Raw genomic sequence first — 57,671 nt, forward strand, 5'->3', positions numbered from 1 at the left:
CGGATACGCCGTCAGGCCCCCTGCCATCGTGGCCAGCGACGATATTCCCCAGAACATGAGCCCGCCGGGGTCGTCTCCACCCGGAATTTTCGCCCTCATTATGGCCATCAGGGGTATCATCCCCACCATGACGAAATTCATGGAAACGGTTTCCGAAAAAAAGGTCTTCCTGACGGCGGTGAAGTAGCTCCCGCCGAACATCGATCTCATGAACAGCGCCTGGAAAACGAAGAGCCCGACGACGAAGGCCATGACGTATTCGAGAACGAGGTCGAGGCCGTTCGGGAGGCCCAGGTGGAACGTTATTATCGCGCCCAGGATTATTCCCGTCGCGTCGCCCGCGACGCAGTGCATGAGCGACCCGACCGACTGCTTCCAGTGGGCGGCTATGTACATCTCGTGCGTTCCCGGCATCGGCTGCCTGCAGGACAGGAGATAAACGAACAGCCCGATCGGCCCCGTGTAAAGTACGATGAGTCCCCACGCTAGCTTCATCACGCCCATTGCGGGTGTATTCTTCTCCAGGTCGTATATGAGAAATACGAGCGAGGCGGCCGTCAATATGAACCAGAGAAGTAAAACTCCGCCTGTGATGGACTCGGGAATTATCATTGACACTCCTTCGGTATTGCCGGGCCGTCTTGGCGGAACTCCGACCGTGCCATTATCGCACGAAGCCGAAAGCGTTGTCAACACGGCGGGATTGACACATATGCGGCCTCCGTGTGATAATCTCACATTGCCCTCCATTCCGGTGCCGCGGCATGAACCTTAGACACTTTCTCTTCACATTTCGCATCAAGTCGGCGATAAAGATAACCCTGGGCGGGCTCCTGTGCCTCCTTGTCGGTAACGTTTTCCATCTCGAATCCGCATACCTCTCCGTCCTCTTCCTCTACCTCATCATGCTCATGTATAACGGTCAGACCTTTATTGTAGGCGTTCAATGCCTGGCGGGCGGCGTGGTGGTCGGCGCGCTCTCCCTCTTGATCGCCAACGTCTTCGTGCAATCGGGGGTCGTATATCTCCTCCTCATGGGCGCTCTGATCTTTCTGATCATGCTTCTCCTCGGTAAATACTTTCTCCCGGCTCTCCTGAGCGCGATCGTCGCCTCGATGTCCATGTTCGTCGTGATATTCGAATCGCTCGGCCAGGCGACCGTGACGATCGAAAACTATCTCATCCAGATGTTCCTCGGGGTCTTTACAGCCTGGGTAATCGACGAGCTTATCTGGCCCCGGCGGAGCGAGGCCGCACTCTATACGACGCTCGCGTCCGTTTACAGGGATTTCTCCAGGCGTTTCGCCGGTCTCGCGGACGGCGCGATAACGAGCAGGAGCGAGGACGCGATAACCCTCGAGGTCTTCAATAACCTCGTCAACCTCGTCGACCGCACAGAGCGCGAGAGCCGGGACGGCGCGTTCTATCCCGAGCCTTTCATGAAGCTCGCGGCCTATGCCAAGGGCATATACATAAGGCTCGACGTACTCGAAGACTTCGTGTCCAAAAACAATAAATGCCTCGATGTGGAGGAAGTGAAAAAATTACTCCACGATATATTCTCGGGCCTCTCTTCGGAATTCGACGGGCTCGCCAGCGCCGTCGATTCAGGAAGCGAGCCGCCCGCGCCGGACGCCGGGCTCGGAAATGCATCCTCCTCGCTGGGCGCGCTCTACATGAAGCTCCATGAGGACGAGGGAGACAGGGATTATTTCGAGGACCTTCTCGCCCTGGGGGCGCTGCCTCCGCTCTTCGACGGCGTACTTGCTCTCCTTAAAGATTCCGCTCAGGTGCTCGGCGTCATACACGAGGGCTCCTACGCCGAGCTCCGCGGGAAGAGGATGACGCACGCCCCGGAAGTCGAGAAGGAAAAGAGCTTCCTCGGCTCTCTCTTCATACAAGAGAACATGAAGCAGTCCGTAAAGACCGTGATCATCATAATGCTTCTGCTCCTGGGAGAAAAGTTCTTCAATCTCCCCGGAAGCTCGCAGGCCTCTTTTTACGGCGTCCTTTTCGGCTCGATGCCCAATACCGGGCAGGCGCACCTCAAGGGCAGGCTCGCCATCATGGGCGTCCTCGCCGGCCTTACCTACGGCCTGCTCGGGCTGATAATAGTGTCACAGACCTCGCGCTTCCTCGTACTTATTCTCCTTTTTTGCCTCGGGCTTTTCGTCGCTGCGTACGTAGCCACCGGCAGCAGGAAGATCGCTTATTCCGGGGTCCAGGCGGGGCTCATGATTCCCTACGTATTCCTTATAAACACCGGGCCCGAGGTCAATCTCGACCTCGCGTTTACGAGGCTCTGCGCGCTCCTCATGGCCTCGGCGATAGGGCTCGTCATCCTTCACAACCTCTGGCCGGTGAGCCCCTACGAGCAGCTGAAGAAGAAAATATCCTACGCCCTCACGATCAGCGGGGAGATATTCGCGAAGCTCCTCACGGGAGACCGGAAGGACAAGGGGAGGATAGAATCCCTGGTCACTCCCCTCGCCGCCTCGCTCCCGACGAGCTCCTCCCTTCTTTTCGACGCCCGTTTCGTAATCGGTGACGAGAGGCTTCACGGCGAGGAATTCGTCGAGATAATCGCCTCGCTCGAAGTTATATTCTCCGAGCTCGAAACCATCAAAAAAAGCGTTTATTCGGGAAAGGACAACGCCCTTCTCGCCGAATATATAGAGCACATGACCCCGAGCTACGAAAAGATAAGCGCGCTCTTCGCCGCCGCGTCCTCGGGGTTCGACACGGGCGATGATTTAGGCGCGGAAATCTCCGGCCTGCTCGAAGAGATAAAAAGCAAAAGGCAGGAATTCAGGGAATCGGGGGTCTGGAAGAGCTTCACCGTAAAGGAAGTCGAACAGGATATCCTCATGGCGAGCAGCGTCGACGGCATACTGGATTCCCTGTCGAAAATATCCTCGCTCGTATCCGCGATCGAGCGGCCGGAAAAGGGCGCCGCCGTAACGCTCGCCGTGAGCGGCGCTTCATAGTCCGGGGGGATGGACTTTCACGCCGGCGCTTTGTATAATGCGGTGAAGTGATCGGCTTTCCGATGTTGACCCCTCGCCGACTCACCGGGCTATAATGGACCTTTTCGCAGTCTTTACGATTCTCATTACGCTTACGGCGGTATTCAGCTTCCTGAACGAAGTCTTCCTGAAGCTGCCGACGACGATAGGCATCATGCTCGCCTCGCTGGCGGCGTCCCTGTTTATATTGATCGCGGGATATTTCGGGTTCGGCCACGTACATTGGGCCGTGGATCTCGTTACGGCGGCGGATTTCGATCATCTCATGATGAACGGCATGCTGAGCTTTCTTCTCTTCGCCGGGGCGTCCACTGTCAACCTCGACGACCTCGGCGAGTACAAGGGCACGATAGCCTATCTCGCCACACTCGGGATGATAATCGCGACGTTCCTCACGGGCGGGGTGGTCTGGTGGATCTTCGGTCTCTTGGGCATGGATATTCCGCTCATCTATGCGCTCATATTCGGAGCGATCATCTCCCCCATAGACGCCGTGGTCGTGCTCAAGCTCTTCAGGCGGGTAAAGGCCGGAAAGACGCTCGAATCCATAATCACGGGCGAGTCTCTCTTCAACGACGCGGTGGCCGTCGTCCTCTTCGTCCTGCTTATGGACGTCGCTACCGGAGAAACGACCCTCACGGGTGTCGAGATAGGCGAGTTCTTTCTGAAGGAGGCGGTCGGCGGGCTCCTGCTCGGCATGTCGCTCGGCTACCTGAGCTACAGAATGATACTGGAGATAGTAGTCAGGGGAAAGGAAGGGAGCATAGTGGTCGCGCTGATAACGCTTGCGCTCGTCTCGGGCGGCTATTCCCTCGCCGAGCTGCTGGACGTATCCGGCCCGCTCACCTGCGTCGTCGCCGGGCTCTTTCTGGCCAGGAGGCGGAGGCTCATGCCGAGCTCGGCCGAGCATATAAGGTCCTACGTCGGGAGCTTCTGGGAGATAATAGACGACGTTCTGAACGCCGTCCTCTTCGTCCTGATAGGGCTCGAAGTGCTCATCCTCCACTTCGAAAAATCGTACATACTGTGCGGGCTCCTGGCGATCCCGCTTATCACGTTCGCCCGCTTCATCAGCGTAGAGCTCCCGCTGGTTCTGCTGAGATACGTGAGGAAGATTCCGAACCTCTCGGGGTTCATAATGACCTGGAGCGGTATAAGGGGGGGCGTTTCCATCGCGCTCGCGCTATCCCTGCCCGACTCCAAGGAAAGGGACCTCATAGTTCTCATGACCTATATAGTCGTCGTGTTCTCCATACTGGTCCAGGGCCTTACCCTCGAGAACGCCGTCAAGTGGAATAATAAAAAAGAGGATTCACATTAGCAATACCCTATTTAATTCCGCGCGTTTAGGTGTTAGGTTTAAATAAAGTCGCAATCACCGATTCGGCTTCCATAGCCGGAATTACGCTTCAGGAGGAATTTTGATGACATATCTAAGAATTGTTGTCCCTGCGTTTCTCGCGCTTTCGTTCCTGATTGGATGTGCGGCCATAAAGACCGAAGAGACCGTTAACACCGAAAGCCTTCTGAGCGCCGCCGGTTTCAAGATGGTCCCTGCTACCACACCCGAAGAGAAGGACATGCTGAACTCTCTTACGCCGAACAAGGTCCAGTTCTCGGTGAAAGACAACAAGCCGCTCTACTGGTACGCCGACCCGGCCGACTGCGGCTGCGTCTGGACGGGAGACCAGGACGCCTACAACCGCTACGAGAGGCTTCTCGTGGAGTCGAATATAGCCGAAGAGCAGCAGGAAACGGCTGAAATGATGGAGGAAGCCGAGTTCGCCCCCGGATACTGGGGATGGATGGGCGGCCCGTGGGGCTGGTGACGATTTAAGGCGGCGCGTCCGCGGTTTTCCCGCGGGCCCGCTGCCGGAGGATAGAGGTACGTTCGGCCCATGAGCCTTAAGGACTTCGTGACCCGGTTGAATCCGAAAAGCCTGACGTCGTCGGTCAGGTTCTGGGTCCTCCTCGTCGTTTTCGTTATCGTCGTCCTTATCTTCTATTATGTCCTCCTGGACAGGTACACCCCGTATACGAGCGACGCCTTCATACAGACCTACGTCCTCCAGGTCGCTCCACAGGTGGACGGACGCGTGGTCGAGGTCTACGTCGGGAACAACGAGCAGGCAAAAAAGGGGCAGAAGCTTTTCAGCCTCGATCCGCGGCCTTACGAGTACCGGGCCCGGCAGCTTCGGGCGAAGCTCGTCCAGACGCGCCAGAACATAGACGAGCTCGATAGCGACATCGCCGCCGCTTCCGAGGTCGTAAAACAGGCCGAGGCCGACCTCGCTTACGCAAGCGAGCACTACGGCGACCTCAGGCCGCTCGCCGAAAAGAACTACGTCGCCCGGCTCGAGCTCGACAAGGCCCTCCAGCAGGTAAACGCCCGGAGAGCCGCGCTCAACCAGGCCAGGGCCGATTTCGAAAAAGCGAAGCAGGCGCTCGAGTACAAGATCGACGACGAGTACGCGATAATCAAGGAGGCCGAGTCGAACCTCGCTCTCGCCGAATACAACCTCGAGCAGACGGTCTGCTACGCCCCCTCGGACGGGTACGTCACAAACCTCCAGCTCGTCGTGGGTTCGTACATCAAGGCAGGCGATGCGGTCCTCACCTTCGTCGACGACGGCAACTGGCGCATCGTCGCGAATTTCAGGGAGAACAGCGTCGGCCGGATAAAGCCCGGCCAGGAAGCCGAGGTCGCCATCGCCCTATATCCCGGGAAGATTTTCAAGGCCGTGGTCGAGAGCACCGACTGGGGGGTCCTGGCGGGGCAGGGGGTTCCTTCCGGCGATCTCCCGCTGGTTGAGGATCAGGGTAACTGGGTAAGGCTTTCACAGCGCTTTCCCGTACGGCTCAGGATAACGGATATAGACCACGGGAAATACGAGCTCAGGATAGGCGGCTCGGCGAGTGTCGCCGTGTTTACCGGGGACAACTGGATACTGAACCCCCTGGCGAGACTCTGGCTCAGGATCGGCAGCATCGTTGATTACGTGTATTGAGCGGCCTGCCCCGGTTCGGCGATAACTCTGCCGCCTTCCATGCTTTACGCCCCGTCTATCTTCCACCAGTCCCCGGCGCGCACCAGAAGCGCCCTCATATACTCTACGTGCGACCACGTGAGCGGGGCCGCGAACTGTATGTAGCCGCCCTCCCTCCGCCGGGGGTCGGGGTGCATCGCTATCTTGGCCGTGTCCTTGTACGAGCGGTCCATGTTGTTCGCCTCTTCGAGTATGGTGTTGAAATCGACGTCGTCGAGGAGTATGTCCTTGTAGAATTCCTTCTGGAAGTCGATTCCGGTCTTCCATTCGCGATCCATGAACTCCTCGAACCTCTGCCGTGTCGATAGATGCTCGGGTATCTCGCCCTTCTCGCTCCTGTACCCGTCGATTATGGAGAGTATCTCGTCTCCGCGCTTCCTGTTGCCGCTCCAGTAGTGGTACTGGGCTAAAATAGCGGTGTACTGGAGCCACGGGCCGTTGCCCGCGTGGACGTGCGTGGAAAAGTCCTTATAGAACGGCAGATACCGCATTATCATTCCGAGCTCCGGGTCCCAGAGCTGCTTTTCGAGGAACATCACGCTCCTTTTCATCTCTTCCGTGTAATGGAGGAACCCGTAATAAAACGGGCTGAGCAAGGTGAAGTCCGGCCTCATGTCCATTACGCCGAACGGGTCCGTTCTACGTATGTACCTGTTTCCGGACATGAACAGCTCGTTTACGGTATAGAGGAAATGCTGCCTGAAATTTAAATGCGTGGGGGAGATGATGCCCTTTTCGTCTACCTTCTGCGCAACCTCGCTCGCGAGCGAATACGCGTACAGGAACGAAAAGTTGACCCAGCACGTATACCCCTCCTCCATGGCCGACTCGTGTATGGCGGTCGTCGAATAGAATAGATTGAGCTCTTTTTCGTAGAGGATCGTATACCCGTAGTCGAGCGCCCTGTTCACGCACGTGAGGAAATCTTCAAGGTCGGATATATCTTTCTCCAGGTGGTGCGCCGTGAGGAGGTAGTTGCATATTATCGAAATCCCGTGCGCTACGTTATCCTCCTGCTTGTAGATGCTCATGTTCTTTCCGTCGATGCCGTAGCGCTGTCCCCACGCGCCCTCGGGCGAGGCGGCGTCCTTTATGAAGCGGGCCATCGATTCGAGCATCTCGTAAGCCTCCCCGGCGCTGTCGTAATGATGCAGCGAGCCTGCGATCCTTCTTAAAAGCGCCGCCGAAGCGCTCGAATCCCTCGGATATATGTATGGATAACGCGAGCGGGGAGGGGATGCGAGCAGCAATTTCCCGTATTTCTCCGTTTCTATCATGCATCCGGAAATAATCGACATGTGGGTCGATATGTTGTCGTTGAGCTCTGTGAGCTCCTTGGTCGAATAGAGCATTCGGTTTCTCCTCCGGCCGTGGCGCTGGCTGAATTGTTTTTGGTTTAAGCTCTGATTGTAATCGACCGGGGCGTTTTTTTAAAGGGAGGGCTTCGTCGGAGCGCCCTCGTGCGAAGAGTGCGCCGCAGGTTTTCCGCTGCCGCTATGCCGCGATGATATTCCCCGGAAAAGTAGATAGAGTAAAAGTGCACCGCAAGGATATATTCCCCTGTGTCGAAATTTCTTCCTGCGTAAGTTTCACGGGTTACACATCCCTGATTTGCGGGAAAAGGAAATCAACTCGTTTTTGAATCCCCCCCCGGCTTGCCTCCGGATTTTTGGTGGCTATATTATTTTATATACTCAACTTCCTTCATAACAAAGAAGCTTTTCATGAGCCATTTCGTTCTCGTTACCTTGCACCTGTTCGCCGCCATCATGTTCGTCGGCACCGTCTTCTTCGAGGTTCTCATCCTTGAAAGCATCCGCAAGCCGGTGGGGCGCGATGCGATGCGCACGGTAGAGACCGCGATCGGCCGGCGCGCCCGCCGCGTGATGCCGTTCGTCATGGCGATCCTGTATGGCGCAGGCATCGCCATGGCCTGGCAGTATCGCGGCGTGCTTGTGCATCCTTTCGAAAGCAGCTTCGCGACGCTCCTGGCGATCAAGATCGTTCTGGCGCTCAGCGTCCTGGTGCATTTCATCACCGCCATAACACTGAGCGCCCGCGGCAAGCTCAGGTCCCGGCACTTCAAGCTCATCCACCTGAGCGTATTTTGCCACGTGGTTTTGATCGTGTTCCTGGCAAAGGCAATGTTCTACATCACCTGGTGATGCTTCTGACGGCATCGATTCGGTCGAGCCGGGGGGGATGCCTTCGCGGCGGCTTCCTTCGTATCGATATTTCCCGGCGCGGGAGCTCCTACCTCGTTGCTTTCCGGGGATTATACGTTCGTAATATATGGCAAAAAGAAATGAGCTTATTTTTTGAATTTTTCCCCGGCTTGCCCCGGGAATCTCATCCTTCCATGCCCGGTTTACGTGTAAATCCGCCTTTTCTCGCGTGCTTATTCCGGCGGTTTATCCTGGAAACCGCTTCCTTAATTAATCCTTGCCTCCGGATTTTTGGTGGCTATATTATTTCACATACACAATTTCCTTCACCTTGAGGAGGCTTTTCAATGAGGCGTTCCGTCGCACTTCTTCTAATATTTCCGCTTTTGGTGCTAATCCTTTCTGCAGGATGCGAGAGAACCGGGGAGAACGGCGCTCCGGGGAATTCCGCGCCCCCCGCGGAAAAAGAAAATGAATCACAATCCGGGCAGCCGTCAAAGGCCGTCCCCGAGTCGGCAAAGGAAGCGGCCGAGGCTGTAAAGAAGCTTCCCGTGTCGGAATTCCCGTCCTTTGCGGATCTCGCCGAGGTGCTCAAACCCTCGGTCGTTAATATCAGCACCACGAGCGTCGTGAAGCAAAGGGGTTTCGGGCAGGGCCAGAGGCGCTCGCCGTTCGGACCCAACGACCCGTTCGAGGAATTTTTTGACAGGTTCTTCCAGGGCCAGCCCCAGGAGGAGTTCCAGCGCCAGGGCCTCGGCTCGGGATTCATCATAAGCGAGGACGGCTACGTCGTCACCAATAACCACGTCGTCGAAAGGGCCACGGACATAAGCGTCATACTAGAGAACGGCGAAAAGTACGAGGCGAAAGTCATCGGCAGGGACCCAAAAACCGACCTCGCCGTCATAAAATTCGAGCCCAAGGGCAAGCTCCAGGCCGTCAAATACGGGGATTCCGACAACCTCAGGATAGGCGACTGGGTCATCGCGATAGGCAACCCGTTCGGCCTCGGATACACAGTCACGGCGGGCATAGTAAGCGCCAAGGGGAGGTCCCTCGGGCTCGGCGCGTACGACGATTTCATACAGACGGACGCGTCGCTCAACCCCGGCAACAGCGGAGGGCCGCTCTTTAACCTCCGGGGCGAGGTGGTCGGCGTAAACACGGCCATCGTCGCGCAGGGGCAGGGCATAGGGTTCGCCATTCCGATGAACATGGCCCACTTCGTCATCGAGCAGTTAAAAGAGGGCGGGAAGGTCGTAAGGGGCTGGCTCGGAGTCTACGTCCAGAAGCTCACCCCCGAGCTCGCCTCGAGCCTCGGCCTCGACGAGGACGAGGGGGCGCTCGTGAGCGACGTCACCCCGGGAAGCCCGGCGGACAAGGCCGGCATCAAGAGGGGCGACGTCATAATCGAGTTCGACGGCAAGAAGATAGACGACATCTCCGACCTCACGACGCTCGCGGCCGTAACGTCCCCCGGGACGAAGGTCGATGTAAAGCTCATTCAGGACGGCAAGCATAAGGACCTCGAGGTCAAGCTAGACGAGTTTCCCGACGACGAGGCGCAGGCCGGGGCGGCCGAAGACACCGAGGACAGCCTCGGCCTTATCGTAAGGCCGCTCGATCCGCAGCTTGCGCAGCGCTTTAATCTCGACACCGACAAGGGAGTCATAATCGCCGACGTAAGGCGCGGAAGCCCGGCCCTCGACGCCGGTCTCAGGCCGGGCGACGTTATAGTCGAGCTCGACAAGAAAGAAATAAAAACGCTTCAGGATTACAAGACCGCGCTTGCCGCCGTCAAGCCGGGGGATACCGCGCTCTTCCTTGTTAAGCGCGGCAATAACACGATCTACACGGCGGTGAGAGTGGGTGAGGGAAAATCCTAGCGCCGCACACTTTCAGCCCCGTGAGCGGACGCAGTCCTGTATACCCGTCCGCTCTTTTCCGGCGTGAAGCGCACATCTTCCCGCGGTATGGGTGTATTATTAATCAGGCCCTTTTGTTGACACCGGCCTTCTTTTCATGAGAAAATGGAAAGAGCTTGAACGGGCCGGCGTCGATCGGCCTTCACCCTGCATATTCTGAATACCCAGGAGGATGATCTCATGCCGGAGCCTGCGAAAAAGCGCGTACTGATCCTCGGAGGGGGCTTCGGCGGCCTCGAGGCCGCCCGGCATCTCGAAAAAATCTTCAAGGGAAGAGACGACGTCGAGATAACGCTGATCAACAAGAACAACTATCTCGTATTCACCTCGATGCTCGCCGAGGTCGTATCGGGCAGCATCGAAGCCAAGCACGTAGTTATTCCTCTCAGGGAATGTCTTAAGAGAGCCGAGCTCAAAGAGCTCTCCATAGACGGCCTGGACCTAGACAAAAAAACGGTATCGTGCAGCCACCCCGACACGGGCGAGACGTTTCTTTACGAATACGACTATCTCGTCCTGGCCCTGGGCTCCATGACGGGCTATCACGGCATCCCGGGCGCAGAAGAATTCTCGTTCCCGCTCAAGAACCTCAACAACGCGATGGTGCTGAGGAACCACGTGATAGACATGTTCGAGCGTGCCGAGCTCGAAACCGACTCCGACACGAGGCGTAAGCTCCTCACTTTCGTCGTAGCGGGCGGCGGATATACCGGCATCGAGGTCGCCGCCGAGCTCAACGACTACGTCTCCGCCAGCAAGAGGTTCTACAGGAACGTGAAGGCGGGCGAGGTAAAGGTCGTCGTGATCGATCCGGGCGACAGGATTATGCACGAGATGAGCGAAGGGCTTGCCGAATACGGCTTAATGCTCCTCCAGAAACGCGGGATGGAGTTCCGTCTCAAAACGAGAATCGCCGAGGTCTCGAAAGATTCCGTAAAGACGGAAGACGGGAGCGCCGTCGATACCTGCACGACCATCTGGGCCGCGGGGACTGCGCCACAGCCCGTAATCGCGGCTCTGTCCTGCGCGGACAAGAGAGGCAGGATAGAGGTGAACGAGTACATGGAGGTCTCCGGGTGCCCCGGCGTATGGGCCATAGGCGACTGCGCCGTGATTCCCGATCCTCATACCGGGGCGTCCTATCCCCCGACGGCCCAGAATGCCGAGCGCGAAGGGGCCCGCGTGGCGGTCAACGTCGCCGCTTCGATAAATTCCAGGGACGGCGACAAGAGGCCGTTCGTCTACAGGACCATGGGCATGCTCGCGCCTCTCGGGCACAGGTCCGCCGTCGCCGAAATAAGAAGCGTTAAATTCTCGGGATTCTTCGCCTGGTTCATGTGGCGCTGCATCTATTTAGGCAAGCTGCCCGGATGGGACAGGAAGATAAGGGTGGCCATCGACTGGCTGCTCGACATGTTCCTCCCGAGGGATATCGTCCAGCTCAAGATGGAAATGAGGCAGAGGCAGAATCAGCCTCAGTCCCCGGGCAAGTCCTGAGCGGGCTTTTTGGTCCGCGACTTCAAAAACGCCACGAGGTCGCTCAGCTCCTGGTTCGTCAACGTTCCGCCGAACCCCGGCATATTAAGACCGCCGTTCATGATCCGCCACGTAAGCTCGTTCGAGCTCAGCCTGTCGCCGATGTATGTGAGGTCGGGGCCCCTTAACCCGCCGTGCCCGTCTATCGTATGGCAGTAGAGGCAGCCCTTGTCGTTAAAGTCTATCCCGCCCCTGTATATCGGGCCCGAATCCGCGCCTATCATCTCGGCCGTAAGCGGCTCGGCGTGGAAACGCGGAGACCACGGCGATACGATCCCTATAGCCCAGAGCCCGGATATCGTCAAGATCACGAGCGCCACTATCGCGACCGCCCAGGGCCTTCTGAGCGGGCTCCTCTCGCCCCTGTTCGATATGAACGGGAGGCAGAAAAGCAGCAGCCCCACTATCAGCGGCCCGAGCACCATCAGATACGTTTCCAGCGCGGGCGGCATGAGCGCCAGGAACGCGAAGTAGAAAACGAAGTACCAGTCCGGCACGGGGAGCGCGTCTATGTTCGACGGATTCGGAGGCGGGCCCAGCGTCGGCGGGCCGATTACTATGGCCACGACCAAAATGGTCGTGATAACTACGAACGCGAAAATCATATCCTTCCACGCCGCGTCGGGCCAGAAGGGGATGCCTTTCGTTTTTACCAGGTTCTCGTACTTTTCCCTGTACGTCGCGGGGTCTACGGGGTCGCCCGCCTTGGGGAATTCGGATATTCCGTTTCTTATGACCAGGTAGAGATGAAACCCTATGAATACGAAAAGAAGCGCCGGGATTATGAACACGTGATACGCGAACATCCGGCTGAGCGTAGCTCCGCCTATGGTTTCGCCGCCTATTATAAAGTCCGCGAGCCAGCGCCCGATGAGCGGCACGCGCGCCGCCTGCTCCGAGGCGACTATCGCCGACCACACGGCCGTCTGGTCCCACCTTATCACCTGCCCCGTGAAGCCCATGACGATAGTAAGCGCGAGCAGCACGACGCCCGAAATCCAGTTCATCTCGCGCGGGAACTTGTACGCCGCCGTAAGATAGACCTGTATCATGTGGACGCCGACGAGCAGCATCATGGCGGACGCCCCCCAGTTGTGTATGCCGCGCACGATTCTCCCGAAGGTCGTCTGGTTCGTTATGTACTGGAGGCTCTGGTACGCCTCGCCGGCGGCGGGGACGTATATAAACGCCAGGGTTACGCCCGTTGCGACCTGGAGTATGAAGGCAAAGAGAGTCGCGCTCCCGAAAACGTAAAACCAGGTGGCGGTATTCGGGGGGACGGCGTGTTTGGCTATAGGCCCCACGGCCGCCGACAGACCGGTGCGGTCGTCGAGCCACGCCCACGCGCTCCTTAAAAAATTCATATTCTGTATCCCCCTTCAAGTCTCATGCGGCTCCATCTCCGGAAGTGCATTTACGCCGTCGTAACAGGTATCGGGCTCGTCAGTATCTCGACCTGTCCGTTATTTATCCTGACAGGATACTGGTAAAGCCCCCTCGGAGGCGGCCCCGCGGCGACGGAGCCGTCCTCGTAATAAACCCCGCCGTGGCACGGGCACATAAACAGCTTCGCCCCGGCTATCCACCTCACGGGACACCCCAAATGAGCGCAGTTCACCGAAAACGCGATAAAGTCGGACTGCCCGGCCCTTCTCAGCCATGCGGCCGTCTCGGCCGTCACTCCTGCCCACGGGAGCGGCGAGGAATCTATGAATTTGACCAGCACGGTCTCCCCCTGGGTGAAGCTCTCCGCGAGGCCGACGGGCCTCCACTCGGGCGGCGGCTTCCTGAATATGGGCTCCAGTATCGAGCCGATTATCGGAATCGCGACGAGCGCCCCGGCGACGCTGCTGAGAACGATGCCGAGCCTGACGAAGAACTGCCTCCTCGTACATTCACTCGTTCTGGTCTTTTCGCTCATCTCTGAGATCTCCTATCCATCCTATAAGTGCCGCGACGAATAACACGAATCCTATGAAAAATAATATGACGATAGTGCTCAGGACCTCGTTGAACCCCACGGCCAGCCCCCACATCATGAACGTTATGCCGAGGGCCATTATAGCGGGCCAGTATCCCGGCGACGGCAGCCTTTCGGGCAGGGGCCTGTGCCATCCGGGAGGGATGCCCTGGCGGGCGACTTCCCTTTCTACGTCCTCGTAGCTCTCCGGATGCCCGAGGCTCTGCGCCGCGGCCTGCCCGGGGGCCTGAAATTCGCTTCCTGAGCTCAACGTCCGTCCTCCATGTTGTCTCTTCGTCCGCAATTTTCTTTCATCGTGTTATAGGGCTCGCTCAAACCGTTTTGCCCTCGCCTGGCAGAATCCCGCCGCTGTGCGCTGCGGCCTCTTCGTCCGCTTCGGGGGACCTGTACCACTGGGCCAGCGTTATCATGCTCGCTGTGAGGTATATAAGGCACCCCGGCACCCACATCGTAAGGCCCGCTATCTGCTGGTCGACGCCGGGCGTTATGCATAGATCGTTTCTCAGGTACGGCAGTATCCCGGCCGAGTCCGCGGGATTGAGATAAGCCGGGTACATCCCCGCGCCGGCGAACGTCAGCAGTATTCCGAGTACCGTGCATGCGAGGCACGCCGAGGCCAGGTAGAGGGTCGAGCGGAGGTGCGTCAGCCTCCGGGTCTTCACCGGTGCGAACACCGGCCACCAGAACACTATTCCTATGAGTACGAAGCTCACCTGCTGCGCCGCGTAAAGCCTGTCGCTCGCTATTGCCGCGTCGTGAACGGACGGCACGTGCCAGAGCCACATCGAGCCTACCCCGAGCGTCCAGGCGACGATGGGGTTACCGAGTACGCCCATCACCGCCCCCGCGGGCCTCCACGAGAGCGCCCTTTCGGCCGCGCCTTTGGGTATTCCGAACAGTATGAACAGCGGAACGACGAGCAGGAGTAATATGTGCTGGGTCATGTGGGCGCTCAGGAGATAATTCCTCCCGAGGTGCCCGAGGGGGGAGACGACCGCCAGCACCATGAGCGCGACTCCCGCGCCGAAGAGAGCCGTCCGGCCCCTGTCTTTAAGGCCGCCCGCCGCAATGAAAGCCGCCAGGAACAAGACCGCGAGCGCTATAACGCCCGGCTCGGGCGACCAGGCTTTCATGAGGAATTCAGATACGTTCATTACGCTTCCCCTCCGGAATCCCGTTCAAATCATAAAAACGCCCAGAGATATATGACCGAAAAAACCACTATCCATACGCCGTCCACGAAGTGCCAGTATAATGAAACGCATTCGACGGCGTCCGATTTCGGGCCCTCGAAATCCCCCGCGAGCGTGAGGCCGAGGAGTATCGAGAGCATTATGAGCCCGACGCACACGTGAAACCCGTGGAATCCGGTAAGTGTGAAAAACGTCGAGCCGAATACGTTACTGCTTATAGTTATGCCGCGCCCGAAGAGCCCGAACCACTCGCGCGCCTGCCCGAATATGAATACCGCGCCCAGCACTATCGTCGCGAAAAGCCAGAACTTCAGCCCCGAGCGATTCCTGTTCTTAAGGCTCTTCCCGGCAAGCCATACCGTAAAGCTGCTGGCGAGCAGGAATATGCTGAATATTCCCGTTACGTAGGGGTCGAGGCTGTTTCTCGCGTCCGGGCCGGTGGTGACGGAATTGTGAAAGTTGACGTATGCCAGAATGAGCATCAGGAAGAAGATCGACTCCGACGCGATGAAGAACTTTATTATCATCCGGTTGTTAGCCATTTGGTCCCTCCGTCACTATCTTCGCGTTGGGCTCGTCCGGCGAGTCGGGGTGCGCGAGGTCCCAGAGCGGCCTCCTGCCCCTTACCGGCGGGACCAGCTTGAAGTTATATACAGGGGGGGGCGAGGTGGTGGCCCATTCGAGCGTCCACGCCTTCCAGGGGTTGTCCCCGGCGGGCTCGCCTTTCCTCAAGCTGACTATGATGTTCCATATGAAAACCAGGACCGAGGCGGCGATTATGAAAGCGCCTATGGTCGATATGAGGTTCATCGACCCCCAGTAGGGCAAATCGTGATACGTATAGGTTCTTCGCGGCATCCCCATTACGCCGAGGAAATGCTGGATGAAAAAGGTCATGTTAAACCCGACCACTGTAAGCCAGAAGTGCCACTTGCCTAATGTCTCCGACATCATACGCCCGGTGAATTTCGGGAACCAATAGTAAACCCCCGCGAATATCGCGAATAGAGAGCCGCCGAATATCGTGTAGTGGAAGTGGGCGACTATGAAGTAGCTGTCCGTGACGACCCAGTCTATCGGCACCGACGCTATGGCCACGCCCGAAAGCCCGCCTATGACGAACTCTATTATAAAGGCCGTCGCGAACAGCATTGGCACGGCGAAGTTTATCCTCCCGCCCCACATCGTCGCCACCCAGTTGAGCACCTTTATGCCCGTAGGTATGGCGATGAGCATGCTGGCGAGGGAGAAATAGGCGTTGGCTACGTTCCCGAGGCCGACGGCGAACATGTGGTGCGCCCAGACGCCGAGGCTTAAGAGCCCTATCGCCACCGTCGAGGCCGCCACGAACTCGTAGCCGTATATCGGCTTTCTCGAAAAGACCGGAATGACCTCCGATATTATTCCGAACGCCGGGAGTATGAGTATGTAAACCTCGGGGTGCCCGAACCCCCAGAAAAAGTGCTGCCAGAGTATCGCCGAGCCGCCGAAGGACGGGGTGAAGAACGTCGCACCCAAAAGACGGTCGAGGAGGAGCATCGCGAAAGCGGAGGTGATGATGGGCATTACGAATACGAGAAGTAGCGACGTCACCAGTATCATCCACACGAACAGCGGCAGCCGCCGCATCGTCATCCCCGGCGTGCGCATCGTCAGTATGGTTACGACGTTGTTGAGGCCGGATATGAGCGAGCCGATGCCGGATACGAGAAGTCCGAGCGCCCAGTACGTAGGCCCGTTGTTGAGCGAAAACGGCTTTTCGCTTAGCGGGGCGTACGCGAACCACCCGACGTCGGGCGCTCCGCTCTGTGTGAAGAAGCTGTAATAAAGGAGTATGCCGCCGAAGGCGAACAGCCAGAAGCTGAGCGCGTTAAGCCTCGGGAACGCCATGTCCCGCGCCCCGATCATGAGCGGCACGAGATAAACGCCTACGCCTATGAGGAACGGCATGACGACGAAAAATATCATCGTCGTTCCGTGCATCGTGAAGAGCTGGTTATACATCTCGGGCGAGAGCAGCCCGCTTCCGGGCTTTGCCAGCTGGGCCCTTATCATCAGCGCTTCGAGGCCGCCTATGACGAAGTAAATCAGCGTGCCTATCAGGTACATGATGCCGATCTGCTTGTGGTCGATGGACGCGACCCAGCTTAGGAGCCCGGTGTTCTCGCCGAGCCCCGGCAGGGGCTCCGTACTTTCCGGCACGATCGGTATTCTGCTACTCATCCAGCGCCTCCAGGTATGCGACTATTGCATTCACCTGCTCGTCTGTAAGCTTCATGTTCGGCATCAGCGATCCCGGCTTGTACTTCGCCGGATTCTTGAGCCACTTGGCGAGGTTGTCCGGCGTGTTGGTCAAAACGCCCGCGCCTATCGTATCGCGCGTCGCGAGATACGTGAGGCTCGGCCCCACGCGCGCCGCGGCGGGGGTGCCCGCTATCGTGTGACAATTCATGCAGGCGACCTCCTGGAATAGCTTCGCCCCATCGGCTGCGATTCCGGCGGAAGGCGTTTCGGGTATACGCGCCTGCTCGCTGAGCCACCCGGAGAATTCCTCCTCCGTCTGGGCGATCACCCGTATGCGCATGTTCGCGTGCTGCGCCCCGCAGAACTCGGCGCACGCCCCGAGATAAACCCCGGGCTCTCCCGCGACTATCCACATATAATTCGGATGCCCCGGGACGAGGTCTATCTTCCTTCCGAGCTCGGGCACCCAGAAATCGTGTATGACGTCGATCGATTCCAGCCTCGCCAGGAGCTGCCTCCCCGCGGGGAGGTGAACCTCGTTCGCCGTTATGACACCGGATTCGGGGTAGACTATCTCCCACCACCACTGGTGCCCTATTATGATAATGTCGGGTTCCCTGTCGGCGCTCGGCGGATCGACGGCCCTCATCGTCGAGCACGTGAGTAAAAAGAGGACGGCTACTATCGCTACGGGTATCAGCGTCCACGTGATTTCGAGCTTGAGACTGCCGAAATCCTGGTAAGGCTCGCCCTCCTCTCCGGACTTTTTCCTGAACCTTATTATGATGTAGGCGACGGCGATCACTATGATGCCGAGGATGACTACCGAAATGGCTATCGTATAATAGGTCAGGCCAGCCAATACTTCCATTTGTGGAGAGCTTGGATTGAAGAGGCCGCCTAGGTTTTTCATGTTTTTACGAGTGAGTGAAGTTTAGAACGACAAGCCACGCCAGACATAGCCATTATAAAGACACACGGAGGTTATTGTCAACCCCCGCAGCGCCGAAAACATTATTACTTCCGCGATATTTTAACTCATATTCGGATGTTAATTTGTGGTATTATCATGCATAATTATCACGCCCCGCGGGATTGAAACGTAGTTTCGTAAGCAGTCTGAATAACGCAGCCTTGTCTTCCAGATGAATAAAGTCAATTTAATACTCCTTCTGATTTTATATCTGACCCTTCTACACGATATCCGTCATCCCGCCTTCGCAGCCGAAAAAACAGGCGATGACAGCGAGGCTTCCGAAACCCAGCCCGAAGAAGTCGCGGTACGCATATCGAAGGTCAAGATCAAGGGAGCGAAAGCCGTATCCAAGCAGGACATAGAGCAGAGCATAGGCACCGAATCTCCGTCGATAAGGTTCTGGGTCAAAAAGCCCGAGTTTAACGAAGAGGTCCTCATCGACGACATGGTGAGGATAAAGCGTCTCTACGCGAGCCACGGCTACTACGACGCCGAGGCCACTTACGAGCTCAAGTACAACGACGACCACACCAGGGTGGAAATAACGATCAACATCAAGGAAGGCGAGCCCGTGATTCTCACCGAGCTCAGCATCGGTTACGAGGGCGACCTTACCGACGAGGTCAAAAAAGACATCGATAAGGCGGTCCCGCTCAAGGTGGACAAAACATTCTCCCCGGTCGGCTACCAGCAGACCAAGGGCGCCATAGAAGAGATACTCTCCAACGAAGGGCATCCCAAGGCGGTCGTCGAGGGCGAGGCGCTCGTAAACAGGAAAGAGAAATGGGCCAGGGCGAAGTTCGTGGTCAAACCCGGGCCCGTTTATACGTTCGGTTCGGTCACGGTCATGGGCAACGCCGAGGTCGAGAGCTACGTCATATCCAGGGAGGCCACCTTCAAAAAGGGCGACATCTACTCGCTCCAGAAGATAAACGAAACCCAGGCCAACATCTTCCAGCTCGGGCTCTTCAGGTCCGTCGTCATCGACCCGGTATACAACGAAGAAGACCACGTCGCCGACATAAGAATAACCGTCAAGGAGAGAAAGCAGGGCTCGGTCAAGTTCGGCGTCGGGTTCGGCACCGAGGACAAGCTCAGGGCCCAGGCCATCTGGACGAAGAGGAATTTCTTCGGCGGGGGAAGGAGGCTCGAGGTCGCGGGCAAGTTCTCCTTCATAACCCAGAGGCTCGAGACGAGCGTCCTTCAGCCCTACATACTGGGCAGGGATTCGCAGCTCACCGGGTCACTCAACTTCCAGAGGGACGACGTTCCGAGCTTCGAGGGCGAGAGCTTTCTCACAACCGCCGAAGTGCAGAAGGACTTTCGCGAATACTACTCCGCCTTCGGCTCGTTCAACGTGCAGCTCTCCCGGGTTCAAAAAAGCGCACGCCGTACGCCCGAGGAGAAAAGCCGCGAGAACTTCTTCCTGACGTATTTTAACTCCGGTCTCGAGATGGACACGACGGACAACATCCTCAACCCGACGCGCGGGTTCGTCATCGCGGGCGGCCTCGAATCGTCCTTCCGGGCGCTGTTCTCGGACGTCAACTACTTTAAGGGCACGGTCGAGCTCAGGGGCTACAAACGGCTCATGCGAATCATCCTGGCCTCGCGCTTGACCGTCGGCGTCATACAGCCCTTCGGCTCGACGGGCACGTTCGACATACCTATATTCAAGAGGTTTTTCGCCGGCGGCAGCACGAGCATGAGAGGTTTTCCGTTCCAGAAACTGGGCCCGCTCAGCCAGGGCGGCGATCCGCTCGGCGGCAATTCCCTGCTCGTCGGGAGCTTCGAGGCGAGGTTCCCGCTGTACGGCGAGTTCGGGGGCGTCGTGTTCCTGGATTATGGAAACGTCTATTCCGACGAGTGGGAATACGATCTTTCGAGGCTGAAATACGCGCCCGGCGTGGGGCTCAGATACGATACGATCATAGGCCCCATAAGATTCGACGTCGGCTATGCGCTCAATCCCGAGCCGGGAATAAGAAGGGTGCAGTTCTTCATCAGCATAGGTCAGGCTTTCTGAGGATCAGACGCGCGAGTTGCTCGTGGGGTTATCGAGAGGCGCCCCATCGCCGGCCGCTTCGGCTTCTTCTGTTTGGGCCTCTCTTTTCGCGAGCTCCTGCTTTGCGTCTTCTTCGTTTATCTCGAACTCTATGGAGCTTTTGAGCTCGTTCTTTGCCCTTTCGAGCTCGCGCATGCCTCTCCCGAGCGTCCTTGCTATCTTGGGGATTTCCTTCGGGCCGAGTACGAGGAGCGCTATGACCAGGATTATCAATATCTCGCTGGTTCCTATGCCGAACACGGTCCGTGGGCTCCTTCGCTGGGTGTAAACATGCCTTCTCCTGTAACGTGAAAGGCTACCCTATTAGCCCCGCATGTTCAATAAATCCGCGGGGGCGTATAAGGGGAGGGAGACCGCTCCGGCGCGCCGCCGCGGGCGTGTTTTCCGCTGCTTTTTCCGTGTCCTGCGGGATGCCGGATCTCCGATTCACTACAGTTTTTTAACGAATGTTGTAAAATGAACGGGTAACCGAAAATACAGAAATGAGAGGTGGCGCATATGAAGGCAATCCGTTTTCACGAATTCGGAGAAGTCGAAGTTCTAAAATACGAGGACGTACCCGACCCGGTAATCGGAGACGACGAGGTTCTGGTGCGCGTGAAGGCGGCTGCCCTGAATCACCTCGACCTCAGGATAAGGTCCGGTAAATCCCCCCGGCCCGTGGACCTCCCCCACATCGGCGGCGTCGACATAGCCGGCGACGTAGAGGCTGTCGGCAAGAACGTCACCGACATAAAACCCGGGGCCAAGGTCGTAATCGACCCGACTGTGAAGACCCCCAAGGGGCCTATGGTCGTCGGCGTCAACTTCTACGGCGGGTTCGCCGAATACGTAAAGGTCCCCGCTGTGAACGCCGTTCCGATTCCGGACGAAGTCTCGTACGACGACGCGGCCACGCTGCCGATATGCTACGTCACGGCGTGGTACGGCCTCTTCGACAGGGGCAACATGCAAAAGGGCGAAACCGTTCTCGTTCACGCGGCGGGCAGCGGCACGGGGAGCGCGGCCGTCCAGATAGCCAAGGAGGGCGGCGCGTTCGTAATCGCCACGGCCGGGAGCGACGAGAAGCTCGAGAAGGTAAAGAAGCTCGGCGCAGACGCGACCGTCAACTACAACACGCATGACTTCGCCGAAGAGGTGAAGAAGATTACGGAAGGGAAGGGCGTCGATGTCATATTCGACCAGATAGGCGCGTCAATATGGGAGAACAACCTCAAGTCGCTCAGGATGAAGGGAAGGATTCTTCTCGTAGGCGTTGTGGGAGGCGGCCAGACGACGTTTAACTTCGGCCCCGTAATCGTAAGGGACCTTTCCGTCCTCGGCGTAACAGTCTTCAACGCCCCCCGGAGTAACCTCATAAACGTCATTAACCTCGTATCTCTCGGGAGGCTCAGGCCGGTGATAGACAAGCGTTTCCCGCTGTCCGAAGCCGCCGCCGCGCAGAAGCTCCTCGAAGACAGGAGCCAATTCGGGAAGGTCGTTCTCAACCCCTGAATCCGAACCCTGAAGCAGGGTTCATTCACGGAATTCGCCGCGCCTGTACGGGCGCGGCAGGCTCAATCGATCTCTTCTTCTATTACCCGGCGAAGATATTCTCCGCCCCGGGGAAGTTCTACCGTCTTCGCCGATAGTGACTCGAACGTCATCCTTCCGCCATCCCGCCATAGTCCCTTGAGGAATTCTCCTGCCCCTGGCACCCTCCACCACTCCTCGTCGAATCTCTCCTTCAGATAACTCGACAGCGCCGGGGCCGCCGCGGCGCCCCGAAAGACGGATGAAGGCCGAACCGGCATGGTCAGCGGCCCGAGGTATCCGCCGACATCTATCCTGCAGTGTAGCGCCGCGCTCATTATCCGCCCGTAATGTTCGGGCATGGATTCGGTTTCGCTGTTTTTGAGGAGGTCCGCCTCGTAGATCGAAAGCCCCGCGACGCGCCTCGCCGACATAAGCCGCCTCAGTCCGAGAAGCCTCCTGAAGTCGCCGCCCTCGTCTACTCTCAGATATTTCGCGAGCCACTTCGGCTCGTGCACGAGGTTCCTGAAGAGCGAATCGAAGACGGATTCCACCACGGCGTCCCTGAGCCACCTGAATTCCGCGTAATCCTCGCGCTCGGTGAACATGCAGGAAAGCATCCGCCCCAGCGATCCCAGGAAATGCTCGTAGTCCCGTATGGAGCCGACGGTATATATGGAGAGTCCCGCCCTCAAGGGAGGGTCGAGCGGCACGGAAAAACCGTCCGAAATCTTGCCGGGTTTCCTCTCGCCGTCGTACGTGATTCCGCCTTCCGGCGCAATCCCCGGGGCGTCCAGTATCGGCCGCGAGAAAGAGAGCATGTCGCGCGTTCCGAAATAGCCCTTGAGCTCGCCCGAGTTAAAGAAAAAGGCGAGGTCGTGCTCCTCGGCCCGAGGGAGCTTGAGCTCCATTCTCCTGGACAGGAACCACGCGAGAAGGTCCCTCGAAGCGTACTCGGTATCGGAAAGAAACCCCCTCGCCGCTCCCTCGCCGCCCGCACCGGGGCCCGCCGTCTTTTCGGCGAGCTCTCCGTAATCCCCGAACCCGAGGGCCTGGGCGGCTTCCGTAATTGTATCGAGCTTCTTTCTAAGGAGGGCGTTCAGCTTTCCGAGCGAGGGCTTCGCCGCCGCCGCGGCGAGCTCCCTTTCGCCCCGCTTCGGCTGCCTTACGAGCTCCCCGTGGAGTGACTTTAACGAAAATGTCTTCCCGCCGGACGAGAACGCCCCCGACATGACGCCTTGGATGCCGTCTTCTACCCTGGCGCTCCGCGAAAGCACGAACGCATGCGCGAGGAACGAAGCCGCGAGTCTCTTTCCCGCGGCGGCCTCTCCCCCCGCGGGCTCCGAGCTCCATACCGACTGGAAGAGCTCCCTCTCGCCGAAGTCCGGGAATCTCCTCATGATCGCGGCAAGGCCGTCACCCGGTTTTCCCCCGCCGGAAAATTCCCCGAACAGCCACCAGGAAAGCTCCTTCAGTAGCCTTTTGCCGGAATTTCCCGTAAGACGCTCTAGGTATCCGCTCATCCGGCCGTTCCCTCCGCCGCCGCGTTTCTACGCGGTCTCCGTTTTATGACTCGGCGTCTTGATTATAAACCCTCCGGCCGCCGCGAGGTAGCAGCAGAATATCGTGAATATGAACGGGTAGTGGTAGCTCCCGAGGACGTCGTGGATGTAGCCCGCGAGTATAGGCCCGCCTATGGCGGCGATGGAATACGACGTTCCGAATATGCCGTATATGGTTCCGAGCGTGCCGAGCCCGTAGAATCTCCCGAGGAGGGTAGGGAATATGGGCACCCACGCGCTGTAGAAGAATCCGAATATGAATCCGAAGAGATAGTACGCCCATATATGGTCGATCGTCAGGAGGAGGATTATAGAGCTCCCCTGCGCCAGGAAGCATATGAGTATCACCTTCCTGAATTCGAGCACTTCGGCCAGGAGCGACGAAAGCACGGTCCTCCCGATGATGCTCCCGAGCCCTATCGCCGCCGGCGGCCCGGCAGCGGCTATGGCCGGTACGCCTATGTCTATCATGTAGTTGTAGAACTGCGTCACGATTATGAGGAACGTCGTAAAGCCGAGGAAATACATCGAGTACATCACCCAGTATGTCGGCGTCGAAAGCGCTTCCCTCACCCTCCAGTCCTTTTTCGGTGCGCCCGCGCCTGCGCCCCTTTCGATATCCTCCGCCGAATTCCCGGGCTTCATGCCGTAGGGGAGGAGGTTCACGTCTTCGGGGCGCGACCTTAACACGAAGCTCGCCATCAGCACCGTGAACATCAGCCCGCCCAGGGCGAAGAGGGCGTTTCTCACGCCGAAATCGTTTATCAGCCATGCGGTAAGGGGGTTCGTTATGAGCCCGCTCAGGGGAACCCCGGTCGTTATGATCCCGATAGCCAGCGGCCGCTTCCGGACGAACCATCTGCTTACGAGCGCGACGCAGGTTATGTAAAGCACGGCGTCCCCGACTCCTACCATAAGGCCGTAAGATAGATAGAGCTGCCAGCTCGTGACCGCCAGCCCCGCGAATATCATTCCGAGCGCGGCTATCGATCCTCCGCCGAGGACGACCGCCCTCGGGTCGAATTTGTCTATGAGCCTTCCGGCGAGTATGAAGGCCGGGGCCTGCACGAGTGACCTGAAGGAGAAAATAGACGAGCCCGTGGCGCGCGAGAGCCCGAAGTCGTCGTTCAGATAGGGGAGGAATACCCCGAAAGAGTAAAGCAGCATCCCGTCTAAAATGATTATCAGGAGAGAGGCCGCGACTATATACCAGCCGTAGAATATCTTTTTACCGAACATAAGAACTACCCGTTAACCCTGGAAGGGCTTCTCCTGCTTCGTCGCTGAATGGTTCTTCCGGCCTCTTTGCCCGCCGAGGCCGCAGAGCCGGGTAAGGATACCTGAAAACAGGATTAATCGAGAGTCCGGCGCCGCCCGGTGGATTTACGAGGTCTCGGTTTCTACCCCTGCACCTTGCCTATTTTCTCGTTGACTGCGTTCGCCTGGCTCTCGAACCGTCCCGAGGCAAGCGCCTCCCGGGCCTTTTTCAGAAGTGGCAGATCTTCCTTCGTCCATTCGCCAGCTTCGACCACGGCCGCGATTTGCTCGACAAAGGCTTCCCTCGCCTTCTGGTTGCCCGAGGTGAGGTCCCAGCTTGAAAGATAAACGCCGAGCACCTCGCCCGCATCGGTTCTGTCCATATCGGCCGGTATCTTCCCGCCCCCGATGCCGGCCCATTTTATGGCTGCCTGCCCGGAAACCGACGGGGGTTCTGCGAAATAAACGAGGAGCCTCGTATCCGCGGCCGCCTTGGTCTCGGAATAAGTCGCCCCGAGTATGATAGGGATCAGATCTGGGGAGAACGGTCCCGTTTCGCGGAGTGCTTTTCTCGCCGTCATCCTCACGTAGTCCTTGTTCGCATAAAGCGCGCGGGCCGCGACCACGGCCTCGCCCGAGGCGGCATGGCCCATGCTGCCCAGGGATTCGAGGGCAATGGTCAGGGGCGTTATTTCGGTGCGGTTGGCGTCGTCGAGGCTCTCTATGTAGGACGCGAGACGCGGGGCCTGCGAGGCGGCGTCCGGGCCTATTTCACCGAGAGCCACTGCCGCCAGGTTGCGAACTTCCGGTTTTTCGTCTTCCAGCATCGGCGCTATTCTCTCGGCCCTTATCTTCGGATGGCCGCTCAGACGGGCCATCGCTCCGACGGCGGCGAGCCTGATCTGCGCCGATTCGTCTTTCAGCAGCCCGGAAAGCGTATCCAGGAGCTCTTTCGAGCCGGAGCCCGTCTTTCCGAGGGCGCTCGCGGCCTCGGCCCTGACCTGTGCGTCTTCGTCCTTAAGACGTTCGAGCATCTTCCCGGTTTCTCCGTCCGCGAACTTCCCCATGCCGCCGAGCGCTTTCAGCCCGATAATCCTTATGGCGGGATTCGGGTCGTTCAAAAGCTCCGCAACCTGCGGGGCGTATTTTCTCGACGGCGCGCCCATTTCGCTGAAGATATACAGGACAGTGCTTCTCTGCTTGGGGTTTCTGGCTTTCAGGAGGGCTATCAGCTCGGGCGCCTGTCCGCCGAGCTCGTCTCCCATTCCGGCGAGCACCGTCGCGGCGGTCACCTGTGATTTTCTATCCTGGCTCTTCAGCATGCCTACTATCACGCCCGCCGAGTCCCCGAGGGGCACGCCCATACGGCTGAGCGTGGACAGTGCTTCTCTGCTTACCGCTGTGTTCTTGTCCGTGATAAGCTTCTTTATCTGCCCGGCCTCGCTCTTTCCTGCATCTCCCATATCCCCCAGGGTCTTGATGGCCGTAAGCCTGACCATCGGGGAGTCGTCCTTCAGAAGCCCGGCTATATTCGGCGCGTACTCCCGGGCGTTCCTCCCCATACCGCCAAGAGCCGTTATCGTGCTGACCCTGGTCTGCGGGTTGGTGCTCCGGAGGTATCTGGCTACGAGGCCCGCCGTGCCGCTCTTTGCCTTTCCTATCGACCCGAGCGCTCTGACGGCGGATCCGCGTAAGTTCGAATTCCTGGATTCGAGGAACCCGGCAACCTGCATCGTCTGCTCATCGCTGAGGTCGCCGATTCTTCCGAGCGCCTTTAAAGCCTGAAGAACCGTATTCGAGTTCTTGTCTTTGAAGAGCTTGGCTATCTCCCCTGCGTATTGCTTCGACGACGGGCCGAGGTCGCCGAGCGCCGCAGCCGCCCCCGCTCTTACGGAGGGATTTTCGTTGTTAAGCATTTTGGCTATTTCCGCCGAGTGCTTAACGCCATCGGGTCCCATCTTTCCGAGAACGCTCATGCCCGTGACTTTTTCTTCCGGGCTTTCCCCCCGCATCATGTCGAGTGCGGCGGGGGTGATCATATCCGCATACTCGCGGTTCCGGGAAAGTATCTGGATAGCCTTGGCCCTGACGAGGCCGTCCTTGTCGTCAAGGAGTTTTATTATTACGGGTATCTGGCCGCGCTCGAGCTTGCCTATTCCGGCAAGCGCCGTGACCGCCGGGTATCTGAGGGACTTGTCTCCGTTTTCCTTAAGATTCTCTATGACCCCCGGGGCGAACTTCGCCGAAGAAGCGCCCATTTTGCCGACTGCGCCGAGGGCGGCTTTCCTCATCGCCGGGTTCTTGTCCGTGAGAAGTGCGTCGAGTCCGGGAATGTCGTCGGGGTTGCCCGTTTCCGCAAGCTCGGAGACGGCCTTCTCCCTTACCTTCTCGTCAGGGTCCGAAAGGGCTCTTTTCAGCCCCTCTATCTCCCATTCCGAAAGCGGTTTCTTTTCGTCCCCCATTGAAAGGGAAAGAATTTTCTCCGCGGCTCCGGCGGAAAGGGGGTTAAGTAACAACAGTGCGGCCATGCATACGAGCAAAAGCGGCAGAATCCTATGCCGTGCGAATGCCCGGGCGCTTCTCTGGCCGAAATTACACTCTGGGACGCTCATCTTTTTCCTCCGTCTGGACAGTGCGTGATTAAAGCGGGTGGATTCAGGAATAATCGTGATCCGAATTCTTGCGGATATCCTGTGTCTTCAAGTATGATTTTATCCCCAAAGCTTCTTCGCTACCTTACGCCGGACCGTGAAAAGTCCATCCAGAAAATGGTATCCTATCTCTCCCTCCAGTCAAACGATTTAATTCGGTCTATCGGCGTCTCCGGCGCGGCGCGGTAATTTCCTCCCTTCTTGCCGTTTAACCCGGCCGGATATTCGAGTATTATGTTTGTCGGGACACGGGCGGGGTTCCAAAAGAGACCAGCGAATGGAGGTTTGGCACAATTGGATGCTTCCGATACGAAAGGCATGTTCGATGTAGTCAGGGGCGGTATTTCGAAGGGGCTCAGGATCGTTAATATAAGGTCCAGGGAAGCCTATGATACGCTCAAAATAAAAAATAAAATCAGAGAGCTCAATACCAGGCGCCGGAGTGCGGTGCTCGACATGGGAAATACCATCTACAGGTCGTATAAACACAAGGGGCAGATAAGCGTAGACATCGCGCGTGAAAAATGCGAGGGTATCGAAAGAATAGACGCCGAGATCGTCTCCTGCGAAGAGGAGCTCGATCTTATACATTCGAACGCACAGAAGGCCCTCGGCAGCCTCAAGGCGCTTTCCGGCCCCGACAACGGCCTGGAAGAGAAAAAAACCGAGTGATCCCGCCGAGCGCTTCTGAAAGTAGCCTCTAACATTCAAATATTATTGAAATATTGACATTGAGACCAACCGGCTTTAGATTTGGTCTAGGTAGGGTTTTGATCCCTTAACCGAAAAGGCAAACCATCCGAAAGGGTGGGACGCAAAGCCTCGGGCCTGGGTGTGCCGCAAAAGCCGCCCTGGCGGCCGGGCTGCCGAAGCGGGGACAAGACAACGTCCTTTTACCGTCAGGGGGCACGTGGTGACGGCGTCCAGCATGTCCCTCTTTGGATATCCGGGAATTATTCCCGGTCTTTTTTTAATACCGGGCCGGCTCGGAATCGTTTAATTTCCGGTCCGAAGGCCCTGAATACGGTTTGAGGACGGGATATGTCTGACACTGATTTTCCGGGCCTTCTCGCGGCCGCGGATTGGAAAAGATATCTCTCTCAAGAGAGCGGATTCAAATGCCTCATCGCGGGCCCCGGCGCTTTAGCCCGTGAGATCGAGTCGGCGCTCGGGTCTTCCCTTTTAAGGCTCGGCGTCACGCCCGCGCTACACCTAACCCCCGGTTCGCTGAACGGCTTTGAAGCACTCGCGGTAGAGTCCTTCATGGGCGTCGTAATCTTCGGAGACGACGGCACCGAAGCGTCATTCTACGAGTACGGCTACCTGAAAGGCTCGGGAAAGACGACGCTCGCATTCTCCGCCGGAAAAGAAACGGGCGGCGAATCCGCCGATGGATCCGGCCTTCGGCTCCCTGACGGTTTCTTTTCCGGATACCTGGAGGAAAGGCTTTCAGAGAAGGTAATAGCCCGGATACTGGAATCCGTCCCCGGCGCCCTCGCCCGTTACATGACGGCATGCGCTGTCAGGGATTCTGAAGGGCGCCCGACCGGAGACGTATCCGGGCTTTCGGAAAGACTCGCCTTTCCGGATTCCGGCGATGGCTTATCTCACGAAGGGCTGGTTTCACTCGACAGGGAATTTTCGGAATGGAGTGAGCATAACGGGATTGCCGTCCCGCCTGAAATACTCCTGAGGCTGGCCTTTCTATACACCCGGACTCTCGAAAACGGTCCCGGCGCAGGCGCATTCGCCGAATGCCGCGAAAGGGCGCTCTCCATATACGAGTCGATGATCGCGCGGGGTTGTGCGGGCCTGCCGGGGGCGCTGGCCCGGAAAAAGCTGGCCGACGTCCTCCTCTTTTACCCCGCCGCTCCGGACGGCGGAGGCACGGAAAACATCGAAAGGGCCGAGTCGCTCTACAGGCAGGCGCTCGGCATGACCGATCCCGGCGTACACTCCCGCGAAAGGTCTTCCATGCTGAACAACCTCGGGCTGGCATTGGCCATGCTCGGGGTCTCCATCGGCTCCGGTGATTACGTAAAGGCCGCGGCCGATTCATTCGCCGCCTCTCTATCCGAGGGCGGGCCCGGGTTCTCCGCGCATGAAAAAGCCATAGTCGATCTCAATCTCGGCGCGGCTTATTCGGCGCTCGGTGAATACGGGCCGTCGGTCGGGCATCTGGTCCCGGCTCTCGAATTCTATAACGAGTATGAATATCCCGCCGTAAACACGGCGCTGAGACGCACGCTCGGCGCCGCGTATTCTGCGCTTGCGGACGAGCGCCTGGGTGAGGGGGACATGGAAGGGGCCGCGGGGTATCTCGGAAGCGCCGCCTTCGCCTACCGCACGAGGTCCCTTTCGGGCGAGCACGCACACGTAAGGGCCAGGGAGGGGCGCGTGCTTTCGGATCTCGCCCTGGGCAATAACGACTGCTCGCGCGCCATTCAGGCAATCGATTGCTATAACGACGCATCGGATTACTACGGTAAAGCCGGGTGCGATGAAGAGCACGGGCCCGTGCGGGAAGCCCTGTCCGCGCTTTACGAATTCCTCGGCGGCTACGAAGCGCCGACGCCGGATCAGGCGCTAAGGGCGTATGCCGAAATAGCCGATGCCTGCGCCGACGGCGCATCCCCCGCGGTATACGCGCGCGCCATGGTCAAGCTTGGCGGCATCTACGAGGCCCTCGCGGCCGAGGAAGACAGGATCTACAACCGCGAGAAGGCTATAGAGTCCTATTTCAATTCCCTCGCGTATTACAACCTCGAAAACAGGCCCGAGGAGTTCGCCGCGATGAAAATCCGGCTCGCCGGAATCTACAGGGATCTCGCCGCGCTCCTCGAAGAACCCGGCCTCTATAACAGGTCCATTTACTCGTGCCGCCAGGCTCTCAGGGTTTATACGGCCGAGTCGGTCCCCGAAGTGTACGGGGAGCTCATGGCCGACATAGGTGAGGCGTGCGGCGCGCTCACCGTCCTCGAGGGCGGCGGGGATCATCTCCTCTGCGCCATGGAGGCCTACGAAAGCGCTCTCGGCGTGTATCGGGCCCTTGGCGGAGAGGAAGCGAGCGCCGGTATCCGGGACAGCATATGCGCACTCTATCCGCTGCTCGAAGGCATTTGTGAAAAAGAGCCCGGGAAAGCCGCATCCGTATGCAGAAAATACCTTTCTCTTCTCGGTGAGTGGGCGGGGCCGTCTCTCCGCGCCGGCGTTCTCGAAAAGCTCGGCGACGGCGCCACCGGGGCGGTATGGGAAGTGAGGAATAAAGACAACTATATAAAAACCGTAGAGATTTACAAGGAAGCCCTCGGACTCATCCAGCAAGACCCCTCTTCGGGTGGGTTCGAGAGGCTCTCCTTTAAGATAGGCAGCGCATACAAAATACTCGCCGAAATTGAAGCCGCCGAGGGCAATCCCGCCGCGGCCGCCGAATATTACGACGAGGCGTTCGTGTATTTCCCCGAGGAAGCGGCCGAGGCCGAATATGCCGCCGCGGGTAGGGTGCTGGGGGGCTCGTTCAGGCGGCTCTACGAGGCCGGGGGCGGCGCGGACGACTGCAGGAAAGCCATCGCCGCTTTCTGGGAAGCGCTCAAATACGACGAATCGTCCGGCGGCGGCGAAGGGCGCGGCGAAACCGCGGAAGCGCTCGCCGGTCTCTATACCTCGCTTGCAGAGCTCGAAGAAAGAGAGGGGCGGGCGGGCGAAGCCCTCGAATGCTACGCCGAGCTCCTGTCCCTTTACGATCCGGATAGGTTCCCTTCGGAATATGCCGAGGCCCAGCGCCGGATAGCGGGATTCTATACGAGGCTCGCCGAAACCGAAGACAGGTCCATAAACCTCGGGCTCGCCATAGCTTCCTATAAAGAAGCGCTTTCCTATTATGCCGAATCCGGGACGGAGGCCATACGATGCGAGACGGCGGGACTGGTATCGGCCCTGTACCGCGCGCTCGGGGGCTGTCCCGACGCGTCGCCCGATATGAAAATCGGATATTACCAGGAGGCGATATCCTACGGGGATGCGTCCCCTTCCGTGTACGAATCACTGGGAATGGCGTACATGGCGGCTGCCGGCGGCAAGGACGCTGCCGGCAACCTCCAAAAGGCGGCGGGCTGTTTCCGAAAGGCTCTTGATTCGGACGGCCTCATGCGTGGCTCGCCCGAATACGGGCGCGTTCAGGCTTCGCTCGGGGCTGTGTACGAAGACCTTGCCGCGAAGACAGGCGATACCGAATTCTCGGCCCGCGCGCGCGAGGCGCTGGCGGCCGCGCTCGAAGCATTCCCCCGGGATGGATTTCCCTCCGAGCACGAGGATCTTTCAGAGAGGCTGGCCGCGCTCGATGTTTCAGGGGGCGAAGCCTCGGGCGAAAATACCGCTCACGCCGAATCCGGCCCCTGGCATACCCCGGCGGAATCGTCCGCCTCCGGCCGGAACGCTTCGGCCGGTGAAAAACGCACGCCGGGGCGGGGATCCCGTTTGGACGGCGTGCACAAAGCATGTCCGGTCTTCTATGAAGAGGACATTCCGGAGGATACGGCGGCAGCGGTCGAACACTGCCGGAAGAGGCTCGGCGAGGTATCCCAAGCGGACTGCCCGAAGGCTTACGCATCCCTTCTCTACGCGCTCGGAAAGGCGCACCTGAAGCTCGCGGCCCCCGGTGGCGGCCTCGATAACTACCTCAAGGCTATAGATTCGTTCACGCAATCGCTCAGGGTATACGACGTCAACGGCAGCCCGGCCGAATACGCCGAGATCAGAAAGCAGATGGCTCTTGCCTATTCCGGCCTCGCGAGAACGAACGGCGACCCGGACTATTATGTCCGCGCCGTAAGGGCGTTTCGCGAAGCCCTCGAATTCTATACATTCGAGCGTTGCCCCGAGGCTTACGGTTTCATAAAAAGAAACCTTGCCTCGGCGTACGAGGGGCTCTCGGCCGTATCCGACAAGATCGCGAATCTCGGGCCGGCCGCCGCAGCCTACGAGGAGGCCCTCAGGCACTACACATACGACCGGTTCCCCGAAGAGCATGTGGCGATACTCGTAAGCCTGGGGCCTATATACCAGCTTCTCGCCGAGGTCGTCGACAGGGCGGTCAACTGCAGGAAGGCGATAGAGTGCTACGACATGATTCTTTCCGCCTGCAACCTCGAAGACCATCCCGAGGAGTACGCCGGAGCGCTCAACAACCTGGGCGTCGTCTACAGGATGCTCGCCGCGCACGAGGACAAGGCCGAGAACTGCACGCGCGCCCTCGGATGCTATGCGCGCGCTCTCAAGGTCTACACCGAAAAAGATTATCCCGTACAGTACGGCTCGACCAAGAACAACGTCGGCCTCGCCTACATGACCCTTGCCGACGCCAGGGACAGGGAGTCCAATTGCAAGGAGGCTCTCAAGGCCTTCGAGGACGCGCTCAGGGTGAGGACCATTCAAGGCAGCCCGATGCAGTTCGCGGCGACTCAGAACAACCTCGGGATCGTCTACAGGATGCTGTCCGAGATAGAAGACAGGGCGCGGAACTGCAAGAGGGCGATCGACGCCTACGAAACGGCGCTCATTATTTACTCGGCAGACAAGTTCCCGCTCGAATACGCGACTACCCGCAACAACATCGGCGGGGCGTATTCCACGCTGGCCGAGGAAGAGGACGCGCTCGCCAACTGCGACAAGGCCGCCAAATCATACCGTGAAGCCCTCAAGGTCTTCACGCGGGACCGTTTCCCGGGCCCTCACGAAGTCGTTAAAACCAACCTCGAACGCCTGTTCGAATTTTACGGGAAAGACCTTCCCGCGCACTGACGTTGCGAAGGGCGGGGCGGCAGCCTGTATCTCCGGATTTTTACATTCGGCCCGCTTCGGAATATATTAACGATATTGAAGCTCGTTCCTTTTCTTCTGATTCTGCTGTTCTTCCTTCTTTCTCCGGCGCCGGGCCTCGCCGGGGGCAAGGAGACCCTCGTCGATATTTCCGGCGTCGCCGTCATGGTGGACGAAGTCTCGGCGACGGCCAGGGCCGACGGCCTTCTGGAGGAGGACATTAAAGCCCTCGTCATATCGAAGCTCGAAAAGGCGAACATAACGCTCCTCGAAGACAGGGAATGGTACAGCGTCTTCGGCGGTGCGTATCTTCTCGTCGAGGTCATAGCGAGCAAGTACGAATCGGGCGCCTCTTACGCCGTCTTCATCGACCTCGAGCTCCATCAGACGGTCGTTCTCTTCGGGAAGAGGCTGGGGCGGAATATAACCACGGCCGCCCCCACGTGGTCCACGGGGAAGCTCCTCTCGTGCCCGGCCGACGGGATCAAGGCCTGCGTCGAAACGAGCGTCGGCGAGCTTGCCGACATGTTCGTAAAGGACTATATCGAAGTGAATTCGGCGAAGAACGCTAAATAATTCCTTCGCCTACGTACCCGGAAAAATCAGAACGAAAGCGTGGGAGCGGCCTCGATGTCGACCTCCTCTTCGGAGCTCGTCTCCATGCGCCGGAGCTTCACCTTCCCCCGCGAAAGCTCGTCCTCGCCTATGATGAACGTATATCCGGCCCCCGATTTGTCGGCGCGCTTGAGCTGGCTCTTCAGGCTCTTGCCCCCGTATTCCATCTCGGCCGGGACGCCCCTTTCCCTGAGGGCGGCCGTCAGCCTGAAGGCCGCCGTCTCCGTTCCCTCGCCTATGTATGCGACGAATACCTTTATCTCCCTCCGGAATCCCCCCGGGTGCGCCTTTTCATGGAGGAGCACGAGCCTCTCCATGCCCGTGGCGAACCCGACGGCGGGGGTCCCGGGGCCGCCCAGCTCCTCGACGAGCCCGTCGTACCTCCCCCCCGCGGCGACGGCGTTCTGCGAGCCGAGCTCGCTCGTCGTCACCTCGAACACGGTCCTCGTGTAATAATCGAGTCCCCTCACGATCTTCGGGTTTATCGTGTACGGCACGCCCGCGCTTCCGAGGTATTCCCTCACGGCCTCCAGGTGTGCGGCGCACTCATCGCAGAGGTTATCTATCATCTTCGGCGCACCGGCCGCTATCTTCCTGCATCCCTCTTCCTTACAGTCGAGTATGCGAAGCGGATTTGTCTCGAGCCTCCGCCTGCAGTCGGGGCAGAGCCTCTCCGCCTCGGGCTTAAAGTAAGCGACGAGCTTTTCCTTATACTGCGGCCTGCAGTTCCGGTCCCCGAGGGAGCTTATCTCCAGGGTGAGCCTGTCCGAAAGCCCGATGCTTTCGAGGAATTTCCAGACCATCGTTATAAGGTCTGCGTCCGACGCCGGGTCTTCGGGGCCGAGGAGCTCCGCCCCTATCTGGTAAAAACCCCTGTACCGGCCTTTCTGCGGCCTCTCGTGCCTGAACATCATCCCGCCGTACCAGAGCTTGCTCACGGGGGATTTGGCGTGCATCGAGTTTTCGACAAAAGCCCTCACGACCCCGGCCGTTCCCTCCGGGCGGAGCGTTATGGACGAGCCGTCCCTGTCGGTGAAGGTGTACATCTCCTTTTCGACTATGTCCGTCGTAGTCCCGAGGCTCCGGGCGAATATCTCCGTGAATTCCAGCACGGGGATCCTTATTTCCGAAAATCCGTAAAGGTCGAATATGCGCCGGGCGCTATCCTCGATGAACTGCCATCTTCTTATTTCGTCCGGCAGCACGTCGTGAAATCCCCTGGGTGTTCTCGTCTCCATGATATTCCCATTTAATATAACGGCTTTCCGCCCGGTTGTCGTTCCGGCGGAGGGACTTAAGTATATACAGGCCGGGGCTCCGTTTCTAATCCCGGCGGCAAATCGTTACATAAATCCCGGTCTATTAGTCAACGCCGTATATTGCACATATACTTATGCCTCTGGAGGCATTATGAGCCGGGAAAATCCGGGCAGCTCCCCGAAAAAGCCGCGCCGGGCCGCCTACATAGGCAGCCCCGAGCTCTTTTCGAGGGGCGCGAGCGCTATACACGTCATGAAGATGTGCCAGGCTATGGGCCGGCTCGGCATCGATACGGATCTCATCCTGGCAACGCCCGGGCGGACGCCTGACATACGGGCCTATTACGGCGTCGATTACACGTTCAAAATAATCCAGTTTCCCTATTTTAAAAGCTCCTTCGCGAGAAACGTGCTCCACGGCGTCCGGGCCGGGGTGTATACGGGGTTAAGAAAGGGCCGGTACGACATCACGGTGACAAGGAACATAATCTACGCCTTTCTCGCCGCCGGGGTCTTCGGCGTCCCGGTGGTGTACGACGCGCACCACCCGCTCGTCACCGGGGCCCGTCCCCTCTTCAGGGCGATCAAGGATTCGCCGAATCTCGTCAGGTTCTCCACCAATACGCGCGGCCTGGCGGACATATACCTCGATGAGGGCCTCCCGCCCGAGAAGCTGGTCGTCGCCCATAACGGAGTAGACCTCGAACGGTACGCGAACCTCCCCGGAAAGGACGAGGCGCGCCGGAAGCTCGGGCTTGCCCTCGACAAGGATATAATCTGCTATTCCGGGAATATATACGAAGGCCGTGGCATAGAGCTCCTCGTGGACGTCTCGCCGAGGCTCCCCGATGCCAAGTTCCTCATAGTCGGCGGGCGCGACGAAGACGTCCTCCGCTACAGGCAGCTCGCGTCCGAAAAAAACGCCCCCGGCATCAAGCTCACGAGCTACGTCTCGCACGACCTCGTCCCGCTCTACCTCGCCGCGGCCGACGTCCTCGTCATGCCGTACACCTCGGCCATGACAATAAGGGGCGGGACAGTGGCGGCCGACTTCACATCCCCCATAAAGCTCTTCGAGTACATGGCCTCCGGGAGGCCCATAGTGGCGACGTCCCTTCCCTCGGTCAGGGAGATACTGAGGGACGGCGAAAATGCGGTCCTCGTGCCGCCCGACAGCGAAGACGCCCTCTACGAAGGCCTTTCCCGCGTCCTCCGCGACGGCGCTCTCGCCGCCCGGATAGCGTCGGGCGCCCTTGCCGACGTCCGCGGCTACACGTGGGAAGAGAGGGCAAAAAAACTGCTCGGCTTTAAATAAAGCTTTTAATCCGCCCGCCATGGGGTATCTTTTTCTCAACCCGGCGCAGGCCGTCATTCCGGTTTAAGAAACAGGATATCGAGTTGAGTTTAATTCGCAGACTCTTAATCGTGCTGCTCGCGGCGCTGTTTCTGATTCAGGCCGCCGTTGCGGACCAGGTCGAAATAAGGGACATCTTCGATTACGCATTCTCGGGTGCGGCTTCCCCCGGAGCACCCGCGGACGCCGCCGGAGATGATTACGACGATTACAAAGGCGCGGCCCCTCCGGACGGCGGTGCCGGAGACTCGCAAAAGCTCGGCGCCGGAGCCTTTCTCCGTGACACGGCTCTCTCATACACCTTCGTCTGGGCGGCGCGGTTCTTTTACGTAAGGAACAAGAACAGCAGGATCTTCGATACTTCCCTATCAAAATGGTGGAACAACGTCACACAATGGCCGGAGTGGGACGACGGGGATTCCTTCTTCACAAACTGGGTGACGCACCCCATAATCGGCTCGCAGCAATACCTCTACTACAGGGCGATGGGGCACGACTTCTGGACGTCCGCCCTGGGCTCTTTGGTTCAGAGCTTCCTCTGGGAATATACGGTCGAGGGGCTGGTCGAAACCCCGTCACTCGCCGACCTGGTATCCACGACGGCGGTCGGAGTCCCCGTCGGCGTCGTGCTCGAAGAGTCGTCCGACTGGCTCGTATCAACGGATTTCGTCCCGGCGAAAATACTCGGCCACGTGCTGAACCCGATGCGGAATTTCATTCACGACAGGCAGCTCGGGGTCTATAACCCCCTCTCCAAGACGTTCATGACGCTGTCCGGGCCGATCGATTTCGTTCCCGCAAGGGACGTCGCCATAGACCTCGCCTATCCGATGTACCTCGAAGGGCCCATGCCCATCGGGAGGTTCGGAGTCGATCTCGAGATCGTAAACCTCGAGGGCGACCTCGGCGGCGAGCTCATATTCTATTCCGCGCGCGTAGACGTGCCCTCGAAGAGCCAGCTCTGGGGGCTCTACGTCCAGATAGCGCAGTCGGGCTTCAACTCCCTTTCGGTGGATGGGGAGAAGGTAAGGGACGGCTTCGAGTTCGCGAATATGAAGGCGGGCGGAAAAGCCATACTGTACAAAACGAGCGGCTCCGTATTTTCCGGCGGCCTCGAGCTTATAATCCCGACTTCCTACAAGGACAACCTGGGCCGTCTCGAAACACTTCTCCTCTTCAGGAGGAACTTCCCGGTGAACCTCCAGAAGGCCTGGACCGTGGCTCCGTATCTCTCGGCCGCCGCCTGGTAGGGGCCCTTCAGCGTTCAGGCCACGGCTTCGAGCGGTTTTATCGCCAACGCGGGCGAGCTCGAAGGAAACGGCTTCGAGTACAGGGTGAACTACGGAGCGGCCGCCGGGGTGAACATCCCGGTCATTGCCTCTCCCGTCGTCTTCGCGGAGCTCGACGGATTCTCTGTCCCGACGGCGAAGACCTTCAAGAAGACAGGTCTTTATATGTCCTCGGGCGTAAGGCTGGGGAGGAGGGTGAGCCCGGGATTCGCCGTCCAGCTACCGATATACGGGCCGGACAGGAAAATCGACAGATTCAGCTACAAGTTCGATCTCCAGGTCAGGTTCTAGCGCCGCCCGACTCTTATTTTTCAGTCTTATCCGGCCGTTACTAACTTCTTTAAGTCAGATGTCGTCATAAATAATATTTCCATTGTCGTGTTTTCGGTGTATCTTAGAGTGCAATTCTTTTCCTGCGGACGCCCGCGCGGAGAGGACGAGGATAAGAGGATCATAGGTGAGGTTGCTTCAAAAGTGCATTCTTATTCTGCTGGCGGTCGCTATCGCCTCAAGCGCGGCAGCCCGTGAAGAGGTTCGGGTAGAGGATCTCTTCGAGTATGCAAGGACGCCGGAGGCCGGGGCTGAAAACGGCGAAGGCGAAGGTGCGCAGGAGCCTCCCGCCGTCGAGGAGGTAACTCCCGAAAAGCTCGGCTTCAAGGAATTCGTCCGCGACAGCGCGATAGCATACACGGCTACCTGGGCGGCGCGGTTCTTTTACGTAAGGAACAAGAACAGCAGGATCTTCGACACGTCCCTCTCGAAATGGTGGAACAACATCTCTCAATGGCCCGTATGGGACGACGGGGATTCGTTCTTCACTAACTGGGTCACGCATCCGATCGTAGGCTCCCAGGACTACCTCTTCTACAGGGCGATGGGGCATTCGAGGTGGGCGTCCGCTCTCGGCGTGGTACTTCAAAGCACCATGTTCGAATACACAGTCGAAGGGCTGGTGGAAACCCCTTCGCTCGTCGACCTCATTTCCACCCCCGGTGTGGGCGTCCCCATGGGCATTATTCTCGAAGAATCCTCCAACTGGCTCGTCTCGACAGATTTCATCCCGGCGAAGATCCTGGGCCACATACTGAACCCGATGAGGAATTTCATTCACGACAGGCAGATCGGGGTTTACAATCCGTTCTCGACGCAGTTCATGTCCATAAGCGGTCCGCTCGAATTCGCGTCCGGAAAGCCCGAGGCCATAGACCTCGCCTATCCGTTCTTTTTCGAGCAGCCGTTCCCGCTCGGGCGATTCCGCGCCGACCTCGAAGTCGTGAATCTCAAAAAGAATATGGGTAACGGCGAGTTTATTTTCTATTCCCTGCGCGTAGACGTTCCGTCCAAGAGCCGCTTGTGGGAAGTCTACGTCCAGATAGCGCAGTCGGGTATCAATTCGCTCAGCGTAGACGGGGTAGGGCAGAGGGACGGCTTCGAGTTCGCGAACGTCCTCGTCGGTGGAAAGCACATACTATTCAAAACGCACAGCTCGATACTCTCGGCCGGCCTCGGCCTGATGCTGCCTACGTCATACAAAGACAACGTGGGCCGTCTCGAGACACTTATTCTCTTCAGGAGGAATTTCCCCATCAATCTCCAGAAGGCGTGGACGGTGTCGCCTTACCTTACCGCCGCCGCCTGGGGCGGGCCGTTCAATCTTCAGGCGATGGTACAGAACGATTTCGTTCTCAACGCCGACGGCCTAGAGGGGAACTCGTTCGAGTACAGGATAAACTACAGCGCAGCCGCGGGGGTCAATATCCCGGTCGCTGCCTCGCCGGTGCTTTTCGCCGAGTTTAACGGCTACTCGCTTCTCACGGCCGATACGTTTAAAAAAACCGACCTCTTCGTAACCGCCGGCGTCCGGCTCGGGCGCAAGTACAGCCCCGGTTTCGCCATGCAGTTCCCCCTGACGGGGCCCGACAAGAGCATAGACAAGTACAGCTACATGTTCGATTTCCAGGTCAGGTTCTAACCTGTCTTTTTCTCGTCACCCGGCCGCGGTCTATTCGCGGCATATACATATTTCCACTTTAAAACGGCTTAAAAAGCCGTTACAATTCGAAAAGTTGTATGCGGCCTTTCCTTTCGGCCGTCCGCCCACCGGCTGCTTGTCCGCATGCGACGAATATGGAGGATGCGATGAGGGTCAGGATAATCGGTCTTATCCTGCTCGTTGTCTTGAGCCTGTTCGCGGAAACGGGTGCCCGGGCCGGAGAAAAAAAGCCGTACCTGTTCGCCGACGAGAACGCGGCAAAACCCGCGGACGCGGACGACGTCATTCTTCCGCTAGGCGGAGAGTACGAAATCGGCTCCTATCGGGACACCGAGCTCCGTCCGGCCAACTTCGAAACCTACATGTACGACACCCTCATCTGGTACACCGTACAGTGGGGAGGCAGGCTCTGGTGGGTGAGGGACAAGAATATCAAGATATTCGACGCCTCCTTTTCCACGTTCTGGCACAACCTCACCTCCTCGCCCGAATGGGACGACGGCGACACGTTCCTCGTCAACTGGGTGATGCATCCCTTCTTCGGCATGCTCCACTACCAGTTCTATAGGGCCAGGGGGCACAGCGTATGGGCCTCGGCGCTCGGCTCCGTCATCCAGAGCACCCTCTTCGAATACGCCATAGAGGGCTGGGTCATAAAGCCCTCCGGCACTGACCTTATCGTCACGCCCGCAATAGGAGTCCCTCTCGGGTGGAGCATGGAGAAGCTCTCCGACTGGCTCATCGAGCAGGACAGCGGGGTCGCCCGCGTGGCTGCCTACGTCGCGAATCCGACGCGCTTATTCGTACAGAACAGAAACCTGGGCCTCATAAATCCCCTCACCGGCGCGTTCCAGTTCCAGGGGCCTTTCACCATCTCGACGACCAAGGGCAAGGCGCTCGACCTCGCATATCCGCGCTACTTCGAGCCTTCGCTGCCGCTCGGCAGGGTGGGCCTGGACTTCGAAGTCGTAACGCTCAAGCAAACAATGGGCAACGGTCAGATCATCGTATACCCGGCGAGGCTTGAATTTCCCTCCGAGAGCGGGTTCTGGGGCATATACCTCGATATCCCGTACGGCGGCGTCAACAGCGTAGAGGTGGGCGAAACCAAAATAAGGGACGGCTTCGAGTTCGGGAATCTCGGCATAGGGGCCAAGGGCGTCCTGGCCAAGTCTTCGAATTTCGCCCTTTCGGCAGGGACGAAGATCTTCTTCCCCACCTCTTTCACCGACGATCAGAACAGGCTCCAGCAGGTTATAAAGTACAGGAGATACATACCGACCTACCTCTACGAGGCGTACGGCGTCTCGCCCTATATCACTGCCGGGGTGTGGCGCGGACCGCTCAGCATACAGGCGTCCATAGGCTTCGACTTTATCTTCGGCGCGAAGAACTTCGAGGGGAACGATTTCGAAAACAGGTTCACATACCACGCCGCTGCCGGGCTCGACGTCCCCGTGCCGTGCTCGCCGGTGATCTACTTCGAGTTCGACGGGTACACGTTTACGACCTACGACAGCGGGGGTAGCGGCACCGACCTCTACGTCACGCCCGGGCTCAGGTTCGGCCGCAAGTACAGCCCCGGCTTTGCCGTGCAGTTCCCCGTCAGCGGTCCCAGCAAGGACGTCGCCAAGGCGGATTTCATATTCGATTTTCAGCTCAGATTTTAATACGCGGAAAGCTGGGGTCCGGCAACGCACGCGCAATATTTCGATTATGCTGTTGTCCCGATTCGGTGAAAAACACACTACGTGTGTGTCAGTTGCCCTGGAGTGATACGTAGGCCTCGACGTCCTTGTCGTACCGGGCCTTCTGGCTCTGGCACCTGGTCTCGTCGCCGCCGCTCGCTTCCATGCACTTGTCGAGAGCCCTGCGGGACTTTTCTACGTCCTGCCTCGCCTGGCTCAGGGACTGCTTGGTTCTCGACTCCTGGAGCGGGTTGTCGATGGCCATGGTCTTCCCGGTCTGTATGGTGCTGCACGCCGCCGCAGGGAGTATAAGAGCGAGCAGGAGAAGTCTGGCTGTAGCGCGAATCAATCTGGCACCCCGTTCAGTGTGTTTTCGGATCATTCCGGGACATTATAATCGATTTTCATGCGAGAGGCTAATACCTCCGCCCATAAGGATAGAGGCCGATCCGGCGGAAGGCCCGGGCGGGCAAAAAGACTCAGGAGACGTGAACTCGTTCACGTCTCCTGAGCTCCATCATCACTCGATTTAATCTTGATGTAAGAAGTATTTCGAGTTGAGATTAGGCGCCGAATGCTTTGAAATATTCGCCGAACAGCGAGAAGGCCTTTTCGACGTTCTCACGGGCGGCCGCGTGCGCGTCCTTCGCGAGCTTCTCGGTGGTCGTCTTTACGGACTCGAGCTGTTCCTTGCGATAGGAATTATAGGTGTCGAGCTGCTCCGCTATCTTCTTGAAGCCGCCGTCGAACTGGAATTCCTTCGCGAAGGGCAGATCCTTCGGCAAGTCCTTGTAAAATTCCCCGACGTTGGTGAGGAATTCTTTTTCCAGGCTCAACATCTGATCGGCCTGGGCCGTGAGAGCCTTCAAATTCTGCTCGAAGAGTGAAAAGGAAAAATCGAGACCATTAAGGTAATTTTCCTTAACAAGGCCTGAAAACTCCTTCGCGGGCTCGGTGAAGTCCTTCACTTTCGAGGCTGCTTTCTTTGTCGTTTCTGACATGGCAAACCTCCTGAATAGGATTTAGTTAATAGTAATATAATTGCCGCTGGGGCTCTGTCAAGGGTTCTTGTACGCATTTGCACAAAATAATAATCGAATTATCATAGGCACCTATGGATACGACGGTCGAATTAAAACACGCATATGCTAATAATAGCGGAATTTGCGTTCACCGGGGGTGGAATACGATTTCCTCTCTACACTGGATTTTATAAGTTAGAATTTTTAGGGCGGGAAAGAAGACGCGGGCAGCGTCTTCAAAAATATTCAATAATTTACGCCTATGAAAAGGATTGACTACAAGAGGGTTCCGAATTTTCTGAGCGGCTTTCGCCTCCTTCTGGCCGTGGCGCTCTGGATTCCGGCCATGCTCGACCGCTCATTCTGGGTAGGGGCCGGGCTCATGATAGCGGGCCTTACGGACGTCCTCGACGGTTACCTTGCCCGGCGCTGGGGGGCCGTGACTGAATACGGCAGCAGGCTCGATTCCGCCGCCGACATGGTGCTTGTCACGTGCGCCGCATTCTGGGTGATCCTCGTAGAGCCGGATATCTTCTTCAATAATAAGCTGCTGGTCCTGTCGTGGATGCTTATCGGGACGGCTTCCCTCGTCGTGGGCCTCGTGAAGTTCAGGCGTATTCCCGACCTCCACCTCTACATGACAAAGGCTTCGAGCGCGGCGGGCTACGTATTCATCATATTCATGTTCGTCGTCGGTTACAGCCCGCTGCTCTTTTACATCGCCTCCGCGCTTCTGATATTATCGACACTCGAAAGCCTGCTCCTCCAGCTCCTGACGCAAAAGCCGGACGAGCACGTGCGGTCCATCCTGTACGCCTACCGCCGGTGGCGGAATTCTTCGGGCCCTTCCTTCTCATAGAGCCGCGCGTTCAATATACTCTATACAATGCCCGCTTCTCTCATCCCCCTGGCTCGGGATATATGGACCGCGGTCTCTTCCCAGGTTTTCCTCGGCATGGACGTCGGCGCCCGCATGACGGTCGTCAGGCTGGCCTCGGGATTCCTCCTGGTGCATTCGCCCATACGCCCGACAGGCGAGCTCAAAAAAGAGCTCGCCGCCCTCGGCGAAGTAAGGTTCATTATCGCCCCCAACAAGTACCACCACCTCTACGCCGGCGAGTTCGCCGCGGCCTTCCCGGACGCGCGGCTCTACGGCGCCCCGGGCCTCGGGGAAAAGCGGAAGGACCTCGGCCTCCACGGGACCCTTACGGACGAGCCCGAACCGTTCTGGGAGGATACGCTGGAGCAGCACCTGTTTCAGGGCATACCGGCGGTGAACGAAGTCGTGTTCTTTCACCCCGAAAGCCGGACGGTGATATTCACGGACCTCGTCTTTAACTTCTCTTCCGGCCTCACGCCCGGGCAGAAGCTCTTCGCGCTTTTAGACGGCGTTTACGATAAAACGGCCGTGTCCAGGCTCACCCGCTACATACTCCTCGGCGACAGGAAAAAGGTGCGCCGCTCGGCGGACAGGGTCCTCGAATGGGACTTCGACAAGGTCGTCCTCGCCCACAAGGACATTGTCCGCGAAGACGGGTACGAAGCGGTGAAAAAGGCCTTCGAGAAGCTCTGACCTCAATATCTCGAAAGCGTCCCGCCGTCGACGACTATGATCTCGCCCGTGATGTAATCCGATGCGCGCGACGACAGCAGTACGGTCACGCCCTTAAGATCGTCAGGGCCGCCGAACCTGCCGGCCGGTATCGACGCCAGGAGCTCGTCCCCCTTGCCCATGAACTCGGGGCTGATTACGGGCGTCGTCATGTTCGTCGGGAACCACCCCGGCGCAATGGCGTTTACGTTTATGTTGTGTCCTATCCACCTGATTGCGAGGTCTTTCGTCAGCGTCACGACGGCGCCCTTCGACGCCACGTACGACGGCGCGCTCACGATGCTCGTCGTCTGGTAGCCCATAACGGAAGATATGTTGATTATCTTTCCGCTCTTCGCCTTTATCATCTCCTTTGCCGCTTCCCTCGCGCAAAGAAAGGTCCCGGTCACGTTTATGCTCATAACCTTTTCCCAGTCTTCGAGCGTGGTGTCTTCGGGGAGCGCCCCGAGGGCGATGCCGGCGTTGTTGATTAGTATGTCCACCTTCCCGAATTCCGCCACCGTCGCCCCCACGAGCGCCGCGGCGTCCCCCTCGGACGAAACGTCGCATTTAAACGGCAGCGTCCTGACGCCCGTGGCCTCGCTTATCTCCTTCGCCGTCTCGACGCAGCCGTCGTAGTTCCTCGCCGCGAGGACGACGTCGGCCCCCGCCTCCGCGAGCCCGTAGGCCATCTGCTTTCCTATCCCGGTGTATCCCCCCGTCACGATCGCCGTCTTTCCGGTGAGGTCGAATAATTCCTTTACGTTCATTTCATGCCTCCGCCGGCCCGATTATTCACAAGGGGCCGGATGTGTGGTTTTCAAATTTTAGACTTCCTTCTAGAATGAGAAATATAACAGGATTGGCGGCGCTGCATAATCCGCACATGGAAGCTTCATGCAACATTTTGATGCAGGGGAATTTTTAAAGCTTCGCGTTGCACTTCATTTGTGAACTTAACGAATCCAAGCACGAACGCGTGCACAAATCCGATGTCGCGGCAGTAGCCGCGACTCCTCACTTCCGTCATCTTTTAATTTGTCATCCGCCTGTCCGGCGAAGTCCGAGGCGAAGACGGGAGCTTGACTCAGTATCCCGCTTTTCTTCACTCGAAAAAAAAGCGGGCCCGCTTCCGGGAATATCCCGGCCGCGCGGCCCGCTCTGATTTCTGTAGAATAATTCCCGTCTTACTTCTTCGTCCCGGGCTCGGTCATCGACCACGGGTCCAAAAGCTCCTTCAGCTTCTCGGCCGGGAGAACCTTCTTTTCGAGCGCTACTTCTCTCACGGTCTTCCCCGTCTCGTACGCCTCTTTCGCGATCTTCGCGGCGTCGTCGTACCCGATCACGGGCGCGAGGCTGGTGCACATGGCGAGGCTCTTCTCTATCATCTCCTCACAGCGCTTCCTGTCGGCCTTGATGCCGTTTATGCACTTGTCGACGAACACCTGCGACACCTTCCCCAGGAGCTCTATCGACTGCAGCAGGTTGTGCCCCTTCACGGGCATCATGACGTTTAGCTCGAAGTTCCCGAACTGCCCGCCGATGGTTATGGTCAGATCGTTCCCTATGACCTGCGCGGCCACCTGGCACACGGCTTCGGGGATCACGGGGTTCACCTTGCCCGGCATGATCGACGAGCCGGGCTGGACGGGCGGGATGAGTATCTCGCCGATTCCGCAGCGCGGGCCGCTCCCGAGCCACCTTATGTCGTTGGCTATCTTCATGAGCGATACTGCCAATGTTTTAAGCTGCCCGCTCGCAGAGACCATGGCGTCCTTCGAGCCCTGGGCCTCGAAGTGGTTGTCCGCTTCCCGGAGCTTTGCCTTCGTCATAGCCGAAAGTCTCTTCGCGACGAGCCCGGCGAACTTCGGGTGCGTGTTGATGCCGGTGCCGACGGCGGTACCGCCGATCGCGAGCTCGCTCAGCTCCTCGCGCGCGTACTCGACCCTCTTTATCCCGTGGGCGATCATGCTGGCGTAGCCGCTGAATTCCTGGCCGAGCCTTATCGGCGTCGCGTCCTGGAGGTGCGTCCTTCCAATCTTGACTATCTTGTCGAACTGCTTCGCCTTGGCCGAAAGGGCCTTTTCGAGGTTCTTGAGCGCTGGAAGCAGTATCTGGTTTATCGCGATTATGGCCGAAACGTGAAGCGCCGTCGGGTACACGTCGTTACTCGACTGTCCCATGTTCACGTGGTCGTTCGGGTGGACGCCCGACTTGTCGCCCTTTTTCACGCCGAGTATTTCGTTGGCGCGGTTGGCTATGACCTCGTTCGTGTTCATGTTGCTCGACGTGCCCGACCCCGTCTGGAAAACGTCGAGCACGAAGTGATCGTCGAGCTTTCCATCTATCACTTCGTCCGCGGCCTTAACGATAGCGCCGCCTTTCTTCTTGTCGAGGAGACCGAGCTGCACGTTCGACTCCGCGGCCGCCTTCTTGATCATTCCGAGCGCCTTCACTAAAAGGCTGTGCTTGCGTATGCCGCTTATGGGGAAATTTTCGATGGCCCTCGCGGTCTGAGCGCCGTAGTACGCTTCCGAGGGGACTTCCATCTCCCCCATCGAATCGTACTCAATTCTCGTATTCTTACTGCCCATGGTACTCCTCCTTGGTTACCTGATTTCGGGGAAATAATTATGCCATAACGGGGATATTTTTCTATTGGCGGGCAACGTCCGCCGGCGCCCGGCACGCTACGCTTGCAGGAAACCAACGAATTTGCCCGGCAAGGCCGGAAGCTTTATCCGGAGTGGTCTTTTCAATGTTGTCATTCCCGAATGCTTTAACTCGCTGCGGCGCTTGTCGGGGCGAAGCTTGGCGAAGCCTGAAAGCCTGCAGGTGAAGCCGGGTCGGGAACCCACGTATTTAGTGTGTTCTTGTATCCGGTGGAGTCCGTCTGAATCCGGCCGATTTTTCCGCAAGTCGAGCCCGCTCACACGCTGAAAAAGAGCCTTATCTTCACGTCGTCCTTTCTTGACGAAGTCTCAATCTTGTCCGGATACACGCCGGTAAGAAAGCCCTTTATGCCGTGTACGAAGGCGTCCTCTTCCAGTAGGTGCCGCTTGTGCACGCCTACCCCCGGCAGCGCCAGCAGCGTCCCCTTGTAGTCTATCGTTATTTCGAGAAACACCTCGTCGTAGCTCGCCTCGAGCTTTACCGGCCCCGATATAAGCCCGGCCTCGTTCAGGTGATTCACTATCTCCTCGACGGTGGCCTTGGCGTGCTGGATGACCTCGTCGTCGAGCCGCCACTTCTTCTCGTTCGCCTTCAGGAACTCGACGAGGGAGTCGAGCGTCGGGGCCAGGTCACCCCCCACGAACATCTCCGTCTTCCTGATCCCGAGCCTGAATATAAGGACGAGGATTATGGACGAGATAAGGGCGATCGATAGCGTGGTGTCCGTCATGAGCCTGAGCCATTCGGGGAACCTGTCGAAGAATCCGTGATAAACCTTCCTGCCGATCCCCAGCAGCAGGGAGACGCCGATGACGTACGTCATCCGGGAGTCGAGGTTCCGGGACGTCATTATCTCTATGCCGCCCGCTATCATGAACGCACCGCTCACCACCAGCGACGCCCCGACGACGGGCAGCGGGAGCATCAGGAAGAGAGCCGATATCTTTGGGAAAAAGGCGAGGACTATCAGTATAATTCCGGTCGGGAATGCCATGTACCTGCTGGTGGAGCCGGCGGCCTGCGAAAGGCCCACGATCCCCGGCGTCGCGTTCATCCCCGGCGCGCCCATGATCCCGCCCAGCATGCACCCGAGCCCGTCCGCCAGCATCCCTTTTCTTATGGGCCCGTAGTCGGGCTTCTTCCAGTCGGCGTCGTTAATCTTCTCGGCTGTCGTCACGACGCCTATGGTCCTGAGAGACGCCGCTATGGCCGCCATCAGGAACGCCGGCACGAGCGAGAGCTCGAAATCATAGGATATGAAAGACGTATCCGGCAGGGCGAACACGGCCGAATTTTTGAAGAGCTCGATGCTGCTGTCGGGGACTATTCCCAGGAAAAGCGCTACGACGAACGCTGCCGAAATTCCGATGAGCGAGCATAGGAGCCTCAAAATCCCCTTGAACCATATACTGAACCCCATGATTATCCAGAGGGTTATCATCCCGACGATAAGATGCTGCATGTACTCGGGCCGGCCGTAGCCTCTTATGTAAAGCATGTTGTCCAGGGCTACGAGCCCGAGCTCGATTCCGATTACGAGGACGATGAACCCCGCGACGGCGGGCGGGAAAACGGGCTTAAGCCGCTTTATGAATATCGACATGACGATTTCGACCGCGCCGGCGAATATCGTCATCGCGGCCACAGCGGGAAGCCCCCCGGCCTTTACGGCCAGTACGCACGGGGCCAGGTACACGGCTGAATAGACGGGCGAGGCGAAATACCCCGAACCCACCGGCCCCTTCCACAGCGACTGCAGGATCGTGGCGATCCCGATGGCGATCATGGCCATGCTTATCGAATTCGCCGTGACCTCGGGCGGCACGTTGCCGTACTCCGATATAAGGACTATGTAGACGAGCGTGACCGAGATATAGATAACGAACTGAAAGCCGAGAGGAATCAGCCGCCCGATGGGGGGCATATCGTCAACGCCATATATTAAGTCGGCCGGCTTGGTAGCCAAGAGAGGCTCCTGCGATCAGATCAAACGAGGATAAACGAATTTACATAACCGGGTAGCCGAATTCAACACTCGAAATAGCAGCCGGCTGCCCGGGAAACCCGCTTTGAAACTTTTTATGCGCTCCATCGTATAATTATTCCATGGACCGCATACGGACGGGCGCCCGGTGTTCGGAATAAAAAAGAAAAGCGGGCTCTCGGACGAAGAAGAGATGAAGAGGTTCCAAAACGGCGACGAGTCGGGCTTCGGCGTCCTTCTCACGTGCCACGGCCCGGGCGTGCTGAGATTCATAAGGAAAATGACCGGCGTAGACGCCGCGCGCGCCGAAGACCTCCTCCAGGAGGTCTTCGTGAAGGTGATAGAACGGCGCGGGCATTACGACCCCGGCCGGAAATTCACCACGTGGCTCTACAGCATCGCCCGGAACCACTGCATAGATTTCCTCAGGACCGAAAGCTTCAGGAGGCATGGCTCGCTCGATGCGCCCATCTCGGCAGACGGCGAAGGCGGCGCCGTCGTCATAGATATGATAAGGGGAGGAGAAAGAGCCCAGGACGAGAGGGTATTCGACCGCGAGGTGAGAGACGTCCTCGACGAAGGCCTCGGCGGTCTCAAAGAAGAATTCAGAGAGGTCTTCCTGCTCCGCGAAGTCGAGGGCTTATCACTCGACGAGATAGCCGCCGTCACGGGCTCCCCGCTCGGCACCGTAAAGAGCCGCCTGAGATACGCCTACAGGGACCTCCGGCGCGCCTTCACGGAATCCGGCTATTTCGACGAAAGGCGGAAGGCGAGGGGTGCTTAAATGAACGAGATGAACTGCGATAAGTGCAGCGAGCTATTGATCGAATACATGGACGGCGAGCTCTCCCCCGAAGAAGCAGCGCTCGTCAGGTCCCACGTAGAGGCCTGCCCCGAATGCCTCCGCGAGTACGAGGACTACGCCGAAATAAGGCGCACGGCTTCCGAGCACGCCCATGCCCCCGAGCTCTCGCCCGAAACCGTATCCGCCCTCGTGCGCACTGCGAAGGACAGCGTCTCCAGGGACCGTAAGCCCTTCTGGAAAAGGTTCGCTTTCTCGCCGTTCCTGGTCCCTGCCCTGTCCTCGGCGATTGCGCTTTCCGTATGGTTCTACTACGGGAGCACGGGCACGCATACTCCCACCATCGACACCGCCTCGAGAAACGTGCTGGCCGAGAGGGTCGAAGAGCCGATGTCCGCCGGCTCCGGTGCTGACGACATGAAGCCCGCCGCACAGGCTCCGAAACGCGAAAGGTCTCTGACTCCGGATAAGGAGCTCCGCGCCCGGTCCTACGGCGAGGCCGACGCCATGACGGAACGGAAAGCCGCCGCACCTGCCACGCCCCCCGCACCGATGGCCGCGCGTGGCGACGCCGCTCCGGCGGAGTCCGCACGTATGAGCACACCGGAGGAAATACGGAAGATGGAAGCCCCCTCCGGCGCGGAGCGCGAGGAGATGTCAGCCCTCGAAGACTCGTCCGAAAACGAGACTGCAGCCCTTTACTCGGCTGATGCCTCGGGCGAATACGACGAGCCGCTCAAGACTGCCCTCCGCCGGCAGAAGTCCGGCGACTGCGCCACTTCGATACGAACGCTCGAAGGCCTTCTCGCGTCGCGCCCCGAGCCGCCGCTCGAAGTCCAAACCGTCTCCTACCGCTCGCTCGCCGAGTGCTACGAAGAGAAGGGCGACTTCGACAAGGCCGTCTACAGCTACGAGTGTCTCGCGCGGCTGTCTCCCGAAGACGCCCCCCACGCCCGCGCGCGCATAGCCGAGCTAAAAAAAGCGCACGGCACTGTTGCCGCCACCCCCGCCCCGACCGTAACGCCAGTGAATTGAGTACGCTACGCGTACTGAATTACTGGGTGAACGTTACCTTTAATTTCCAATCTTGCTAAGTCGAAACGCAGGCTACTTGTATGTCATTCCCGAATGTTTTAATCGGGAATCCAGCCTTTGTTTTGCTTCTCATTTCCCCTTAGGAAAAGAGGGTATGGGGGGATATAGTCTTTTAACAGAAGAACCAAACGACTTCCGCTTTTCCTTGATAAAATCCTTTCCTCCCCCCGCTCGTAATAATCCCTAAATCCTTCCGAGGGAGACGATCATGGGATTCAAGAAAAGAATGAAGGTGATACTCCGGTCCCGGCTCAACGACTGGCTGACCCGGGCCGAGGACCCGGCGAAGATTCTCGCCGGGGCCGTCGAGGAAATGGACGAGGGGCTCGAACGCGCCCGCGTCAGGCTGGCGGGCCTCAGGTCAGGCGTCGAGGAGCGCTCGAAGCTACTTAAACGCACGAAGGACATGGCCGTTTATTGGCAGGAGCGCTCCGTCGAATACGTCCGTCAGGGCATGGACGAAAACGCCGCCGAGGCCGTACGCCGGAGGAGGCTCACCGACGAAAAAGTAAGGCGACTCTCCGCCGTACAGGCGGAGGAAGAGGAAGCGCTCACGGAATACGAAACGCAGTACGAATCGCTCGCCGAGAGGGTCCGCGCCGCAAGGGAGAAGAAGACGGTCCTCCTCTGCGAGCTCTCGCCCGGGGGAGGCGGCCCGGCGGAAACCCCGGAGAGCTCCTCACCCGAATCCCCGTTGGAAGAGCCGTTCTACGTATTCAGGAGAATCGAGGAAAGGCTGTCCGGCGAGCCCGTCTCGCTCGAAACCGTGCGCGATAAGGATGCCCGGGAAAGGGAAGAAAGGCTCATCGCCGAAGAGGTCGAATCCATTAAAAAGAACATTCAAAAAGGAGGCAGCAAAAAATGAAAAGACGCATCGCCGTAATAACCGCGTTACTGTTCGCATTCGTGACTGCCGGGGTGAAATACATCTCGGCGTTCCCGGTAATCCCGAAGCCCGAAGCTGAGGGCGCGCTATCGTGGGATTTAAAACTCGGCAGCCCGTACGTTCTCAAGGGCGGCGAGCGCGAGATGCTCCTTAACATCAGGCTCAGTGGCAAGGAGGCCGGGCCCGGGGAAAGGACGCCAGTTAACCTCGTCCTGGTGATCGACCGGAGCGGCTCCATGTCCGACAGGGGCAAGATGGAATACGCCAGGGAAGCGGCGCGGCGTATGGTCGGCCTTCTCGGGAAGGACGACAGGCTCGGCATCGTCGCGTACTCGACGGACGTCGAGGTGCTTCTCCCGGCGCGGAAGATAGCCGACAAGGAAGCCGCGCTCTCGGTGATAAACTCGCTCTACCCGACCGATTCGACGAACCTCTCGGGCGGGCTCGAAAAGGGCATCGCGGAACTAAAGTCGCTCGAACGCGGCGGCTACGTAAACCGCGTAATACTCCTCTCGGACGGTCTCGCCAACCAGGGCGTAACGGACCCCTCCGGGCTCGGCAGGATAGCCAGCCGCGCGTCCGAGGGCGGGGTATACGTGACGACGATGGGACTCGGCGCGGATTACGACGAGAACCTCATGATGGGCCTCGCCGAGCACGGCGCAGGCAACTACTACTTCATCGAATCGCCTAACCAGCTCGCGGGTATCTTCGAGAAGGAATTCGGCCGCATGGCGGCCGCCGTCGCGAGGGACACCGTGATAAAGCTCGCGCTCGCCCCGGGCGTCAGGATAGACGAGGTCTACGGTTACGAGTATTCGGTAAGGGACGGCTCGGCCGAGGTAAAGCTCGGCGACTTCTTCGGCGGGCAGGAAAGGGACATACTCGTAAGGCTGACCGTCCCTGCAGACGCTGACGGCAGGCACGGGCTCGCCGCCGCGTCACTCTCCTACGGCGACCTCCTCAGGCAGGGCTCTCTCGTCTCCTCGGCCCGGACGCTCGCGTACGAGGTCACGTCCGACGCCGATAAGGTTGCCGCGGGCGAGGACGAGTCCGTCCGTTCGAGGCTTGTCTCCGTCGCCGCCGCGTCCGTTTACCGGAAAGCGGCCGTGGCTTACGAGAGCGGTGACGCCGAGGGCGCGCGCTCCTACCTCGAAGACGCATACGACAGCATCGTCGAGCTCAACAAGACCTCCTATAAGAACGAAAGGACCATGAAGCAGGAGCGCGATCTCAGGGAGGCCGTCCGGCGGATGGCCGCCCCGCCCGCCCCGTCGTCCGAGGAAGGCAGGGTGATGATAAAAGGGCAGAAGGCCGGCGCGAGGGAGGCGCAGAAATAAATATCCGGATTCGAGGCATCGCCGGCGGATTATTCCCGGCGGTGCCCCGGCTACGTATCGAGGAAAGAGAATGAAACGAATCCCCGCCTCTATAATATTCACCGCCCTCGTCTCCGCCGCATGGGGCACGGCGGTGTCCGTGCTCTACCGCTTTTTCTCGAACGTGATACCTCCCGGCCTCTACTACCCCCTCGTCCTCTCGGGCGTGGCCGCCGCTTCCGGAATGCTCCATTGCATACCCCTCGGCAGGGCCGCGTTTGCCGGGCTGGCCTCCGGATTCGTATACGCGCTCCTCTCGCCCGTCTTCCCGCTCGCGGGGGCGGTGCTCTCCGGGGCGTGTCTCGGGGGCGGAATCGCGCGTGGAGGAAAGCCCGGAATCCTCCTCCAGGCGCTTAAGGGTGCGCTCCTGTTCCCGCTCTTCATCGTCGCGGGTACATTCGTCGGCGCGCTCGCCGAATTTGCCGTCTCGTTTCCGGCCATGCTGTTCTGGGCCTCGTGGCTCGGCCTCGCCGCCGGCGTCATAACCACGCCCTTTTTCCGGGGGCGCAGCCCCGGTGAAAGGGGCGGTCTCAATAGCCGGGTCCGGGAATTCTCCGACGAGGCTCGCGGTATAGAGGCCGACCTCCGCGAGCTCTGCGAGAGGATGCGGTAAACTCATCACGAGACGTCCTTCGGCTTTTAGTACGTCAATATCCAGAGCCGCTTTAACCGCGAAATTAATGTTTTACTAAAGGTATTCCAAACTTTCCCGAAATGCTGTAGAATTAGCTCATAACCAGAGGAGGATGATGGGTATGAGCCACCCTATCCGGACGGGATTATTCGTTTTATCTGCGCTGTTCTTCCTTGCCGCATTGACCGGTGCGCCCGAACCCGCGGTTTCCCGGGACGCAAACGGGGCCGGGGCCGAGGTCGACTTTAACGCCGCCGCCCAGCGCAATTTCTGCGCCGTCAGGTGGACGGAGCAGTACCGGGGCCGGAAGGCCGACATAGAAGTCAGGACACGCGGCGCACATAACGAAGTCGCCGTATTCTACTGCCCCGACTGCAGCCTCTACGACCACTTCGTAAAGCCGTATCTCGAATCGGAATACAGGGGCAAGACAGGTATGATGAGGCTCTCCGAATGCGGTTTCCAGCAGGCGGTGTTCAAGGGTAACCGCGGGACACAGGAAATCGTGATAGACGTTCAGCACGTGTTCCCGAATCCGCGAAGGGCCGTATGCGTCCAGGACTGGAGCATGCGCTACCAGAAAAAATATCCTCAGGTAAAGGTCTCCTCCCGCGGCGAGTTCGACGAATCTATAGTATTCTCGTGCTCGGGATGCACGTCGCAGGAGCGCTTCATTCTCCCGTTTCTCGAAACGGACCACGAAGGGCGGACGGCGATGGACAAGCTCAGGAGCTGCGGCTTTGCCGAAGTCGTTTTCACCAACGCCTCGGGTACGAGCGAGGTCGTAAAAGAGGTGCGCTGAAAACGGCCCCGGGCTTGACAAAATCCCGTCGGCCAATAATTTAATCACATATCCCGGTAAGACCGGGCTCGATATTAATAAACACCGGGGGCTTTGATTTGGACGGCGTCGGCACATTCCCTTTCGGCTGGGTGAGAGAGCCCGGCGGAGAGAACTGGCAGTTAATCTGGGACCAGAAGACGAAGGTCGTTTACGCCGTGGGCGTAAAGTCCGGGGAGGTCCTCCGGATAGGGAAGTCCTCGACGTGGATAGATGCGAAAGCGTTCGCCGACGAGGTCATGGAAAGCCCCGAAAGGTATTTGGCAACGCCGGCGGGCAAGGCTGTGTAACCCGCCCCGGCTTTCCTTTTTGATAACCCGGAACCCTGATATCCATACCTGCGGGCTTGTGTTTGGAGGGGTGTCCGGACCGTCTGCCCGGCTTCCGAGCCCGGCAACAGACCGCGCCTATGCATAGACTTACGAGGTACATGGAGCAGGAGCTCGTGTCCATCCCGTCGGGTAGCGGGAAAGTGGACGGGCTTTATTACTACAGCAAGGGCTCCTCTCACGACTCCCCGGCCGGCAACACCGCAATAATCCACATACACGGCTTTCTCGGGAATTTCCTCGACGGCTCCCAGCGCTTCCTGCCGCCCATACTCGCCGAGAGCGGGTATTCGTCGCTCGCGATAAACACCCGCATGGCCAACTTCGGCCTCTTCTTCGGCTTCGGGATAATCGACGACGTCCTTCCGCAGATAGACGCGGCGGCCGAATACCTTCTCAGGCTCGGCTTCGAGAACATCGTCATTTCGGGATACAGCCTCGGGACGTGCATGGTGCTGAGATACGCCGCCGAAAGGAACGACCCAGAGCGCTACCCGCATCTCAAGGGATTCATCTCCCTCGCGACGCCCTACTCCATGCCCGAATCCATACGCCGCCGCTGGAACAGGTGGGACAGCGAGCCCACGTACGACGAGGTATACCACGAGGCGAAGGAAATCCTGAAGCCCGACCCGTACACGGCGGGCCAGGACCGCACGATACTCATATACAAGGCGCGCGGGAACACGTACCTCCCGTGGCATACCGAAATATATACGTACAAAACGTGGTGGTTCCTCGCCGGCCCCGAGGCCGAAACCGCCAAGGCGCACCTCATGATAGAGAAGGTCAAGCTGCCCATACTCCTCATCCAGGGCTGGCACGACGAAGTCGTAAGGCCCGAGGAAACGCACGACCTCGTCAGCATAGCGCTCGAATCGGGGAACGAAGACGTGTCCGCTTTTTACGTCAACGCCGGGCACACGTTCGAAGGCAGCGAGAGAGAGCTCGGCGAAATCATAGTCAAGTGGCTCGACAAGAGATTTAAAGCCTGAAACGGAAGGGTGTAATGGTTCCGAGACAGAGAAGACTTGTGAGCTTTGAAGCAGAGGACGGATTCCTCATAAACGGGCTCCTCGTGTCCGGCGAGTTCGAATCGGAAAAGGACCTCTACGAAGCGCCGATAGTGCTCGTCGTCCACGGCGTCCTCGGGCATTTCCTTGCGAGGGGCACCCCCCGGCTCCTCCCGAACGCGCTCGTCGATCACGGCTTCAGCTCGTTTTCGATAAACACGCGCATGGCGTTCACCGGGCAGATATTCGGCGGCGGCATATTCGACGAATCGGCCCTCGACGTCGAAGCCGCTGCCAACGTCCTCGCCGAGGAGGGATTCAAGAACATAATCGTCCTCGGGTGGAGCCTCGGCGCGAACATCACCGTCTACTACGCCGTGAGGGGCGCTCACAAAAACGTAAGGGGGCTCATTCTCGAAGGATGCTCGTCCTCGCTCCCGGCGTCTAACAAAAAGCGGCTCGACAAGTGGCAGAGCATTCCGTCCTACGATCACATCTACGAAATCGCGAAGAAGGTCTTAAAGCCCGACCCCATGACGACGGAGAACGACAGGGTGTTCATAGTCTACAGGGCGTGGGGGCCCAACTTCAGCCCGGCCGAGGCCGAGATGTACACCTACAGAACGTGGTGGTTCATGCGGAGCCCCGAGGCGCATAACGCCAAGACGAACGAAATCATATCGAGGGTGAAGCTCCCGGTGCTCTTCATACACGGCGAGCACGACGACGTCGTCGGCCACGACGAGGTCGAGGAGCTCATGGCCATACTCAAAAAAGCGGGCAATAAAAAATCCGAGCTCGTGTACATCCCCGACGCGAAGCACGACTGCATGGAAAATCCGCCCGTAACCCTCGAAGTGCTTAACGGCTGGCTTTCCGGGTTCGACAGGTCCACCGGCAAACGGAAGGCCAAATAGGAAGAGGCTCATGGAATCCGGGTGTGAAATCCTCATCGTCGGCGCGGGCATAACGGGCCTCGCCGCCGCGCGCGAGCTTACTAGGCGCGGCTACCGGGGCATCACGATAATCGAAAAGGAAGCGTCCACCGGCGCACACGCCAGCGGCCGTAACAGCGGCGTCCTCCACGCGGGGATTTACTACGCCGCCGGCTCTAACAGGGCGGCCTACTGCGTTACGGGCGGGCGGCTCATGAAGGAGTTCTGCCGCGAGAAAGGCCTCACGCTCGTCGAGAGCGGCAAGGTCATAGTCCCTGGGAGCCCCGATAAGGACCACCTCCTCGACGAGCTCAAGCGAAGGGCCGACGCCGCCGGGGCGAGGTCCGAGATCATAGGGCGCGGCGAGCTTCTCAGGCTCGAGCCCCACGCCGCCCCGGTCGAAAGGGCTCTCCATTCGCCCGACACGGCCGTAATCGACCCTAAAGAAATCCTCACGGCGCTCGGGGAAGAGCTCGAATCCTCGGGCGTCACCATAAAATTCGGCACGGCCTTTTCCGGGCTGAAGGGCTCCCGAACCGCGGCGACATCAGCCGGGGATATAACCTTCTCGAAACTCATAAACGCCGCCGGGGCGTACGCCGACAGGGTGGCCTCGGCTTTCGGGGTCGGCGGCGAATACAAAACACTCCCCTTCAAAGGCACTTACAAGAAGCTCATCAAACAGAGGGCCTGGCTCGTTAAGGGCAACATCTACCCGGTCCCCGATCTCGGCAATCCCTTCCTCGGGGTCCACTTCACGAAGAGCGCGCACGGCGAGGTCTACATAGGCCCGACGGCTATCCCCGCGTTCGGGAGGGAAGAGTATGGCGTCCTCGACGACCTATCCGCCGAATCGCTTTCCATACTCTTCCGCGACGGGGTGCTCCTCTTCACGAACCCGGATTTCAGAAGGGCGGCGCTTACGGAGATAAAAAAGTACTCGGTGGACGTTCTCATCAAAGAGGCGAGGGGGCTTCTGCCCGGGCTCGCGAAGAGCGACGTCGAGGATACGCCCAAGTGCGGCATACGCCCCCAGCTCGTCGACTGGCGGACGAAGGAGCTCGTAAACGACTTCGTCCTCGTAAGGGACGGCGACTCCCTCCACGTCTTAAACGCCATATCCCCCGCCTTCACCTGCTCGCTTGCCTTCGCGGGCCGCGTCGCGGACGCCCTCCTTGCCTGACGGAAGCGGCGCGCCTTTCACGGTAATTCTTCCCCCGGGCGATTGTCAACGACGGAGGCTGCGGTAATATATCATACTCGGGAGTATCGCGACGGGGGCCTGTTCGTCTCCCGCTCGATCCATATTAAACCGGGGGCAATCCCCGCCGC

At 58.7% G+C, this 57,671-nt stretch carries 48 protein-coding genes and 1 riboswitch (1 of these 49 running past the window's edge); of the genes, 29 read left to right on the forward strand and 19 right to left on the reverse strand.

Features of this window, described 5'->3' with window-relative positions; genetic code table 11:
- Positions 1-612, reverse strand: partial view of a DUF4396 domain-containing protein gene (locus PKC29_03975; GenBank protein ID HML94571.1) — the 5' portion only. 240 nt of this gene lie to the left of the window's left edge; the window shows 612 of its 852 coding nt (coding positions 1-612); the start codon lies at positions 610-612; its stop codon lies beyond the left edge, outside the window.
- Positions 613-764: 152 nt separating this feature from the next.
- Here PKC29_03975 and PKC29_03980 point away from each other — a divergent pair, with 152 nt between their 5' ends.
- The 4 genes from PKC29_03980 (at position 765) to PKC29_03995 (ending at position 6,034) form a co-directional block, all read left to right on the forward strand.
- Positions 765-2,987, forward strand: a complete 2,223-nt coding sequence (locus PKC29_03980) for an FUSC family protein (protein ID HML94572.1) — start codon at positions 765-767, stop codon at positions 2,985-2,987.
- A 94-nt stretch (positions 2,988-3,081) separates the two neighbouring features.
- Positions 3,082-4,347 carry a sodium:proton antiporter gene (locus tag PKC29_03985; GenBank protein ID HML94573.1) on the forward strand — a complete coding sequence of 422 codons (1,266 nt, stop codon included), beginning with the start codon at positions 3,082-3,084 and terminating at the stop codon, positions 4,345-4,347.
- 103 nt (positions 4,348-4,450) lie between these two features.
- Positions 4,451-4,855, forward strand: coding sequence for a hypothetical protein (locus PKC29_03990; protein HML94574.1), 405 nt, complete (start codon positions 4,451-4,453; stop codon positions 4,853-4,855).
- Between the two features lie 69 nt (positions 4,856-4,924).
- Positions 4,925-6,034, forward strand: a complete 1,110-nt coding sequence (locus PKC29_03995; protein HML94575.1) for an HlyD family secretion protein — start codon at positions 4,925-4,927, stop codon at positions 6,032-6,034.
- Between the two features lie 44 nt (positions 6,035-6,078).
- Here the strand turns inward: PKC29_03995 and PKC29_04000 are convergent, their stop codons facing one another.
- Positions 6,079-7,425 (reverse strand): hypothetical protein, encoded by a 1,347-nt coding sequence (locus tag PKC29_04000; protein ID HML94576.1) that lies wholly within the window; start codon positions 7,423-7,425, stop codon positions 6,079-6,081.
- Between the two features lie 372 nt (positions 7,426-7,797).
- Here PKC29_04000 and PKC29_04005 point away from each other — a divergent pair, with 372 nt between their 5' ends.
- From PKC29_04005 to PKC29_04015, 3 genes are all read left to right on the forward strand, one after another.
- Entirely contained in the window at positions 7,798-8,238 is a 441-nt protein-coding gene (locus PKC29_04005; GenBank protein HML94577.1) for a hypothetical protein, read from the forward strand.
- A gap of 347 nt (positions 8,239-8,585) precedes the next feature.
- A complete protein-coding gene (locus PKC29_04010; protein HML94578.1) occupies positions 8,586-10,124 on the forward strand; it encodes a DegQ family serine endoprotease in 1,539 nt (512 codons plus the stop codon).
- A 219-nt stretch (positions 10,125-10,343) separates the two neighbouring features.
- The gene (locus PKC29_04015) at positions 10,344-11,660 is read left to right on the forward strand and encodes an NAD(P)/FAD-dependent oxidoreductase (GenBank protein ID HML94579.1); all 1,317 of its coding nucleotides are present in this window, start codon (positions 10,344-10,346) and stop codon (positions 11,658-11,660) included.
- Here PKC29_04015 and PKC29_04020 read toward each other — a convergent pair.
- From PKC29_04020 to coxB, 7 genes are all read right to left on the reverse strand, one after another.
- Positions 11,639-13,063 carry a cytochrome b N-terminal domain-containing protein gene (locus PKC29_04020; GenBank protein ID HML94580.1) on the reverse strand — a complete coding sequence of 475 codons (1,425 nt, stop codon included), beginning with the start codon at positions 13,061-13,063 and terminating at the stop codon, positions 11,639-11,641. The genes PKC29_04015 and PKC29_04020 overlap by 22 nt on opposite strands.
- A 50-nt stretch (positions 13,064-13,113) precedes the next feature.
- On the reverse strand, positions 13,114-13,620 hold the full coding sequence (locus PKC29_04025; protein HML94581.1) for a Rieske 2Fe-2S domain-containing protein: 507 nt from the start codon (positions 13,618-13,620) through the stop codon (positions 13,114-13,116).
- Positions 13,595-13,930, reverse strand: coding sequence for a hypothetical protein (locus tag PKC29_04030; GenBank protein HML94582.1), 336 nt, complete (start codon positions 13,928-13,930; stop codon positions 13,595-13,597). The genes PKC29_04025 and PKC29_04030 overlap by 26 nt, the downstream gene beginning before the upstream one ends.
- Positions 13,931-13,991: 61 nt before the next feature.
- Complete coding sequence (locus tag PKC29_04035; GenBank protein ID HML94583.1) at positions 13,992-14,834, reverse strand: cytochrome c oxidase assembly protein; 843 nt, start codon at positions 14,832-14,834, stop codon at positions 13,992-13,994.
- Positions 14,835-14,863: 29 nt separating this feature from the next.
- A complete protein-coding gene (locus PKC29_04040; GenBank protein ID HML94584.1) occupies positions 14,864-15,415 on the reverse strand; it encodes a cytochrome c oxidase subunit 3 in 552 nt (183 codons plus the stop codon).
- Positions 15,408-17,096, reverse strand: a complete 1,689-nt coding sequence (ctaD, locus tag PKC29_04045) for a cytochrome c oxidase subunit I (protein HML94585.1) — start codon at positions 17,094-17,096, stop codon at positions 15,408-15,410. Before ctaD ends, PKC29_04040 begins: the two co-directional genes overlap by 8 nt.
- Positions 17,089-18,030 carry a cytochrome c oxidase subunit II gene (gene coxB, locus PKC29_04050; GenBank protein ID HML94586.1) on the reverse strand — a complete coding sequence of 314 codons (942 nt, stop codon included), beginning with the start codon at positions 18,028-18,030 and terminating at the stop codon, positions 17,089-17,091. The genes ctaD and coxB overlap by 8 nt, the downstream gene beginning before the upstream one ends.
- Before the next feature lie 232 nt (positions 18,031-18,262).
- Here coxB and bamA point away from each other — a divergent pair, with 232 nt between their 5' ends.
- Complete coding sequence (bamA, locus tag PKC29_04055) at positions 18,263-20,119, forward strand: outer membrane protein assembly factor BamA (GenBank protein ID HML94587.1); 1,857 nt, start codon at positions 18,263-18,265, stop codon at positions 20,117-20,119.
- Positions 20,120-20,122: 3 nt separating this feature from the next.
- On the opposite strand, the gene tatB is transcribed toward bamA, so the two are convergent.
- Positions 20,123-20,398: a Sec-independent protein translocase protein TatB gene (gene tatB / locus PKC29_04060; GenBank protein HML94588.1), complete on the reverse strand. Its 276-nt coding sequence runs from the start codon at positions 20,396-20,398 to the stop codon at positions 20,123-20,125.
- Positions 20,399-20,656: 258 nt separating this feature from the next.
- Between tatB and PKC29_04065 the strand changes: the two genes are divergently transcribed.
- Positions 20,657-21,652: a zinc-binding dehydrogenase gene (locus PKC29_04065; protein HML94589.1), complete on the forward strand. Its 996-nt coding sequence runs from the start codon at positions 20,657-20,659 to the stop codon at positions 21,650-21,652.
- Positions 21,653-21,714: 62 nt separating this feature from the next.
- Here the strand turns inward: PKC29_04065 and PKC29_04070 are convergent, their stop codons facing one another.
- The 3 genes from PKC29_04070 to PKC29_04080 form a co-directional block, all read right to left on the reverse strand.
- Positions 21,715-23,193: a hypothetical protein gene (locus PKC29_04070; GenBank protein HML94590.1), complete on the reverse strand. Its 1,479-nt coding sequence runs from the start codon at positions 23,191-23,193 to the stop codon at positions 21,715-21,717.
- 27 nt (positions 23,194-23,220) lie between these two features.
- The gene (locus PKC29_04075; GenBank protein ID HML94591.1) at positions 23,221-24,471 is read right to left on the reverse strand and encodes an MFS transporter; all 1,251 of its coding nucleotides are present in this window, start codon (positions 24,469-24,471) and stop codon (positions 23,221-23,223) included.
- Between the two features lie 161 nt (positions 24,472-24,632).
- Positions 24,633-27,101 carry a HEAT repeat domain-containing protein gene (locus PKC29_04080; protein ID HML94592.1) on the reverse strand — a complete coding sequence of 823 codons (2,469 nt, stop codon included), beginning with the start codon at positions 27,099-27,101 and terminating at the stop codon, positions 24,633-24,635.
- 333 nt (positions 27,102-27,434) lie between these two features.
- Here PKC29_04080 and PKC29_04085 point away from each other — a divergent pair, with 333 nt between their 5' ends.
- The 3 genes from PKC29_04085 to PKC29_04095 all read left to right on the forward strand — a co-directional run bounded on the left by PKC29_04085 (position 27,435) and on the right by PKC29_04095 (position 33,533).
- Entirely contained in the window at positions 27,435-27,812 is a 378-nt protein-coding gene (locus PKC29_04085; GenBank protein ID HML94593.1) for a hypothetical protein, read from the forward strand.
- Positions 27,813-27,919: 107 nt separating this feature from the next.
- Positions 27,920-28,011, forward strand: a riboswitch (cyclic di-GMP riboswitch).
- A gap of 170 nt (positions 28,012-28,181) precedes the next feature.
- Positions 28,182-32,939 carry a tetratricopeptide repeat protein gene (locus PKC29_04090; GenBank protein HML94594.1) on the forward strand — a complete coding sequence of 1,586 codons (4,758 nt, stop codon included), beginning with the start codon at positions 28,182-28,184 and terminating at the stop codon, positions 32,937-32,939.
- Positions 32,940-33,014: 75 nt separating this feature from the next.
- Complete coding sequence (locus PKC29_04095; GenBank protein HML94595.1) at positions 33,015-33,533, forward strand: hypothetical protein; 519 nt, start codon at positions 33,015-33,017, stop codon at positions 33,531-33,533.
- A gap of 26 nt (positions 33,534-33,559) precedes the next feature.
- Here the strand turns inward: PKC29_04095 and hisS are convergent, their stop codons facing one another.
- Positions 33,560-34,810, reverse strand: a complete 1,251-nt coding sequence (hisS, locus tag PKC29_04100; protein HML94596.1) for a histidine--tRNA ligase — start codon at positions 34,808-34,810, stop codon at positions 33,560-33,562.
- A 172-nt stretch (positions 34,811-34,982) separates the two neighbouring features.
- On the opposite strand from hisS, the gene PKC29_04105 reads away from it, so the two are divergent.
- The 5 genes from PKC29_04105 (at position 34,983) to PKC29_04125 (ending at position 41,137) form a co-directional block, all read left to right on the forward strand.
- The gene (locus PKC29_04105) at positions 34,983-36,146 is read left to right on the forward strand and encodes a glycosyltransferase family 4 protein (protein ID HML94597.1); all 1,164 of its coding nucleotides are present in this window, start codon (positions 34,983-34,985) and stop codon (positions 36,144-36,146) included.
- A gap of 83 nt (positions 36,147-36,229) precedes the next feature.
- A complete protein-coding gene (locus tag PKC29_04110) occupies positions 36,230-37,435 on the forward strand; it encodes a DUF3943 domain-containing protein (protein HML94598.1) in 1,206 nt (401 codons plus the stop codon).
- 84 nt (positions 37,436-37,519) lie between these two features.
- Positions 37,520-37,765 (forward strand): hypothetical protein, encoded by a 246-nt coding sequence (locus tag PKC29_04115; GenBank protein HML94599.1) that lies wholly within the window; start codon positions 37,520-37,522, stop codon positions 37,763-37,765.
- Positions 37,766-37,931: 166 nt separating this feature from the next.
- On the forward strand, positions 37,932-39,446 hold the full coding sequence (locus PKC29_04120) for a DUF3943 domain-containing protein (protein ID HML94600.1): 1,515 nt from the start codon (positions 37,932-37,934) through the stop codon (positions 39,444-39,446).
- A 167-nt stretch (positions 39,447-39,613) separates the two neighbouring features.
- Positions 39,614-41,137: a DUF3943 domain-containing protein gene (locus tag PKC29_04125; GenBank protein HML94601.1), complete on the forward strand. Its 1,524-nt coding sequence runs from the start codon at positions 39,614-39,616 to the stop codon at positions 41,135-41,137.
- An 88-nt stretch (positions 41,138-41,225) separates the two neighbouring features.
- Here the strand turns inward: PKC29_04125 and PKC29_04130 are convergent, their stop codons facing one another.
- Both PKC29_04130 and PKC29_04135 read right to left on the reverse strand, forming a co-directional pair.
- Positions 41,226-41,504 (reverse strand): hypothetical protein, encoded by a 279-nt coding sequence (locus PKC29_04130; GenBank protein HML94602.1) that lies wholly within the window; start codon positions 41,502-41,504, stop codon positions 41,226-41,228.
- Positions 41,505-41,718: 214 nt separating this feature from the next.
- A complete protein-coding gene (locus PKC29_04135) occupies positions 41,719-42,156 on the reverse strand; it encodes a hypothetical protein (GenBank protein HML94603.1) in 438 nt (145 codons plus the stop codon).
- 283 nt (positions 42,157-42,439) lie between these two features.
- On the opposite strand from PKC29_04135, the gene PKC29_04140 reads away from it, so the two are divergent.
- Both PKC29_04140 and PKC29_04145 read left to right on the forward strand, forming a co-directional pair.
- The gene (locus tag PKC29_04140) at positions 42,440-43,036 is read left to right on the forward strand and encodes a CDP-alcohol phosphatidyltransferase family protein (protein ID HML94604.1); all 597 of its coding nucleotides are present in this window, start codon (positions 42,440-42,442) and stop codon (positions 43,034-43,036) included.
- A gap of 27 nt (positions 43,037-43,063) precedes the next feature.
- Positions 43,064-43,750, forward strand: coding sequence for a DUF4336 domain-containing protein (locus PKC29_04145; GenBank protein ID HML94605.1), 687 nt, complete (start codon positions 43,064-43,066; stop codon positions 43,748-43,750).
- Positions 43,751-43,752: 2 nt separating this feature from the next.
- Here the strand turns inward: PKC29_04145 and PKC29_04150 are convergent, their stop codons facing one another.
- The 3 genes from PKC29_04150 to PKC29_04160 all read right to left on the reverse strand — a co-directional run bounded on the left by PKC29_04150 (position 43,753) and on the right by PKC29_04160 (position 48,407).
- Positions 43,753-44,538 carry a glucose 1-dehydrogenase gene (locus PKC29_04150; GenBank protein ID HML94606.1) on the reverse strand — a complete coding sequence of 262 codons (786 nt, stop codon included), beginning with the start codon at positions 44,536-44,538 and terminating at the stop codon, positions 43,753-43,755.
- A gap of 417 nt (positions 44,539-44,955) precedes the next feature.
- Entirely contained in the window at positions 44,956-46,362 is a 1,407-nt protein-coding gene (locus PKC29_04155; protein ID HML94607.1) for a class II fumarate hydratase, read from the reverse strand.
- Between the two features lie 335 nt (positions 46,363-46,697).
- Positions 46,698-48,407 carry a solute carrier family 23 protein gene (locus tag PKC29_04160; GenBank protein HML94608.1) on the reverse strand — a complete coding sequence of 570 codons (1,710 nt, stop codon included), beginning with the start codon at positions 48,405-48,407 and terminating at the stop codon, positions 46,698-46,700.
- 166 nt (positions 48,408-48,573) lie between these two features.
- Here PKC29_04160 and PKC29_04165 point away from each other — a divergent pair, with 166 nt between their 5' ends.
- The 10 genes from PKC29_04165 (at position 48,574) to PKC29_04210 (ending at position 57,522) form a co-directional block, all read left to right on the forward strand.
- Positions 48,574-49,209 carry a sigma-70 family RNA polymerase sigma factor gene (locus tag PKC29_04165; protein HML94609.1) on the forward strand — a complete coding sequence of 212 codons (636 nt, stop codon included), beginning with the start codon at positions 48,574-48,576 and terminating at the stop codon, positions 49,207-49,209.
- The gene (locus PKC29_04170; GenBank protein HML94610.1) at positions 49,210-50,262 is read left to right on the forward strand and encodes a zf-HC2 domain-containing protein; all 1,053 of its coding nucleotides are present in this window, start codon (positions 49,210-49,212) and stop codon (positions 50,260-50,262) included.
- A 268-nt stretch (positions 50,263-50,530) separates the two neighbouring features.
- Positions 50,531-51,187 (forward strand): PspA/IM30 family protein, encoded by a 657-nt coding sequence (locus PKC29_04175; protein HML94611.1) that lies wholly within the window; start codon positions 50,531-50,533, stop codon positions 51,185-51,187.
- Complete coding sequence (locus tag PKC29_04180) at positions 51,184-52,548, forward strand: VWA domain-containing protein (protein HML94612.1); 1,365 nt, start codon at positions 51,184-51,186, stop codon at positions 52,546-52,548. Before PKC29_04175 ends, PKC29_04180 begins: the two co-directional genes overlap by 4 nt.
- A gap of 70 nt (positions 52,549-52,618) precedes the next feature.
- Entirely contained in the window at positions 52,619-53,200 is a 582-nt protein-coding gene (locus PKC29_04185; protein ID HML94613.1) for a hypothetical protein, read from the forward strand.
- Between the two features lie 142 nt (positions 53,201-53,342).
- Entirely contained in the window at positions 53,343-54,023 is a 681-nt protein-coding gene (locus PKC29_04190) for a hypothetical protein (protein HML94614.1), read from the forward strand.
- A gap of 98 nt (positions 54,024-54,121) precedes the next feature.
- Positions 54,122-54,352, forward strand: coding sequence for a hypothetical protein (locus PKC29_04195; protein ID HML94615.1), 231 nt, complete (start codon positions 54,122-54,124; stop codon positions 54,350-54,352).
- 119 nt (positions 54,353-54,471) lie between these two features.
- A complete protein-coding gene (locus tag PKC29_04200; protein HML94616.1) occupies positions 54,472-55,386 on the forward strand; it encodes an alpha/beta fold hydrolase in 915 nt (304 codons plus the stop codon).
- Between the two features lie 38 nt (positions 55,387-55,424).
- Positions 55,425-56,321: an alpha/beta hydrolase gene (locus PKC29_04205; protein HML94617.1), complete on the forward strand. Its 897-nt coding sequence runs from the start codon at positions 55,425-55,427 to the stop codon at positions 56,319-56,321.
- A gap of 10 nt (positions 56,322-56,331) precedes the next feature.
- A complete protein-coding gene (locus PKC29_04210; protein ID HML94618.1) occupies positions 56,332-57,522 on the forward strand; it encodes an FAD-dependent oxidoreductase in 1,191 nt (396 codons plus the stop codon).
- Positions 57,523-57,671 lie beyond the last annotated feature (149 nt).

The organism is Thermodesulfobacteriota bacterium (assembly GCA_035325995.1).
Classification (GTDB): domain Bacteria; phylum Desulfobacterota_D; class UBA1144; order Nemesobacterales; family UBA2774; genus JADLGH01.

Coding starts and splice junctions, on each gene's coding strand:
- PKC29_04145 (HML94605.1), top strand. CDS start 43,064: ATGCCCGCTTCTCTCATCCCCCTGGCTCGGGATATATGGACCGCGGTC.
- PKC29_04010 (HML94578.1), top strand. CDS start 8,586: ATGAGGCGTTCCGTCGCACTTCTTCTAATATTTCCGCTTTTGGTGCTA.
- PKC29_04185 (HML94613.1), top strand. CDS start 52,619: ATGAAACGAATCCCCGCCTCTATAATATTCACCGCCCTCGTCTCCGCC.
- PKC29_04125 (HML94601.1), top strand. CDS start 39,614: ATGAGGGTCAGGATAATCGGTCTTATCCTGCTCGTTGTCTTGAGCCTG.
- PKC29_04170 (HML94610.1), top strand. CDS start 49,210: ATGAACGAGATGAACTGCGATAAGTGCAGCGAGCTATTGATCGAATAC.
- coxB (HML94586.1), bottom strand. CDS start 18,030: ATGAAAAACCTAGGCGGCCTCTTCAATCCAAGCTCTCCACAAATGGAA.
- PKC29_04155 (HML94607.1), bottom strand. CDS start 46,362: ATGGGCAGTAAGAATACGAGAATTGAGTACGATTCGATGGGGGAGATG.
- PKC29_04000 (HML94576.1), bottom strand. CDS start 7,425: ATGCTCTATTCGACCAAGGAGCTCACAGAGCTCAACGACAACATATCG.
- PKC29_04090 (HML94594.1), top strand. CDS start 28,182: ATGTCTGACACTGATTTTCCGGGCCTTCTCGCGGCCGCGGATTGGAAA.
- bamA (HML94587.1), top strand. CDS start 18,263: ATGAATAAAGTCAATTTAATACTCCTTCTGATTTTATATCTGACCCTT.
- PKC29_03980 (HML94572.1), top strand. CDS start 765: ATGAACCTTAGACACTTTCTCTTCACATTTCGCATCAAGTCGGCGATA.
- PKC29_04135 (HML94603.1), bottom strand. CDS start 42,156: ATGTCAGAAACGACAAAGAAAGCAGCCTCGAAAGTGAAGGACTTCACC.
- PKC29_04035 (HML94583.1), bottom strand. CDS start 14,834: ATGAACGTATCTGAATTCCTCATGAAAGCCTGGTCGCCCGAGCCGGGC.
- PKC29_04025 (HML94581.1), bottom strand. CDS start 13,620: ATGAGCGAAAAGACCAGAACGAGTGAATGTACGAGGAGGCAGTTCTTC.
- PKC29_04005 (HML94577.1), top strand. CDS start 7,798: ATGAGCCATTTCGTTCTCGTTACCTTGCACCTGTTCGCCGCCATCATG.
- PKC29_04150 (HML94606.1), bottom strand. CDS start 44,538: ATGAACGTAAAGGAATTATTCGACCTCACCGGAAAGACGGCGATCGTG.
- PKC29_04070 (HML94590.1), bottom strand. CDS start 23,193: ATGAGCGGATACCTAGAGCGTCTTACGGGAAATTCCGGCAAAAGGCTA.
- PKC29_04210 (HML94618.1), top strand. CDS start 56,332: ATGGAATCCGGGTGTGAAATCCTCATCGTCGGCGCGGGCATAACGGGC.
- PKC29_04040 (HML94584.1), bottom strand. CDS start 15,415: ATGGCTAACAACCGGATGATAATAAAGTTCTTCATCGCGTCGGAGTCG.
- PKC29_03990 (HML94574.1), top strand. CDS start 4,451: ATGACATATCTAAGAATTGTTGTCCCTGCGTTTCTCGCGCTTTCGTTC.
- PKC29_04080 (HML94592.1), bottom strand. CDS start 27,101: ATGAGCGTCCCAGAGTGTAATTTCGGCCAGAGAAGCGCCCGGGCATTC.
- PKC29_03985 (HML94573.1), top strand. CDS start 3,082: ATGGACCTTTTCGCAGTCTTTACGATTCTCATTACGCTTACGGCGGTA.
- PKC29_04075 (HML94591.1), bottom strand. CDS start 24,471: ATGTTCGGTAAAAAGATATTCTACGGCTGGTATATAGTCGCGGCCTCT.
- PKC29_04175 (HML94611.1), top strand. CDS start 50,531: ATGGGATTCAAGAAAAGAATGAAGGTGATACTCCGGTCCCGGCTCAAC.
- hisS (HML94596.1), bottom strand. CDS start 34,810: ATGGAGACGAGAACACCCAGGGGATTTCACGACGTGCTGCCGGACGAA.
- PKC29_04065 (HML94589.1), top strand. CDS start 20,657: ATGAAGGCAATCCGTTTTCACGAATTCGGAGAAGTCGAAGTTCTAAAA.
- PKC29_04190 (HML94614.1), top strand. CDS start 53,343: ATGAGCCACCCTATCCGGACGGGATTATTCGTTTTATCTGCGCTGTTC.
- PKC29_03995 (HML94575.1), top strand. CDS start 4,925: ATGAGCCTTAAGGACTTCGTGACCCGGTTGAATCCGAAAAGCCTGACG.
- PKC29_04140 (HML94604.1), top strand. CDS start 42,440: ATGAAAAGGATTGACTACAAGAGGGTTCCGAATTTTCTGAGCGGCTTT.
- PKC29_04105 (HML94597.1), top strand. CDS start 34,983: ATGAGCCGGGAAAATCCGGGCAGCTCCCCGAAAAAGCCGCGCCGGGCC.
- PKC29_04200 (HML94616.1), top strand. CDS start 54,472: ATGCATAGACTTACGAGGTACATGGAGCAGGAGCTCGTGTCCATCCCG.
- PKC29_04015 (HML94579.1), top strand. CDS start 10,344: ATGCCGGAGCCTGCGAAAAAGCGCGTACTGATCCTCGGAGGGGGCTTC.
- PKC29_04020 (HML94580.1), bottom strand. CDS start 13,063: ATGAATTTTTTAAGGAGCGCGTGGGCGTGGCTCGACGACCGCACCGGT.
- ctaD (HML94585.1), bottom strand. CDS start 17,096: ATGAGTAGCAGAATACCGATCGTGCCGGAAAGTACGGAGCCCCTGCCG.
- PKC29_04180 (HML94612.1), top strand. CDS start 51,184: ATGAAAAGACGCATCGCCGTAATAACCGCGTTACTGTTCGCATTCGTG.